48 protein-coding genes (2 of these 48 running past the window's edge) are annotated in these 57,671 nt (G+C 69.4%); 32 read left to right on the top strand and 16 right to left on the bottom strand.

Annotated features, from left to right (window positions below; all coding sequences use genetic code 11):
• The 5 genes from ACIQMU_RS17820 to ACIQMU_RS17800 all read left to right on the top strand — a co-directional run.
• Positions 1-785, top strand: partial view of a GNAT family N-acetyltransferase gene (locus tag ACIQMU_RS17820; protein WP_402689185.1) — the end only. The gene continues 2,143 nt to the left of window position 1, outside the view; 785 of the gene's 2,928 nt are visible here — the last part of the coding sequence; its start codon lies off the left edge, out of view; it ends in the stop codon at positions 783-785.
• 86 nt (positions 786-871) lie between these two features.
• On the top strand, positions 872-1,468 hold the full coding sequence (locus ACIQMU_RS17815; RefSeq protein WP_030577251.1) for a DUF5998 family protein: 597 nt from the start codon (positions 872-874) through the stop codon (positions 1,466-1,468).
• Entirely contained in the window at positions 1,468-2,655 is a 1,188-nt protein-coding gene (locus ACIQMU_RS17810) for an alkaline phosphatase family protein (protein WP_402689184.1), read from the top strand. The genes ACIQMU_RS17815 and ACIQMU_RS17810 overlap by 1 nt, the downstream gene beginning before the upstream one ends.
• A 59-nt stretch (positions 2,656-2,714) precedes the next feature.
• Positions 2,715-3,365, top strand: coding sequence for a thymidine kinase (locus tag ACIQMU_RS17805; RefSeq protein ID WP_352241950.1), 651 nt, complete (start codon positions 2,715-2,717; stop codon positions 3,363-3,365).
• Between the two features lie 195 nt (positions 3,366-3,560).
• A complete protein-coding gene (locus ACIQMU_RS17800; protein WP_402689183.1) occupies positions 3,561-4,613 on the top strand; it encodes a metallophosphoesterase family protein in 1,053 nt (350 codons plus the stop codon).
• Positions 4,614-4,696: 83 nt separating this feature from the next.
• Here the strand turns inward: ACIQMU_RS17800 and ACIQMU_RS17795 are convergent, their stop codons facing one another.
• Positions 4,697-5,191, bottom strand: coding sequence for a hypothetical protein (locus ACIQMU_RS17795; RefSeq protein ID WP_402689182.1), 495 nt, complete (start codon positions 5,189-5,191; stop codon positions 4,697-4,699).
• A gap of 9 nt (positions 5,192-5,200) precedes the next feature.
• Complete coding sequence (locus ACIQMU_RS17790; protein ID WP_402689181.1) at positions 5,201-6,010, bottom strand: VOC family protein; 810 nt, start codon at positions 6,008-6,010, stop codon at positions 5,201-5,203.
• 235 nt (positions 6,011-6,245) lie between these two features.
• On the opposite strand from ACIQMU_RS17790, the gene ACIQMU_RS17785 reads away from it, so the two are divergent.
• Positions 6,246-7,076 (top strand): sulfurtransferase, encoded by an 831-nt coding sequence (locus ACIQMU_RS17785; RefSeq protein WP_352241955.1) that lies wholly within the window; start codon positions 6,246-6,248, stop codon positions 7,074-7,076.
• A 99-nt stretch (positions 7,077-7,175) separates the two neighbouring features.
• Here the strand turns inward: ACIQMU_RS17785 and sepH are convergent, their stop codons facing one another.
• On the bottom strand, positions 7,176-8,273 hold the full coding sequence (sepH, locus tag ACIQMU_RS17780) for a septation protein SepH (RefSeq protein WP_352241956.1): 1,098 nt from the start codon (positions 8,271-8,273) through the stop codon (positions 7,176-7,178).
• 493 nt (positions 8,274-8,766) lie between these two features.
• Here sepH and ACIQMU_RS17775 point away from each other — a divergent pair, with 493 nt between their 5' ends.
• Entirely contained in the window at positions 8,767-9,945 is a 1,179-nt protein-coding gene (locus ACIQMU_RS17775) for a hypothetical protein (RefSeq protein ID WP_402689180.1), read from the top strand.
• Positions 9,946-10,043: 98 nt separating this feature from the next.
• Here ACIQMU_RS17775 and ACIQMU_RS17770 read toward each other — a convergent pair whose 3' ends face one another.
• Together ACIQMU_RS17770 and ACIQMU_RS17765 are read right to left on the bottom strand one after the other, a co-directional pair.
• Complete coding sequence (locus ACIQMU_RS17770; RefSeq protein WP_352241959.1) at positions 10,044-11,366, bottom strand: D-arabinono-1,4-lactone oxidase; 1,323 nt, start codon at positions 11,364-11,366, stop codon at positions 10,044-10,046.
• Entirely contained in the window at positions 11,323-12,570 is a 1,248-nt protein-coding gene (locus ACIQMU_RS17765) for an MFS transporter (RefSeq protein WP_352241960.1), read from the bottom strand. Before ACIQMU_RS17765 ends, ACIQMU_RS17770 begins: the two co-directional genes overlap by 44 nt.
• Positions 12,571-12,765: 195 nt before the next feature.
• Here ACIQMU_RS17765 and ACIQMU_RS17760 point away from each other — a divergent pair, with 195 nt between their 5' ends.
• Together ACIQMU_RS17760 and ACIQMU_RS17755 are read left to right on the top strand one after the other, a co-directional pair.
• On the top strand, positions 12,766-13,893 hold the full coding sequence (locus tag ACIQMU_RS17760; RefSeq protein ID WP_352241962.1) for a ferrochelatase: 1,128 nt from the start codon (positions 12,766-12,768) through the stop codon (positions 13,891-13,893).
• A gap of 126 nt (positions 13,894-14,019) precedes the next feature.
• Positions 14,020-14,820 carry an inositol monophosphatase family protein gene (locus ACIQMU_RS17755; protein WP_352241963.1) on the top strand — a complete coding sequence of 267 codons (801 nt, stop codon included), beginning with the start codon at positions 14,020-14,022 and terminating at the stop codon, positions 14,818-14,820.
• Positions 14,821-14,924: 104 nt separating this feature from the next.
• On the opposite strand, the gene ACIQMU_RS17750 is transcribed toward ACIQMU_RS17755, so the two are convergent.
• Positions 14,925-15,098, bottom strand: coding sequence for a hypothetical protein (locus tag ACIQMU_RS17750; RefSeq protein WP_164493914.1), 174 nt, complete (start codon positions 15,096-15,098; stop codon positions 14,925-14,927).
• A gap of 380 nt (positions 15,099-15,478) precedes the next feature.
• Here ACIQMU_RS17750 and ACIQMU_RS17745 point away from each other — a divergent pair, with 380 nt between their 5' ends.
• The 4 genes from ACIQMU_RS17745 (at position 15,479) to ACIQMU_RS17730 (ending at position 19,057) form a co-directional block, all read left to right on the top strand.
• Positions 15,479-16,132, top strand: a complete 654-nt coding sequence (locus ACIQMU_RS17745) for a response regulator transcription factor (protein WP_003965735.1) — start codon at positions 15,479-15,481, stop codon at positions 16,130-16,132.
• A gap of 5 nt (positions 16,133-16,137) precedes the next feature.
• Positions 16,138-17,370, top strand: a complete 1,233-nt coding sequence (locus ACIQMU_RS17740) for an ATP-binding protein (RefSeq protein WP_356729057.1) — start codon at positions 16,138-16,140, stop codon at positions 17,368-17,370.
• A 405-nt stretch (positions 17,371-17,775) separates the two neighbouring features.
• The gene (locus tag ACIQMU_RS17735) at positions 17,776-18,072 is read left to right on the top strand and encodes a DUF4193 domain-containing protein (protein ID WP_003965732.1); all 297 of its coding nucleotides are present in this window, start codon (positions 17,776-17,778) and stop codon (positions 18,070-18,072) included.
• Between the two features lie 13 nt (positions 18,073-18,085).
• Positions 18,086-19,057 carry a hypothetical protein gene (locus ACIQMU_RS17730; protein WP_402689179.1) on the top strand — a complete coding sequence of 324 codons (972 nt, stop codon included), beginning with the start codon at positions 18,086-18,088 and terminating at the stop codon, positions 19,055-19,057.
• Between the two features lie 83 nt (positions 19,058-19,140).
• Here ACIQMU_RS17730 and ACIQMU_RS17725 read toward each other — a convergent pair whose 3' ends face one another.
• On the bottom strand, positions 19,141-19,599 hold the full coding sequence (locus ACIQMU_RS17725) for a DUF3093 domain-containing protein (protein WP_352241966.1): 459 nt from the start codon (positions 19,597-19,599) through the stop codon (positions 19,141-19,143).
• A 58-nt stretch (positions 19,600-19,657) separates the two neighbouring features.
• On the opposite strand from ACIQMU_RS17725, the gene ACIQMU_RS17720 reads away from it, so the two are divergent.
• The 8 genes from ACIQMU_RS17720 (at position 19,658) to ACIQMU_RS17685 (ending at position 27,482) form a co-directional block, all read left to right on the top strand.
• Positions 19,658-20,242, top strand: a complete 585-nt coding sequence (locus ACIQMU_RS17720) for a PaaI family thioesterase (protein WP_352241968.1) — start codon at positions 19,658-19,660, stop codon at positions 20,240-20,242.
• Positions 20,239-20,769, top strand: a complete 531-nt coding sequence (gene dut / locus ACIQMU_RS17715) for a dUTP diphosphatase (protein ID WP_352241969.1) — start codon at positions 20,239-20,241, stop codon at positions 20,767-20,769. Before ACIQMU_RS17720 ends, dut begins: the two co-directional genes overlap by 4 nt.
• A gap of 1 nt (position 20,770) precedes the next feature.
• A complete protein-coding gene (locus ACIQMU_RS17710; RefSeq protein ID WP_402689178.1) occupies positions 20,771-21,544 on the top strand; it encodes a DUF3710 domain-containing protein in 774 nt (257 codons plus the stop codon).
• A gap of 333 nt (positions 21,545-21,877) precedes the next feature.
• Positions 21,878-22,612, top strand: coding sequence for an ABC transporter ATP-binding protein (locus ACIQMU_RS17705; protein WP_352241971.1), 735 nt, complete (start codon positions 21,878-21,880; stop codon positions 22,610-22,612).
• A gap of 179 nt (positions 22,613-22,791) precedes the next feature.
• Entirely contained in the window at positions 22,792-25,335 is a 2,544-nt protein-coding gene (locus ACIQMU_RS17700) for a DUF4118 domain-containing protein (protein WP_352241972.1), read from the top strand.
• A gap of 142 nt (positions 25,336-25,477) precedes the next feature.
• A complete protein-coding gene (locus ACIQMU_RS17695; protein WP_352241973.1) occupies positions 25,478-26,173 on the top strand; it encodes a response regulator in 696 nt (231 codons plus the stop codon).
• Between the two features lie 76 nt (positions 26,174-26,249).
• Complete coding sequence (locus ACIQMU_RS17690; protein ID WP_173400421.1) at positions 26,250-26,675, top strand: OB-fold nucleic acid binding domain-containing protein; 426 nt, start codon at positions 26,250-26,252, stop codon at positions 26,673-26,675.
• A 3-nt stretch (positions 26,676-26,678) separates the two neighbouring features.
• The gene (locus ACIQMU_RS17685; RefSeq protein ID WP_352241974.1) at positions 26,679-27,482 is read left to right on the top strand and encodes a DUF3159 domain-containing protein; all 804 of its coding nucleotides are present in this window, start codon (positions 26,679-26,681) and stop codon (positions 27,480-27,482) included.
• A 93-nt stretch (positions 27,483-27,575) separates the two neighbouring features.
• Here ACIQMU_RS17685 and ACIQMU_RS17680 read toward each other — a convergent pair whose 3' ends face one another.
• Entirely contained in the window at positions 27,576-28,253 is a 678-nt protein-coding gene (locus ACIQMU_RS17680; RefSeq protein WP_352241975.1) for a TrkA family potassium uptake protein, read from the bottom strand.
• Positions 28,253-28,921 (bottom strand): TrkA family potassium uptake protein, encoded by a 669-nt coding sequence (locus ACIQMU_RS17675; protein WP_352241976.1) that lies wholly within the window; start codon positions 28,919-28,921, stop codon positions 28,253-28,255. The genes ACIQMU_RS17680 and ACIQMU_RS17675 overlap by 1 nt, the downstream gene beginning before the upstream one ends.
• 321 nt (positions 28,922-29,242) lie before the next feature.
• Here ACIQMU_RS17675 and ACIQMU_RS17670 point away from each other — a divergent pair, with 321 nt between their 5' ends.
• The 8 genes from ACIQMU_RS17670 to ACIQMU_RS17635 all read left to right on the top strand — a co-directional run bounded on the left by ACIQMU_RS17670 (position 29,243) and on the right by ACIQMU_RS17635 (position 42,379).
• Positions 29,243-31,291, top strand: a complete 2,049-nt coding sequence (locus ACIQMU_RS17670; RefSeq protein WP_352241977.1) for an APC family permease — start codon at positions 29,243-29,245, stop codon at positions 31,289-31,291.
• Positions 31,292-31,510: 219 nt separating this feature from the next.
• A complete protein-coding gene (locus ACIQMU_RS17665; RefSeq protein WP_402689177.1) occupies positions 31,511-32,839 on the top strand; it encodes a class I SAM-dependent RNA methyltransferase in 1,329 nt (442 codons plus the stop codon).
• A 555-nt stretch (positions 32,840-33,394) separates the two neighbouring features.
• Positions 33,395-34,540 (top strand): hypothetical protein, encoded by a 1,146-nt coding sequence (locus ACIQMU_RS17660; RefSeq protein ID WP_402689176.1) that lies wholly within the window; start codon positions 33,395-33,397, stop codon positions 34,538-34,540.
• A gap of 136 nt (positions 34,541-34,676) precedes the next feature.
• On the top strand, positions 34,677-35,048 hold the full coding sequence (locus tag ACIQMU_RS17655) for a trypco2 family protein (RefSeq protein WP_402689218.1): 372 nt from the start codon (positions 34,677-34,679) through the stop codon (positions 35,046-35,048).
• Between the two features lie 47 nt (positions 35,049-35,095).
• The gene (locus tag ACIQMU_RS17650; protein ID WP_402689175.1) at positions 35,096-39,268 is read left to right on the top strand and encodes a trypsin-like peptidase domain-containing protein; all 4,173 of its coding nucleotides are present in this window, start codon (positions 35,096-35,098) and stop codon (positions 39,266-39,268) included.
• Positions 39,269-40,139: 871 nt separating this feature from the next.
• A complete protein-coding gene (locus ACIQMU_RS17645) occupies positions 40,140-40,781 on the top strand; it encodes a tyrosine-type recombinase/integrase (protein WP_402689174.1) in 642 nt (213 codons plus the stop codon).
• A 243-nt stretch (positions 40,782-41,024) separates the two neighbouring features.
• Positions 41,025-41,231 (top strand): helix-turn-helix domain-containing protein, encoded by a 207-nt coding sequence (locus tag ACIQMU_RS17640; RefSeq protein WP_164237079.1) that lies wholly within the window; start codon positions 41,025-41,027, stop codon positions 41,229-41,231.
• Between the two features lie 59 nt (positions 41,232-41,290).
• Positions 41,291-42,379, top strand: coding sequence for a tyrosine-type recombinase/integrase (locus tag ACIQMU_RS17635; RefSeq protein WP_402689173.1), 1,089 nt, complete (start codon positions 41,291-41,293; stop codon positions 42,377-42,379).
• 340 nt (positions 42,380-42,719) lie between these two features.
• Here ACIQMU_RS17635 and ACIQMU_RS17630 read toward each other — a convergent pair whose 3' ends face one another.
• From ACIQMU_RS17630 to ACIQMU_RS17620, 3 genes are all read right to left on the bottom strand, one after another.
• Entirely contained in the window at positions 42,720-43,607 is an 888-nt protein-coding gene (locus tag ACIQMU_RS17630) for a carbohydrate ABC transporter permease (RefSeq protein WP_402689172.1), read from the bottom strand.
• Positions 43,604-44,578: a carbohydrate ABC transporter permease gene (locus ACIQMU_RS17625; RefSeq protein WP_402689171.1), complete on the bottom strand. Its 975-nt coding sequence runs from the start codon at positions 44,576-44,578 to the stop codon at positions 43,604-43,606. Before ACIQMU_RS17625 ends, ACIQMU_RS17630 begins: the two co-directional genes overlap by 4 nt.
• 92 nt (positions 44,579-44,670) lie before the next feature.
• On the bottom strand, positions 44,671-45,990 hold the full coding sequence (locus tag ACIQMU_RS17620) for an ABC transporter substrate-binding protein (protein WP_402689170.1): 1,320 nt from the start codon (positions 45,988-45,990) through the stop codon (positions 44,671-44,673).
• Positions 45,991-46,257: 267 nt separating this feature from the next.
• Between ACIQMU_RS17620 and ACIQMU_RS17615 the strand changes: the two genes are divergently transcribed.
• Together ACIQMU_RS17615 and ACIQMU_RS17610 are read left to right on the top strand one after the other, a co-directional pair.
• Positions 46,258-48,657 (top strand): glycoside hydrolase family 2 protein, encoded by a 2,400-nt coding sequence (locus ACIQMU_RS17615; protein ID WP_402689169.1) that lies wholly within the window; start codon positions 46,258-46,260, stop codon positions 48,655-48,657.
• Positions 48,654-49,682 (top strand): LacI family DNA-binding transcriptional regulator, encoded by a 1,029-nt coding sequence (locus ACIQMU_RS17610; RefSeq protein WP_402689168.1) that lies wholly within the window; start codon positions 48,654-48,656, stop codon positions 49,680-49,682. The genes ACIQMU_RS17615 and ACIQMU_RS17610 overlap by 4 nt, the downstream gene beginning before the upstream one ends.
• A gap of 440 nt (positions 49,683-50,122) precedes the next feature.
• On the opposite strand, the gene ACIQMU_RS17605 is transcribed toward ACIQMU_RS17610, so the two are convergent.
• The 4 genes from ACIQMU_RS17605 to ACIQMU_RS17590 form a co-directional block, all read right to left on the bottom strand.
• Positions 50,123-51,439 (bottom strand): cellulase family glycosylhydrolase, encoded by a 1,317-nt coding sequence (locus ACIQMU_RS17605; RefSeq protein ID WP_402689167.1) that lies wholly within the window; start codon positions 51,437-51,439, stop codon positions 50,123-50,125.
• A gap of 398 nt (positions 51,440-51,837) precedes the next feature.
• Entirely contained in the window at positions 51,838-53,031 is a 1,194-nt protein-coding gene (gene manA / locus ACIQMU_RS17600) for a mannose-6-phosphate isomerase, class I (RefSeq protein ID WP_402689166.1), read from the bottom strand.
• 103 nt (positions 53,032-53,134) lie between these two features.
• A complete protein-coding gene (locus ACIQMU_RS17595) occupies positions 53,135-54,100 on the bottom strand; it encodes an ROK family protein (RefSeq protein ID WP_402689165.1) in 966 nt (321 codons plus the stop codon).
• Between the two features lie 248 nt (positions 54,101-54,348).
• The gene (locus ACIQMU_RS17590) at positions 54,349-55,932 is read right to left on the bottom strand and encodes a cellulose binding domain-containing protein (protein ID WP_402689164.1); all 1,584 of its coding nucleotides are present in this window, start codon (positions 55,930-55,932) and stop codon (positions 54,349-54,351) included.
• A 558-nt stretch (positions 55,933-56,490) separates the two neighbouring features.
• On the opposite strand from ACIQMU_RS17590, the gene ACIQMU_RS17585 reads away from it, so the two are divergent.
• Positions 56,491-57,671: the 5' portion of a cellulase family glycosylhydrolase gene (locus ACIQMU_RS17585; RefSeq protein WP_402689163.1), read on the top strand. It continues 130 nt past the right edge of the window; the window shows 1,181 of its 1,311 coding nt (coding positions 1-1,181); the start codon lies at positions 56,491-56,493; its stop codon lies off the right edge, out of view.

Raw genomic sequence — 57,671 nt, 5'->3', positions numbered from 1 at the left:
TGCCGGGCAAGATCCCCGAGTTCCTCGACGACACCATCGACGAACCGGGCGCCGCCGCCCTGATCGAGGCCCAGCTCGCCACCGCCCCCGACCCGCGCGGACGCCCGCTCACCCACGACGAGGCACGGGAACTGCTCGGCCGCTACGGCATCGCCGTCCGCCCCACGCTCCCCGCCCCGGAACCCGGGGCGGCCGTCACCGCGGCAGCCCGGCTCGGCTACCCGGTCGCGCTCAAGACCACCGCACCCCACCTGCGCCACCGCGCCGACCTCGGCGGGGTCCGCCTCGACCTCGCCGACGAGGAGGCGCTGCGCCGGGCGTACGGAGACCTGACCGACCTCCTCGGCAGCCCCGCCGAACTGCTCCCGGTCGTCCAGGCGATGGCCCCGCGCGGCGTGGACACCGTCGTACGGGCCTCCATCGACGCCGCCGCCGGGGCCGTCCTGTCCTTCGGCCTCGCGGGCGCGCCCTCCGAGCTGCTCGGCGACACCGCGCACCGGCTGGTCCCCGCCACCGACCGCGACGCGGCCGAGCTGATCCGGTCCATCCGGGCCGCCCCGGTGCTGTTCGGCTGGCGCGGCTCGGCCCCCGTCGACACGGCCGCGCTCGAAGAGCTGCTACTGCGGCTGTCCCGGCTGGTCGACGACCACCCCGAGGTGGTCTCCGTCGCCCTCGAACCGGTCGTCGTCGCTCCGCAGGGACTGACCGTGCTCGGCGCGAGCGTCCGGCTCGCCCCGCCGCCCGCCCGCGGCGACCTCGGTCCCCGCCGCCTCCCGAACTACTGAGCCCGGCGGCGATCGGGGGCGGGGTCGACCGCCGGCGCGCACCGGGGCGTACCCGGCAGTCACCGGCCCGCCGTAGGATGGTGCTCATGGCAAAGACCGGTACGACGACCCAGGGGCTGCGCGCGGCGATCGAGCGCAGCGGCTACTACCCGGCCCTCGTGGCCGAGGCGGTGGAGGCCGCCGTCGGCGGGGAACCGGTCGCTTCGTACCTGGTGCACCAGGAGACCACGTTCGACTCCAACGAGGTGCGCCGCCATGTGACGGTCCTCGTCCTGACCGAGCACCGGTTCATCGTCAGCCACACCGACGAGCAGGCCGCCGACACCAGCTCCCCGACGCCGTACGCCACCACCTCCACCGAGTCGGTCAAGCTGGAGCGGATCTCCTCCGTCGTGGTCAGCCGCGTCGTGGCCAACCCGGAGAAGTACGTCCCGGGCACCCTGCCCCGCGAAGTCGTCCTCACCATCGGCTGGGGCGCGGTCTCCCGGATCGACCTGGAGCCCGCGGCCTGCGGCGACGCCAACTGCGAGGCCGACCACGGCTACACCGGCAGCTCCACCGCCGACGACCTGAGCCTGCGGGTCAGCGAGGCCGGTGACGGCCCCGACGCCGTGCGCCAGACCCTCGCCTTCGCCCAGTCGCTCTCCGAGGCCACGGCCGCCACCGCGGCGACCGGCCGCTGATGGCTCAGCCCGTCTGGCAGGACCCCGTCCCGCTCTCCCTCGACACCGCGCCGGTGCCCGCGTACGGCAGCGGCTCGCTCGCCGACCTGCTGCCGACCCTCGTCGCCGGCCAGGAGGTGCCCGGCTTCACCGCCGCCATCCCCGAGCTGACCCCGGCCGACCGCAACTGCGTCTTCCTGATCGACGGCCTCGGCTGGGAGCAGATCGTCGCGCACCCGGACGAGGCGCCGTTCCTGCACTCCCTGCTCCCCACCTCGCGCGGCGGCACCGGCCGCCCGCTCACCGCGGGCTTCCCCTCCACCACCGCGACCTCGCTCGCCTCGGTCGGCACCGGGCTGCCGCCCGGCGAGCACGGCCTGCCCGGCTACACCGCGCGCAACCCGGAGACCGGCGAGCTGATGAACCAGCTCCGCTGGAAGCCGTGGACGGCTCCGAAGGTCTGGCAGCCGTACCCCACGGTCTTCCAGCTCGCCGACGCCGCGGGCGTGCGCACCGCGCAGGTCTCCGCGCCGACGTTCGAGCAGACCCCCCTCACCAAGGTCGCGCTCAGCGGCGGATCCTTCCTCGGCCGGCTCTCCGGGGAGGACCGGATGGACGTCGCCGCCCAGCGCCTGGCCGCCGGCGACCGCTCGCTCGTCTACACGTACTACAGCGAGGTCGACGGCAAGGGCCACCGCTTCGGCACCGACTCCGACGCCTGGCGCGGCCAGCTGATGTACGTCGACGGGCTCGCCCGGCGCCTCGCCGAGCAGCTCCCGCCGCGCTCCGCGCTCTACATCACCGCCGACCACGGCATGATCGACATCCCGTTCGACGAGCAGTCCCGGATCGACTTCGACGAGGACTGGGAGCTGCGCGCCGGCGTGGCCCTCCTCGGCGGGGAGGGGCGCGCCCGCCATGTCTACGCGGTGCCGGGCGCGGGGGCCGACGTCCTGGCCGTCTGGCGCGAGGTGCTCGGAGAGCAGTTCTGGGTCGCGAGCCGGGACGAGGCCATCGCGGCCGGATGGTTCGGTCCGACGATCGACGAGCGGGTGTACGGACGGATCGGCGACGTGGTCGCCGCCGCCCACGACGACGTGATCATCACCGCCTCCGTCAACGAGCCCCACGAGTCGGCGATGGTGGGCGTGCACGGGTCCCTGACCCCCGTGGAACAGCTCGTCCCGCTCCTCGAAGTACGCTCGTAACCCCTCCCGCCGTCCCCGTCCTCCCGCGTCCGTCTCCTCCGAAAGGTGCTCGACCCCTCATGCCCGAGCTGGTGTTCTTCTCCGGAACCATGGACTGCGGAAAGAGCACGCTGGCCCTCCAGATCGGCCACAACCGCTCGGCACGCGGGCTCCAGGGCGTGATCTTCACCCGGGACGACCGCGCGGGGGAGGGCAAGCTCTCCTCCCGGCTCGGCCTGGTGACGGACGCCGTCGAGGCCCAGGAGGGCATGGACCTGTACGGGCACATCGTCGACCTGGTCAGCCGGGGCGGCCGGGTCGACTACGTGATCGTGGACGAGGCGCAGTTCCTCGCCCCGGTCCAGATCGACCAACTGGCCCGCGTCGTGGACGACCTGGGGCTCGACGTCTTCGCCTTCGGTATCACCACGGACTTCCGCACCAAGCTGTTCCCGGGCTCCCAGCGGCTGATCGAGTTGGCCGACCGCATAGAGGCGCTCCAGGTGGAGGCGCTCTGCTGGTGCGGCGCCCGCGCCACGCACAACGCCCGTACGGTGGACGGCGAGATGGTCGTCGCGGGCGCCCAGGTCGTCGTCGGCGACGTCAACCGGTCGGCGGGCGAGGTCGGTTACGAGGTGCTGTGCCGTCGGCACCACTGCCGTCGCATGACGAGCCGTTCCGTCCACGCGGGTGCGCTCTCGCCGGACGTCCTGCCGGTGTCGTCGGACTGAGACGTGCGGGCCCGCCCGGTCCCGGGCCGGCCGGTCGGCTTTCCCCTCGGGCCCGGGGGCGATCTCCTCCCCGAGGACACGTTCTCGCACTTCAGCCCGTCGCCACCTCTCCTACGCCGAGAGGTCACCATGATCGGCGAGGCTTCCCCCGTCCGGTCCCGCACAGGGGCCGCATGACGAAGGAAGCAACCACCGATGGATCGCAGATCGTTCATGGCCACGACGGGCCGCGCCTCACTCCTGGCGGGCGGGGCCCTCACCGCCGGCGCCGTGCTGCTGGCTCCCCCGGCCACGGCTGCCTCGAAGGACGAGAAGCACGGCCACGGCGACGGGGGCCGGACGGTGCGGTTCAACATCATCAGTGACATCCAGGGCGACCTGACCGACTTCGGCAAGGCTCTCGACGACCTGCACCGGATCAACCCCGGCAGCGCCGGGCTCGGCATCGCGGGCGACATCACGCCCCGCGGCTACGACTTCGAGTACGCGGACGTCCGCCGCACGCTCGGGCGGCACCGGCACCCCCGGAACCTCGCCTGGGCCATCGGCAACCACGAGTTCTACGTCCCGAAGTACAGCGACCCGGACACCCTGGCCCAGGACACCTGGCCCAACGGCACCACGGAGGACTCGCTCTTCCGCAGCTTCTACAACTTCGCGGGACGGAACAGGGTCTACTCGGAGGCGTCGTTCGGCGGCATTCCCGTACTGACCCTCGGAACCGAACGCTATGCCCACTATCACGACGCGAAGCTGTGGGACGAGGTGTGGATCAGTGACGCTCAGTTCGCCTGGCTGGAGGACCGGCTCGCCCACTGGGCGCGCCGGCGCAAGCCGGTCATGGTGATCACCCACCACCCGCTGCCCAACACCGTGTCGGGCACCCGCAACAAGCTCTACCTGGGCGACTACCTCCAGCCCGACCGGCTCCTCTCGATCCTCGGCCGTCACAGGGACGTGTTCCTCTTCTCCGGTCACACCCACTGGGATCTCAACCTCTCCGACTGGGTGGTCCGCAGGGTCGTCCCCGGTACCGCGAACCTCGAAGGCTTCACCGTGGTGAACACCGCGGCGGTCCAGACGGGCTGGACGGACGACGGCAAGGGGGGCGAGGTCGCGGTGGGCGGCGCCTTCAACCAGGGCCTCCAGATCGAGGTGGGCCGCCGAGCGGTCGTCATCAAGGCCCGCGACTTCAGCAGGGGCGCCTGGATCAAGCAGATCACGGTCCCGCTGCACACCACGGGCTGAGGCGGCGGCCGAGCGGGAAGAGCACGAGGCCAGGATCTACGCAGGCGAGGCCCGCGAGCCCGGCCTGTTCCAAACGGGCGGGCCTAGACGCCGAGTTCGTCGCACAGGCCGACGTAGGCGTCGAGGTGGTCCGGGCTGCTCCGGAACCCGCCGAGGCCGATGACGTCGAATTCGTCCTGGGAAGCGGTCGCTCGCACGCCGAGCGCGGCAAGTGCCTGGTTGATCGACGCCTCATCGGGCGTCAACCGCTCCTCGCCGTCGAAGGCGGCAGCCCACTGGCCGCCGACTCCGGCGAAATAGTCCGTCCCGACGATCGCGAACCGAAGACTCTCCGTGCCGGTAGCCTCACCGGCGAGGTCACGCAGCACGGCCTCGTTCGGAAACAGGCCGGTCAGGCCGTCAGGCAGGTCGAGCAGTGCGCTGTTGCCGCGCCTGGCGGCCCAGTAGGCGGAGAAGTAGTGATCGATCGGGAACACGGTGATGTCGCCGTGCGTGAGAACGGCGCGCAACCCCACCGAGCGGGCCCGCCCGCTGTCGACCGGTCCGGCCACGACGAGAGCGTGGACACTGTGAGACATGCGCGGATCCTATCGATCCGCGAGCCGCCCGCCTTCCGAGGCCCCGCCCCCGGCGGACCGGACGATCGTGAACACGGCCCCCTCCGGATCCGCGACCGTCGCCAGCCGTCCGCTCGACCCCTCGCGCGGCGGCTGCAGGACACGCCCGCCCAGCTCCACCACCCTGGCCGCGGCCAGATCGGTGTCCGCGACCTCGAAGTACGTCATCCAGTGGGGTCCCCGGTCACGCGGCAGCGCGTGGCCGACCCCGTGCAGGGCCGCCACCGGAACCTCGTCCAGGTGCAGGGTCTGGTAGTCGAAGTCGGCCGAGACGACCGCCTCCGTCTCGTAGCCGAAGACCGTCTGGTAGAACTTCGCGACCGTCGAGGTCTCCTGGGTCACCAGCTCGTTCCAGACGGGGGTGCCGGGCACGCCCGCCGTCATCGTGCCGATGTGCTCCGAGCCCTGCCAGATGCCGAAGACCGCGCCGCTCGGGTCCGAGGCGATGGCGAGCCGCCCGGCCCGGCCCGCGTCCAGCGGGCCGACCGCGACCGTACCGCCGCAGGAGCGGATGGCCTCCGCGGTGACGTCGGCGTCGTCCGTGGCGAGGTAGGTGGTCCAGGCGATCGGGAGGTGCCGGTCGGGCGGCAGCTGACCGATGCCCGCGACCTCCTGCCCGTGCAGCAGCCCGCGGAGGTAGGGGCCCAGCTGTTCGGGCCCCGGCCGGAACTCCCAGTCGAAAAGGGCCCCGTAGAACTCCTGGGTGGTGGTCAGGCCGTGCACGATCAGACTCACCCAGCAAGGTGTTCCGGGCGTGCGCCGGGCGGCAGCCTCGGTCATCGTCTTCTCTCTCCTCGGACCGTTGTGGTGGCGGTGCGGGGGACCGGGACGGGTACGCCGTCCCGGGCCGGGAAGCGGTCCGCGTACCCCGTGCAGATGCTTGCATCCCCCGGCGCGGGAGGCGTACCGGCCGCGCCGCGTCGTCCGGGTTCTCGACGAGGGGCGGCCGGATTCCCGTCGGCCGCCCCCTCCGATGCTGTTCCGGGTGCCGGGCCGCTGCGCGAGGATGGCACCCATGAAGCCCATCATTACCGCATCCGAATGCGCCGGCGAGTCGACAGGGCCCCGGCCGCCGGTGCTCCTGGACGTCCGCTGGCAGCTCGGCGGCCCGAACGGCCGCCCCGACTACGACGCCGGTCACCTGCCCGGAGCCGTCTTCGTCGACCTCGACACGGAACTGGCCGGTCCCGCGGGCGACGGCGGCCGCCATCCCCTGCCGGACCCGGACACCTTCGGCTCCGCGATGCGCCGGGCGGGGGTCGGCCAGGACACCCCCGTCGTGGTCTACGACGGGGGCCAGGGCTGGGCCGCGGCCCGCGCCTGGTGGCTGCTGCGCTGGGCGGGGCACCGGGACGTACGAGTCCTGGACGGCGGCCTCGCCGCCTGGACGGGTGAGCTCTCCACCGAGATCCCGCGCCCCGCCGAGGGCGATTTCCGGCCGAAGCCGGGGGCGCTGCCCACGCTGGACGCGGACGGCGCGGCGGCCTTCGCCCGGTCGGGTCTGCTGCTGGACGCGCGCGCGGCGGAGCGCTACCGGGGCGACGTGGAACCGGTCGACCGCGTCGGCGGCCACATCCCCGGGGCCGTCTCCGCGCCGACCGCGCAGAACACCGACGAGGACGGGCGCTACCTCCCGGCCGAGCGGCTCGCCGCCCGGTTCGTCGGACTGGGGGCGGAGCGCAGCCGCGCGGGCGTGGGCGTCTACTGCGGCTCCGGGGTCTCGGGGGCGCACGAGGTGCTGGCCCTGGAGATCGCGGGCTTCACCGGTGTCCTCTACCCCGGCTCCTGGTCGGAGTGGTCCTCGGACCCCTCCCGGCCGGTCGCCACCGGCCCCGATCCGCAGTAGCCCGGGCGCGCGGGCGGACGGCGGGGGAGGGGACGGTAAGGGAACGGGGTCCGTACGCGACCGCGTACGGACCCCGCCCCCGCCGGTCGTCATCCCCGGTCAGTCCTTGTTCTTGCGCCGGGTGCCGAAGACGATCTCGTCCCAGCTCGGCACGGCCGCCCGGCGGCCCGGCCGGACCCCGTCCGCCTCGGCCTGACGGTCCGTCGTCCCGGTCAGCCGGTCGCGGTGACCGGCTACCGCCCGGGGCATCAGCACGTCGGCGTACGCGGACCCCGCGCCCGCCGAAGCGGCGGCGGGCGGCTCGTCCGCCTCCGCCTCCTCCGCCGGTTCGAGCGCGGGCGGCTCGGGCTGCGTGGGCCGCTCGGGGACGACCATGTCGCCGCGGAAGCTCGGCACCGCCTCCAGCAGGCTGGTCAGCGAGTCGCGCTCGCCGGCCGAGGCGCTGCTCACGTACTCCTCGGGCTCGGCAGCGGCCGGGGCGGGCCGCTCGATCTGCCGGTCGAGGGCTCGGTCCAACGGCCGGTCGCGGTCGATCTGGCGGTCGAGGCTCCGGTCCAGCGGCCGGTCCCGCGGCAGCCGGGCGATCCGGGGCACGAAGGGGAAGCTGGGCTCGGGCGCGGCGACGTCGTCGGTCTCGCCGATCAGCGAGCGCGCCTCGTCGTCCACCGCCTGGACCAGCCGCCTGGGCGGGTCGTACGTCCAGCTCGCCGAGTGCGGCTCACCCGCGACCCGGTAGACGAGCAGGACTTCCCAGGTGCCGTCGTCGCGGCGCCACGAGTCCCACTGGACGGTCTCCTTGTCGGCGCCGCGCAGCAGGAGGCGTTCCTGCACCGCCTCGCCGAGCTGGGGGCCGGTGTTCTCGCCGGGACGGCGCACGGCGGTCTTCCGGGCGCGCTCGGCCATGAAGGCGCGCTCCGCGAGCACGGGGCCCTCGAAGCGGCGTACTCGGTCGACGGGGATGCCGGCGAACTGGGCGACCTCCTCCGCGGAGGCACCGGCCCGTATGCGGGCCTGGATGTCGCGGGGCCGGAGGTGGCTCTCCACCTCGATCTCGATCTGGCCGAGCCGGGCGCGGTCGTTGCGCACGGCGGCGCGCAGCCGCTCATCGATCGGAAGCGTGTACTCCGTGCTGTCCGCAGCCTTGAGCACCAGTCGTGTGCCGTCGTTGGAGACGGCCACGACACGCAGTTCGGGCATGGGGACCTCCCGGGTGGTGCCTGCCGACGTCACGTGCGTCGCTGCTTCCGCTAGTCGAGTGTGACCTGCCCGGGTGCAGCCTGCCACAACATTGCCAAGTTGCCCGGCGTGTCGGGCTCGTCCTGGTGCGTCACCATGACACGGTTGCCCATTGCGTCCCAAAGTGACCGATTTGGCCGCTCTGTGTGGCAAGCATCCGTGTGATGCCTCGACGCCGCCGGTTCGAGTGCCGCCGTCGGCCCCCTCCGGTGGCTGCGGATTCCCACGTCGGAGTCCGCCCCAGGGCTCGTCACAGTACTCCATTCGGGCCACCGGGGTGGACCGGCGCGCCGTCGAAGTTCTCGCGAGGCGCGGGAGTTGAGATACCCGGTTCTCCGTGAAATGCGCCTGATGCGTGTCCTCCTTCACAGAATCGCCGGAAACGGAACTATCCGCTTCGCTCATTTGTCCCTTGTTGGTGCAGGGTGGGAGAGATGTCAAGCAGGGGCTGGTAATGGGTCAGAAGCCGGAAAGTGACGCAGAACCGAAGGAAAGGCGCATAGATCTGAGCCTCCCGCAGGTCGCGGGGAGCGCCGTGGCGGCCGTCGCGGCAGCGGTGCTGGCCTCGCAGCTGGGCGTGTACGGCACCATCGCCGGCGCGGGTGTGATGAGTGTCGTCGCCACCTGCGGCGGCTCGGTCTTCCAGCACTTCTTCCGCCGCACCGGCGAGCAGATCCGCGAGGTGACGGTCCAGGTGACCCACCCGGAGGGCCGCCGGGTGACGGTGCACACCAAGGAGACGACGCCCGCCGGACACAGAGCCGCCGCCCGGCGGCCCGGGCCGGAGCCGCCCGACGACGCCACCAGGGTGCTGGCCACGGCCGATCCCGGCACGGTCCCGGAAGTGATCCCGGACGAGGGGAGCACCCGGCCGTCCACGCCCGACGCGGACCGGACGCAACTGCTGGACCTGGGCGACGCGCGGACCCGGATGCTCCGCGTCCCGCGCGCCGACGGCCACGGAGCCGACGCCGACCGTACGCGGCCGCTGTCACCGGCCGGCGACCGCACGTCGGCGCTCCGGCAGGGCGACGACCGTACGCGGCCGCTCCCGCGGGTCGGAGCCGGCACGGCCGCCGCCGACGGCGCGTTCGGCGACGGCGTCACCCATGGCACCCGGCTGCGCGGCTGGAAGCGGCCGGCCCTCGCGGCCGCCGCGGTCTTCGCCGTCTCCATGGCCGGGATCACCGCGTTCGAGATGGTCTCGGGCAACGACCTCAGCGGCGGCCGGGGCACCACCCTCAGCTCCGTCGTACGCGGTGGCGGCGACGACCGGGACTCCGGCCCCGCCGGTCCCACGCCCTCCGAGGACGCCGGCCAGGACGGGCAGGAGGACGAGCGGCGGCCGGTCCCCGGCGACGGCACCGGTTCCGCCCCCGCCACGGACGAGGGCCGCGGCGGCGAGGAGACGACCCCCGACTCCGGTACGGGCGCGGACGCGGAGAACCCCGGCACCGGGTCCACTCCGACGCCGACGCCCTCCGCCACCGGCGACGTACCCACGCCCGGTCCGGCGACCCCCGCCCCGTCGGCCCCCGGCGACGCCGGCACCGACGCGCCCCCGGCCGGCACCGACACCGGACCCGAGCAGGGGGAGCAGGCCCCGCCCGGCACCGACGCCGGCGCCGGGTGACCGACGTACCGGCGGAGCTCGGAACGCGCGTCGGCCCCGGCCCCTCACGACGGAGAGGGGCCGGGGCCGACGGCGTGCGGGACGCGAGGCGCCCGGGCTCAGTCGCCTAGCACGCGCCGCAGGTAGTCGTTGCCGAACAGGCGATCCGGGTCCAGCCGGTCACGCAAAGCGGTGAACTCACCGAAGCGCGGGTAGACCTCCGCCAGATAGGCCGCGTCCCGCGTGTGGATCTTGCCCCAGTGCGGGCGGCCGGCGTGCGCGGTCATGATCCGTTCGACCGCGGTGAAGTACGACCGGTGGGGCGTGCCCCGGTACAGGTGGACGGCGATGTACGCGCTGTCCCGGCCCGAGGCGGTCGACAGGGGCATGTCGTCGGCCGGAGCGGTGCGCACCTCGACCGGAAAGCTGATCTTCAGCGGTGAGCGTTCGACCATGGCCCTCAGTTCCCGCAGCACCGCCACCGCCCGCTCGCGCGGAACGGCGTACTCCATTTCCACGAACCGCACCCGGCGCGGGCTGGTGAACACCTTGTACGGGATGTCGGTGTACGTACGCGCCGACAGCGCCCGGCTGGAGAGCCTGGCGATCGGGGGGATCGTCGCCGGAACCGCGCGGCCCAGCGAACAGGCGACCTGGAAGACCCCGTTGGACAGCAGTTCGTCGTCGATCCAGCTGCGCACCCGCCCGGGCGGGGCGGCCGGACCGGCGCTGCGGTTGTTGCGCTTGGTGGTGCAGTTCCCGGTGTGCGGGAACCAGTAGAACTCGAAGTGCTCGTTCTCGGCGACCAGCTGATCGAAGTCCGCGGTGACCCGGTCGAAGGTCATCGGCTCCTCACGGGCCGTCAGCAGGAAGATCGGCTCCACGGCGAGGGTGACGGCGGTGACCACTCCGAGGGCGCCGATCCCCACCCGGGCCGCGGCGAACACCTCCGGGTTCTCCCCGGCCGAGCAGCGCAGCACCGTGCCGTCGGCGGTGACCAGCTCCAGCGCGCGTATCTGCGCCGCTATCGACGCCGAGTCCCGGCCCGTGCCGTGCGTACCGGTGGCGGTCGCCCCGGCGATCGTCTGCTCCATGATGTCGCCCATGTTCGTGAGCGACAGGCCCTCGCGGGCGAGCGCGGTGTTGAGCCGCTTGAGCGGAGTGCCGGCCTCCACCGTGACGGTCATCGCCGTACGGTCGATGTCCCGGATGCCGGTGAGCAGATCCGGGCGTATCAGCACCCCGTCCGTGGCGGCCACCGCGGTGAAGGAGTGGCCCGCGCCGACCGGCTTCACCTTCAGGCCCTCCGCGCCCGCCCGGCGCAGCACGTCCGCGAGTTCGTCCACGGACGCGGGGGACTCGGTGCGGGCAGGCCGGGCGGTGGCGGTACCCGCCCAGTTACGCCACGCGCTCGTCGTCGTCCGTGCGTAGGTGTCGGTCATCTTCCCCGCGCCCTCCCGTCGCAGCCGGCCCGGCCAGCCGGCGATATCCCAGGAACGCCACCGCCGCCGCGAGAGCTCCCGCCACGGCGGGCACCGCGTACCCCGCCTGCGCCCCGGCGGCGTCGACCACCCAGCCGGCGGTCGCGGAGCCGAGCGCCACTCCGACCGCGAGCCCGGTACTGGTCCAGGTCATGCCCTCGGTCAGTTTGGAGCGCGGTACGTGCGCTTCGACGAGGGCCATGGTGGTGACCATCGTCGGTGCGATGGCGAGGCCCGCGACAAAGAGCGCCACGGCCAGCAACGGAAGGTTCCCGGCCAATTGGAGGGGGATCATACTCACGGCCATCGCGCAGACACCCACCAGCCACCTTCGACCGGGGTCCCCCTTCAGGTGGAGCAGCCCGAACACGGCCCCCGCCAGACACGAGCCGAGCGCGTAGACGGCCAGCACCAGGGAGGCCGCCCCCTTCTGGCCGCGCTCCTCGGCGAAGGCCACGGTCACCACGTCCACGCCGCCGAAGACCGCGCCCGTCGCCACGAAGGCGGCCACCAGGACCTGAAGCCCCCGGGAGCGCAGCGCCGAGCCCCTGGTGTGCCGCGACGTCGGGTGCGGCACCGGCTCGGTCGCCCGCTGCGCGGTCAGCCAGAAGACGCCGGTCAGCAGGAAGGCGGCGGCGATCAGCGGTCCCGCCTGGGGGAACCAGGCGGTGGACAGGCCGATGGAGATGATCGGACCGAAGATGAAGCACACCTCGTCGACGATCGACTCCCACGCGTAGGCGGTGTGCAGATCACGGGCGGAGCCCCGGTAGATCGCCGCCCAGCGGGACCGGACCATCGATCCCACACTCGGTACACAGCCCGCGCCCGCCGCGAAGACGAACAGCGTCCACTCCGGCGTCCCGCGATGAGCGCAGATCAGCAGACCCGCCACCGCCGCCACCGCCGCCAGCGTGACCGGCCGCAGCACCCGGCGCTGTCCGTAGCGGTCGACCAGCCGGGAGACCTGCGGACCGCAGACCGCCGCCGACATCGCCAGCGTCGCCGACAGCGCCCCGGCCAGCCCGTAGCGACCGGTGAGCTGGGAGACCATCGTCACGACGCCGATGCCCATCATGGACAACGGCATCCGGCCGAAGAAGCCGGCCGCGGAGAATCCCCTGGAACCGGGGGCGGCGAAGATGGCGCGGTAGGGGCTGGGCAAGGAGTACTCCGGTCGTGCCTGTCAGCTGGATAAGTGGCCGATACAGCTTACGGTCGGACGGGGGCCCGGGACACCGGATTCCGGGGCGGGCAGGGAGAGCGGGAAGGCGGGCGGTTTCCGGGATCCCCGGTCTTCCCGACGGGGCGTCGGATGTCGGTGGCCGCGCTGTCGGAGGCGGGTGGCAGGATCGACGGCATGTCCGATCTGCGCGATCCCGCTCCCTACGACGCCCTGCTGCTGCTCTCCTTCGGCGGTCCCGAGGGCCCGGACGACGTGGTCCCGTTCCTCGCGAACGTGACCCGCGGCCGAGGAATCCCCGAGGAACGCCTCAAGGAGGTCGGCAAGCACTACTTCCTGTTCGGCGGGGTCAGCCCGATCAACGCGCAGAACCGCGCACTGCTCGACGCGCTGCGCCACGACTTCGCCGAGCACGGCCTGGACCTCCCCGTCTACTGGGGCAACCGCAACTGGGCGCCGTATCTGACCGACGTCCTGCGCGAGATGACCACCGCCGGCCACCGCCGGATCGCCGTCCTGGCCACCAGCGCCTACGCCTCGTACTCCGGCTGCCGCCAGTACCGCGAGAACCTCGCCGAGTCGCTGGCCGCCCTGGAGGCCGAAGGGCTGCCGCTGCCCCGGGTCGACAAGCTCCGGCACTACTTCAACCACCCCGGCTTCGTGAAGCCCGTGGCGGACGGCGTCCTCGCCTCGCTGGCCGACCTCCCCGAGGACGTCCGCGCCGGCGCGCACATCGCGTTCACCACCCACTCCATCCCGACGTCCGCCGCCGACGCCTCGGGCCCGGCCGAGGCCCACGGCGAGGGCGGCGCGTACGTCGCCGAGCACCTCGACGTGGCCCGGCTGATCATCGAGGCGGTGCGCGAGGAGACCGGCGTCGAGCACCCCTGGCAGCTCGTCTACCAGTCCCGCAGCGGCGCCCCGCACATCCCGTGGCTGGAGCCCGACATCTGCGACCACCTGGAGACCCTGCACGGCGAGGGCGTTCCCGCCGTGGTGATGGCGCCCATCGGCTTCGTCTCGGACCACATGGAGGTCCTGTACGACCTCGACACCGAGGCCACCGCGAAGGCCGCCGAGATCGGTCTGCCGGTCCGCCGGTCCGCCACGGTCGGCCACGACCCGCGCTTCGCCGCCGCCGTACGGGACCTGGTCCTGGAACGCGCCGCGACCGAGCGGGGGCGGGCGGTGGAGCGCTGCGCGCTGGGGGCCCTGGGCCCCTCCCACGACCTCTGTCCGGTCGGCTGCTGCCCCGCCAGGGCCCCGAAGCCGGCCGCGGCCGGCGCGGACAGTCCGTACGCCTGATCCGCCTGATCCTCCGGACAGCCGGGCGCTCCCGTGTCGCCCGGCGCCTGTCCGGGCCGGCTCACCGTCCACTTCTCCGTCCAGTTCTCCGTCCAGCCATCTGTTCCGCCGAACCCCGGGAGCGCCGTGACCGACCCCGCCCTGTCCGAACTGCTCGACCTCGCCCTGGAGGCCGCCCGCCGCGCCGGAGCCCTTCTGCGCGACGGCCGCCCGGCCGACCTGGGAGTGGCCGCGACCAAGTCCAGCCCCATCGACGTGGTCACCGAGATGGACATCGCCGCCGAGAAGCTGATCGTCGGCTACCTCTCCGACTTCCGTCCCGACGACGGCTTCCTCGGCGAGGAGGGGGCCGGCTCCCCGGGCAGCACCGGCATCCGCTGGGTCATCGACCCGCTCGACGGCACGGTGAACTACCTCTACGGCCTGCCCACCTGGGCGGTCTCCATCGCCGCCGAACGCGACGGCGAGCGGGTCGTGGGCGTCGTCGAGGCCCCGATGCGCCGGGAGACCTACCGGGCGGTCCTCGGCGGCGGTGCGTTCGCGAACGGCGAACCCCTGCGCTGCCGGCCGGCCCCGCCGCTGGACCAGGCCCTCGTCTCGACCGGCTTCAACTACGTCGCGCACGTCCGCGCCCACCAGGCGGACGTCGCCCAGCAGCTCATCCCCAGGCTCCGGGACATCCGGCGCGGCGGCTCGGCGGCCGTCGACCTCTGCGATGTGGCCGCGGGCCGGCTGGACGGCTACTACGAGCGCGGGCTGCACCCCTGGGACCTGGCCGCGGGCGACCTCATCGCCCGCGAGGCCGGGGCACTGACCGGCGGCCGTCCGGGGCTGCCGGCCGACGGCGACCTCACGGTGGCGGCGACCCCGGGTGTCTTCGAGCCGCTGCAGACCGCCCTCGACGAACTGGGCGCCTGGCACGACTGACGGTGCCGGGGCCGCCGAAGGCCCTGACGGGCGGCCTGAGGGCCGCCGCACACGCCAGGGGCCCCGGAGCACCATGACGGTGTCCGGGGCCCCTGGCGTACTGCTCAGACGCTGGTGGCGCCGATCTCCACGCCGTGCTCGGCGGCGAGCCGGCGCAGATCGTCCAGCTCGCCCTGCTCGACATCCGCGAGGAAGTCGTCGCCGTCCTCGCGCGCCCGCGTGAGGTCGGACTCGGTGGTCTTGATGCGTTGCAGCAGACCTGCGGTGAAAGCGTCCATGATGCGCCCCCTCATCGTGGGTCGGTGGCACGGGGGTGTGCCCGGGATTCCCCCGGCCGGAGAGCCGGAGGAGCGGGTGATCGCGCCGTTGCTCCGGAGGAGAAGGAGCGGGCCGTGGCATGCCACGGGACAGGCGTGATCGCGGGTGTGAAGCCCTCTTCCCCGCGCCGCGGCTCAGAGAAACCTCAACTCCCCCGAAAATCCGCCGGTTCGCGCCGGGAAGCCGCCGGGAGGTCCGGCCCCGCCGCCGCCTTACCGCCGGTTTATACGCGTTGCGGGCAGGATGGACGCGCACAGTCGGCCTTGCTGCCCGTGTCCGAGCGGCCCCGTGCGGCCGCTCACGCTGTGAACCCACGAAGGATCGAAGGAAGGACTGCGCCGTGCGCGTACTCGTCGTCGAGGACGAGCAGCTGCTCGCCGATGCGGTGGCCACCGGACTGCGCCGGGAGGCCATGGCCGTCGACGTCGTCTACGACGGTGCCGCGGCCCTGGAGCGCATCGGGGTCAACGACTACGACGTCGTCGTGCTGGACCGGGACCTCCCGGTGGTGCACGGGGACGACGTCTGCCGGAGGATCGTCGAACTCGGCATGCCCACCCGGGTGCTCATGCTCACCGCGTCCGGCGACGTCAGCGACCGGGTCGAGGGCCTGGAGCTGGGCGCGGACGACTATCTGCCCAAGCCCTTCGCCTTCAGCGAGCTGACCGCCCGGGTGCGCGCGCTGGGCCGCCGTACGACGGTGGCGCTGCCGCCCGTCCTGGAGCGCGCCGGCATCAAGCTCGACCCGAACCGCCGCGAGGTGTTCCGCGACGAGGTGGAGATCCAGCTCGCCCCGAAGGAGTTCGCGGTGCTGGAGGTCCTCATGCGCAGTGAGGGCGCGGTCGTCTCGGCGGAACAGCTGCTGGAGAAGGCATGGGACGAGAACACCGACCCCTTCACCAACGTGGTGCGGGTCACGGTCATGACGCTCCGGCGCAAGCTCGGCGAACCGCCCGTCATCGTCACCGTGCCGGGCTCCGGATACCGGATCTGAGGACCATGGCCACCGTCCCGGAGCCCCCGGCGGCACCTCCGAAGCCCACCTGGGAGCCCAAACAGCTGGAGCCCCCCTACCCCTGGCTGCGCCCGACCATCCGCATACGGCTCACCCTGCTGTACGGCGGGATGTTCCTGATCGCGGGCATCCTGCTGCTGTCGATCATCTACATGCTGGCCGCGCAGGCACTGCAGGTCGGCAGCAGGCTGCCGTTCGAGATCGTGAGCGGGAAGATCGCGAGCGACATCTGTGACCTCCCCCTGAACCCGACGCCCGAGGCGTTCAACGCGGCGATCAACGACTGCGTGAACAACCAGCGCGAACAGGCGCTGGACACGCTGCTCAACCGCTCGCTGCTCGCCCTGGTCGGCCTCAGCATCATCGCCTTCGCGTTCGGTTACGCCATGGCCGGACGGGTCCTTTCCCCGCTCGGCCGGATCACCCGCACCGCGCGCCGCGTGGCCGGGACGGACCTCACCCGGCGGATCGAGCTGGACGGTCCGGACGACGAGCTGAAGGAGCTGGCAGACACCTTCGACGACATGCTGGACCGCCTGGAGCGGGCCTTCACCGCGCAGCAGCGGTTCGTCGGCAACGCCTCGCACGAACTGCGCACCCCGTTGGCGATCAACCGCACGCTGCTGGAGGTCCACCTCTCCGATCCGGAGGCCCCACCGGAGCTGCACCAGCTCGGCAAGACCCTCCTGGCCACCAACGAGCGCAGCGAACAGCTGGTCGAGGGGTTGCTGCTGCTGGCCCGCAGCGACAACCAGATCATCGAGCGCAAACCGGTCGACCTCGCGGAGGTGGCCGAGCGCGCCATCGACCAGGCCCGGGCCGAGGCCGTGGCACGGAAGGTCGAGATCCGGGGCGACCGGGCCTCGGCCGTCGTCCAGGGCAACGGGGTCCTGCTGGAGCGGATCGCACTGAACCTCGTGCAGAACGCCGTGCGCTACAACGTGCCCGAGGACGGCTGGGTGGAGGTCACCACCGAGGCGCGGACCGGACAGGCCCTGCTCGTCGTCTCGAACACCGGCCCGGTGGTCCCGGCGTACGAGATCGACAACCTCTTCGAACCCTTCAGGCGGCTGCGTACGGAGCGCACGGGCAGCGACAAGGGCGTCGGGCTCGGCCTGTCGATCGCCAGGTCCGTCGCGCGGGCCCACGGAGGCCGTATCATCGCGGAGCCCCGCGAGGGTGGCGGTCTCGTGATGCGCGTCACCCTGCCGGTCTGAGAGGCTCCACGATGTGACTCTGCACCGAATCTCCATGTTCGCTTTGGGCGGAATTTTCAGGACCCGTTCCGCGGCGTGTCGTGTGTGATCGATCACAGGCGCGAATTTCCCGCCCTCTACTCTCCGTGATGGCGCCCCCGTCGGAAAGCCGGGAATCGTCCGGGTTTTCGAGGATCGTTATCACGGGAAGTACACGGGGTGGCACCCGTGAACTGCACAGTCGGGACCGTGTACGGTCCCCATCGCCACCCAAGCCGAGCCTCGAAGAGGCACCCGGTTGGGTGTCGATTGAGTAACAGACCTTGATGTGAGGCAAAATCTCCGCCTCAGGTCGGGCACAAGTCCGGCCTCTCACGCGTTACGTGCGCTGAGACACCCGTAGACACCCAAGAGGGGGAGAGCGACATGGCAACGGATTACGACACCCCACGCAAGACTGACGACGACGTGGACCAGGACAGCCTCGAAGAGCTCAAGGCGCGTCGGAGCGACAAGACGGCATCCGCCGTCGACGTCGACGAATTCGACGCGGCCGAGGGACTCGAGCTGCCCGGTGCGGACCTCTCCAACGAGGAGCTGGCCGTCCGGGTGCTGCCCAAGCAGGCCGACGAGTTCACCTGCATGAGCTGCTTCCTGGTGCACCACCGCAGCCAGCTGGCCCGCGAGAAGAACGGTCAGCCCATCTGCCGCGACTGCGACTGAGGTCGAGTCGGCCGTGGCAGGCGAGACACCGTTCCGGAAGCGGCGCCCCTGGCGTCGGCACGGCCCGGAAGCGAGCCAGAACGGTACGAGCGGCAGAGGCGGCACAGGCCCGGCAGGAGGCGGAAGCGCGTCTGCCGAGCGGTCCGCCGACCTGCCGGAGCACTCCGGCGGTTCCGACGACGAGCGAGGCCGTTCGGCCTCGCTCGAAGTGGCCGGCGCGGCAGCGCTGCCGGACCGGCCCGCAGAGCAGGACCGGCAGGACCAGGCGGAAGCCACGACCGGGGGCCGCCTGCACGCGGTGAGACGGGGAGTACGCAAGGGCGGGGAGAACGCGAAGGCACTGGCGGCGCAGCTGGCCGACCGCATCATCGACATGGCCCCGCGCGTGCCGGTGCGCGACCTGGCCGCCCTGCGCAAGCAGTTCCCCGGGCTGGGGCCCGAGGAACTGGCCGACAAGCTGGTCACGGGAGCCTGCCGGGGCACCGCGACCGTCGGAGCAGGCATCGGGGCCGCCGCCATGATGCCCGTACCGCCCGCCATGATCGCCGAACTGGCGGCGGAGATCACCGGCGTCGCCGCGATCGAGATGAAGCTCGTCGCCGAGCTCCACGAGGTCTACGGCCGCCGCCCCCCGGGCAATCTCGGCCAGCGCAGCACCGCGTACCTGACGTCGTGGACGGAGGAGCGCGGCGTCGACGTCACCCGGCCCACCACACTCAACGCCGCTCTGGGCGGCCAGATGAAGCGCGAGCTGCGCCAGCAGATCATGAAGCGCATGGCGCGCGATCTGCCCAACCTCATCCCGTTCATGGTCGGCGCCGCCGTCGGGGCCATCATGAACCGCCGCGACACCCGCAAGCTCGCCGACCGCATCCGGAACGACCTGCGCAAGGACCCTGTCCCGTGGGACCGGCTGACCGAGCTGCCTCCGCTGGAACAGCCCGAGGACCCGGCCCGGCTGCCCAAGGAGATCGAGGGCCCCTGAGCGGCCGCGACCGCGCCCGCTGCTCCCGGGGCCTGGCTCCGCCGACCGGCGGTCGTTCCGGACCCCGGCGGCCGTTCTGCCGCTCAGGCCGCCGGAACGGTACTCAGCGCGGCCGCCAGGCCCCGCGGGTCCCGGGTGGAGAGGTAGACGTACGGGGTCGGGTCCTGCGGGTCCGTGACCTCCACCCGCACCGCCGTCTCCACATAACTGCGCAGCAGCATGAACGCACGGGCGTCCGCCCGGTGCGTGCGCCAGGCCCGCGCCTCCTCGGCGTCCAGCACCTCGGGCTCACCGAGGGCCGACAGTGGGATCCGGGCGTCGCCGGCGACGAGCGCCCCCGCCACCACCCGGATCCGGGCGGAGCCGTAACCGCTCACCAGCATGGCGGCGGCGGCCGTGCCGCCGACCAGCCCGGCGAGCAGGGGCAGAGTGCCCAGCGGCAGAAGCATCAGAGCACAGGCGACGCCGATCCCGAAGGCGATGAACCACCAGGAGCGAGGCGCGGTGAGACGTTCGTCGAAGGGCGGTGCGGAAGGCTGCATGGAACCAAGCTTGGCACGGCGCGACCGGCGGACCGCCGCGCGGGTAAGGTCTGCGCCTGTGAGTGGAACATCAGCGGCTCTGACACCCCCGGCCGACGCCGTCGCGCCGGTCCGGCACCCCGACGCGCCCGCCCCCGGCGAGCTCCTCGGAGCGCACTACGAACACTGCTTCGGCTGCGGCGGAGGACAGCCGCACGGACTGCACCTGATGGCGCGGGCCGGTGAGGGCGTGAGCGTCACCGCCGAGTTCACCGTGCAGCCGGCCCACCAGGGGGCCCCCGGCCTCGCCCATGGCGGCGTGCTCGCCACGGCCCTGGACGAGACCCTCGGCTCGCTGAACTGGCTGCTGCGCACCATCGCGGTGACCGGACGGCTGGAGACCGACTTCGTCCGTCCCGTCCCCGTGGACACCGTGCTGCACCTCGACGCCCGGATCACGGCCGTGCACGGCCGGAAGATCTACTCCACCGCCACCGGCCGGATCGGCGGCCCCGAAGGGCCCGTCGCGGTCCGGGCCGACGCCCTCTTCATCGAGGTCAAGGTCGACCACTTCATCGACAACGGCAGGCCCGCCGAGATCCAGGCGGCCATGTCCGACCCGGACCAGCTCAGGCGCGCCCGCGCCTTCGAGGTGAACCCGTGACGCGCCGCCCCGTCGACGTACTGATCCGCCGTCTCGACCCGGACGTGCCGATTCCGGCGTACGGACACCCGGGCGACGCCGGGGCGGACCTGGTGACCACCGAGGCCGCCGAACTCGCCCCCGGCGAGCGCGCCGTGCTCCCCACGGGGGTTTCGATCGCCCTGCCCGACGGGTACGCCGCGTTCGTGCACCCCCGCTCGGGCCTCGCGGCCCGCTGCGGGGTGGCCCTCGTGAATGCCCCAGGGACCGTGGATGCCGGGTACCGTGGGGAGATCAAGGTAATCGTGGTCAACCTCGATCCGCGCGAGAGTGTGCGATTCGAACGGTTCGACCGGATTGCCCAATTGGTTGTCCAGCAGGTCGAGAAGGCGCGCTTCCACGAGGTGGCGGAACTTCCCGGCTCGGCGCGGGCCGAAGGGGGCTTCGGGTCCACCGGCGGCCACGCGTCGGTGGACGGCGCCGAGGGCGGGATCACCCACGGTGGGAACAGCTACGCTTCGGTCGTATCCGACCGGGAAGGACAGTGACGTGTTCGGACGTCGCAAGAAGAGTGGTTCCGCCGAGGACGCGGCGGACGAGGTGCGCGAGGCCGAGCAGGTCGCCGACGAGCCCGAGGGCGGCGACGGCGGCGCCCAGGGCACTCGCCGGATGAATCTTCCGCCGGCCCCCCGGCCGGACGGGCCCTGGGACAGCACCGAGGTCTCCCAGCCCGGCGAGGGCCGGGTCGACCTGGGCGGCATCTTCGTCCCCGGGGTCGAGGGCATGGAGCTGCGGGTCGAGGTGGCGGGGGACGCGATCGTCGCCGCCACCGTGGTGCTGCGCGACAGCGCGATCCAGTTGCAGGCATTCGCCGCCCCCAGGAAAGAGGGCATCTGGGGAGAGGTCCGCGACGAGATCGCCTCGGGCATCACCCAGCAGGGCGGCGTCATCGACGAGGTCGAGGGCCCGCTGGGCTGGGAGCTGCGCGCTCAGGTCCCCGTACAGCTGCCGGACGGCACGGGCGGAGTCCAGCTCGTGCGCTTCGTCGGCGTCGACGGGCCCCGCTGGTTCCTGCGCGGAGTGATCTCCGGCCAGGGCGCCGTCCAGCCGGAGGCCGCCGGGCTGCTGGAGACGATCTTCCGGGACACCGTGGTCGTCCGCGGTGACGGCCCGATGGCCCCCCGCGACCCGATCGTCCTCAAGCTCCCCAACGACGCGCAGATGGTGCCCGAGGGCGTCCAGCAGGAGGAGCAGGAGGGCTCGAAGTTCTCCGGCGGCATGGGACAGCTCCAGCGCGGCCCCGAGATCACCGAGGTCCGCTAGCGGGCGGCCGGCGGTATCCAGCAGCACTTCGCACGCGACGGCCGGTGGGCCGCACCCTCTCCGGGTGCGGCCCACTGGCCTTTCCCGCCCCACTGGCCTTTCCCGCCCCACTGGCCTTTCCCGCCCCACCGGCCTTTCCCGCCCCACCGGCCTTTCCCGCCCCACCGGCCTTTCCCGCCCCACCATCCCGAAGACGTACGAGAGGCACCCCCTCGGAGCGCGCGGGGAGCGCCCGCGGAGACGCGTGGACGGCCGCCGGCCATTGCCCGGGCGTGCGCCGGGCGCACATACTGGCGGGCGACGACGCGGACCATGTGAGCACGGGGGAGCAGTATGACCGGGAGCACCAGCGGGCAGTCCGGCACGGCCCTGGCCGAGGGCCGGGACCGTACGGCCATGGTCTCGGTCGAGGACCTGCACCGTTCCTACGGGAGCGGAGCGGCGGCCGTGCACGCCCTGCGCGGGGTGTCCTTCGAGATCCCCCGCGGGGAGCTGGTCGCGCTGAAGGGCCGGTCCGGCTCCGGCAAGACCACCCTGCTCAATCTGGTCGGCGGCCTGGACACCCCGGACGGCGGCCGGATCACCGTGGACGGCACCGAGCTGTCGGGGCTCGGCGAGAAGGGACTCCTGGAGCTGCGCCGGGACCGGGTCGGCTTCATCTTCCAGTCCTTCGGCCTCATCCCGATCCTGTCCGCCGCCGAGAACGTCGGCGTACCCCTGCGGCTGCGCAGGGCCGACCCGGCCGAGCGCGACGAGCGGGTCGCGCTGCTGCTCTCCCTCGTCGGCCTCGCCGACCATGCCGAGCAGCGCCCCGGCGAGCTCTCCGGCGGCCAGCAGCAGCGCGTCGCCATCGCCCGCGCCCTCGCCAACCGCCCCGCCCTCCTGATCGCCGACGAGCCGACCGGTCAGCTCGACGCCGAGACCGGGCTCGCCGTGATGGAGCTGCTCCGCGCGGTCGTCCGCAGCGAGAACGTCACCGCCCTCGTCGCCACCCACGACCCCCAGCTGCTGGGCCTCGCGGACCGGGTCCTGGAGCTGAGCGACGGGCATATCGTCGAAGAAGGCTGACGTCCCGGAGCACCGACGCACCGCCCACAGCGCGCATCAGAGTTCCGTCAATACGCTCCCCACCTGCACTCCCGGGACCGAACCCCGGCCCGTGGCGGAGTAGCGTCGAGGGCGGCGGCCGCACCGGGCGCCACCGGCTGTCGCCACGGCGCCGCCGGACGGAAGAAGACAATGGGGCCATGGGACGCGGCACACTCCGGATCTACCTGGGCGCGGCACCGGGCGTCGGCAAGACGTACGCGATGCTCTCCGAGGCCCATCGCAGGGTCGAGCGCGGCACCGACTGCGTGGTGGCCCTCGTGGAGCACCACGCCCGACCGCGCACCGAGGTGCTGCTGCACGGCCTGGAGCAGGTCGGACGCCGCGAGATCAGCTACCGGTCGGCCGTCTTCACCGAGATGGACATCGACGCCGTCCTCAAGCGCGCGCCGGCCGTGGCCCTCGTCGACGAGCTGGCCCACACCAACGTCCCCGGCTCCCGCAACGCCAAGCGCTGGCAGGACGTCGAGGAACTCCTCCAGGCCGGCATCGACGTCATATCGACGGTCAACATCCAGCACCTGGAGTCGCTCGGCGACGTCGTCGAGTCGATCATCGGCGTCCGGCAGCGCGAGACCGTGCCCGACGACGTGGTCCGCCGGGCCGACCAGATCGAGCTGGTCGACATGTCGCCCCAGGCGCTCCGCCGCCGGATGGCGCACGGCAACATCTACCAGCCCGACAAGATGGACGCGGCCCTCTCGAACTACTTCCGCCCCGGCAACCTCACCGCCCTGCGCGAGCTGGCCCTGCTCTGGGTCGCCGACCGGGTCGACGAGTACCTCCAGCAGTACCGGGGCGAGCACGGCATCCGCACCACCTGGCAGGCCCGCGAACGCATCGTCGTCGGGCTGACGGGCGGGCCCGAGGGGCGCACGCTCATCCGCCGCGCCTCCCGGATGGCGGCCAAGGGGTCCGGCAGCGAGATCCTCGCCGTCTACATCGCCCGCAGCGACGGCCTGACCTCCGCGTCCCCCAAGGAGCTGGCCGTCCAGCGCACCCTGGTCGAGGACCTCGGCGGCAGCTTCCACCACGTCATCGGCGACGACATACCGGCGGCGCTGCTGGAGTTCGCCCGCGGCGTGAACTCCACCCAGATCGTGCTGGGCTCCAGCCGCCGCAAGACCTGGCAGTACATCTACGGCCCCGGGGTCGGCGCGACCGTCGCCCGCGAGTCGGGGCCCGACCTCGACGTCCACATCGTCACCCACGAAGAGGTCGCCAAGGGCCGCGGTCTGCCCATCGCCCGCGGCGCCCGGCTGGGCCGGGGCCGGAGCATCGGGGCCTGGCTCGTGGGCGTCGGGGGGTCCGTCCTGCTCACCCTGCTGCTGCTCAGCCTGGAGAACGGCCCCGGCCTCGCCAACGACGTCCTGCTCTTCCTCTTCCTGACGGTGGCGGCCGCCCTCCTCGGCGGACTGCGCCCCGCGCTCGCCTCGGCGGCCGTCGGCACCCTCCTGCTGAACTACTGGTTCACCCCGCCCACCCACACCCTGACCGTTCAGGACCCGGAGAACTTCGTCGCCATCGTGATCTTCTTCGCGGTGGCGGTGGCGGTCTCCTCCGTGGTCGACCTCGCGGCGCGGCGCACCCACCAGGCCGCCCGGCTGCGCGCCGAGTCGGAGATCCTCTCCTTCCTCGCGGGCAGCGTGCTGCGCGGCGAGACCGCCCTGGACGCCCTGCTGGAACGGGTCCGCGAGACCTTCGCCATGGAGTCCGTCGCCCTGCTGGAACGCGACAGCGACGTGGAGCCGTGGACGTGCGCCGGGTCCGTCGGCCCGGCCCCGGTGGCCCGCCCCGACGACGCCGACGTGGACATGCCGGTCGGCGACAACCTGGCCCTCGCCCTGTCCGGCCGGGTCCTGCCCGCCGAGGACCGCCGGGTGCTCGGCGCCTTCGCCGCCCAGGCCGCCGTCGTCCTGGACCGCCAGCGCCTGGTCGGAGAGGCCGAGCAGGCCCGCAGGCTCGCCGAGGGCAACCGGATCAGGACCGCCCTGCTCGCCGCCGTCAGCCACGACCTGCGTACCCCGCTGGCCGCCATCAAGGCCGCCGTCAGCTCGCTGCGCTCCGACGACGTCGCCTGGTCCGAGGCGGACGAGGCGGAACTCCTGGAAGGCATCGAGGACGGCGCCGACCGGCTGGACCACCTCGTCGGCAACCTGCTGGACATGTCCCGCCTCCAGACCGGCACCGTGACCCCCCTGATCCGCGAGATCGACCTCGACGAGGTGGTCCCCATGGCGCTCGGCGGCGTCCCGGAGGGCAGCGTCGACCTGGACATTCCCGAGACGCTGCCGATGGTCGCCGTCGACCCCGGGCTCCTGGAGCGGGTCGTCGCCAACGTCGTGGAGAACGCCGTCAAGTACAACCCCGGCCGGGAGCCCGTCGCCGTGGCCGCCAGCTCACTCGGCGGCCGGGTCGAGCTGCGGGTCGTGGACCGGGGCCGGGGCGTGCCCGACGAGGGCAAGGCGCGGATCTTCGAGCCCTTCCAGCGGTACGGGGACGCCCCGCGCGGCGCCGGAGTGGGCCTCGGCCTCGCCGTCTCCCGGGGCTTCGCCGAGGCCATGGGCGGCACCCTCGACGCCGAGGACACCCCCGGCGGCGGGCTCACCATGGTCCTGACCCTCCCCGCGGCCCCGGGCGGCGTCCGGGCCGACGCCGGGCTGCCGGACCGGGCCGCCCCGTGACAGGTCCGCGCGGGCCGGGACGACCCCGGGCGTACGCCGCTCGCCCCCGCGCCCTCCCCTCCCCGTACCGTGCCCTTCCCTCTCTCTCCCCGCACAGCAGTGCTCCTCCCTCCTCCCCGTGCAGCAGAAAGGCAGGTCCGCGATGACCAGGGTGCTTGTGGTCGACGACGAGCCGCAGATCGTCCGCGCCCTCGTGATCAACCTGAAGGCCCGCCAGTACGAGGTCGACGCCGCGCCCGACGGGGCGACCGCCCTCCAGCTCGCCGCCGCCCGCCACCCCGACGTCGTCCTCCTCGACCTCGGGCTGCCCGACATGGACGGGGTCGAGGTGATCAAGGGCCTGCGCGGCTGGACCCGGGTGCCGATCCTCGTCCTCTCCGCCCGCCACAGCTCCGACGAGAAGGTGGAGGCCCTGGACGCCGGGGCCGACGACTACGTCACCAAGCCGTTCGGCATGGACGAACTGCTGGCCCGGCTGCGCGCCTCGGTGCGACGGGCGGAGCCGGTCGGCCAGGAGGGCGGCGGCGAGGCGGTCGCCCTCGTCGAGACGGCCGGCTTCACCGTCGACCTGGCGGCGAAGAAGGTGCACCGGGGCGGCCGCGACGTACGCCTCACCCCCACCGAGTGGCACCTGCTGGAGGTCCTCGTCCGCAACGCCGGCCGCCTGGTCAGCCAGAAGCAACTCCTCCAGGAGGTCTGGGGCCCGTCCTACGGCACCGAGACCAACTATCTGCGGGTCTACATGGCGCAGCTGCGCCGCAAGCTGGAGGCGGACCCCTCGCACCCCCGGCACTTCGTCACCGAACCGGGCATGGGCTACCGCTTCGAGCGCGCCTGACCGTCCACCGCACCACCCTTTCGAGTGATCGTCCGGGGCCTCCGTACGCGGCCCTCGGGACCGGTACCCTTCGGGTATGAGTGCTGTTCCCCGATCCGAGAAAGCCGGGAAGGCCGGGAAGGCGGCGAGACCTTCCGGGCGCTTCCGCCGTATGCTCGACCGGCTCTCCAGCTCCCAGGAGGACCTGGAGTCCCAGGAGCTGCAGGAGGACGCGCAGGCCACCGGATGCACCCGGATCTCCGAGTGCTCCGACCGGCAGATCGTGAAGGTGGCTGGTACGTTGCGGACCGTCACCCTCCGTCCCCGGGCCGGAGTCCCCGCCCTGGAGGCGGAGCTCTTCGACGGCACCGAACCACTGGACGTGGTCTGGCTCGGCCGTCGCTCCATCGTCGGCATCGAGCCCGGCCGCAGGATCATCGCCTCGGGGCGGGTCGCCATGAGCCACGGCCGCCGGGTGCTGTTCAACCCCACATACGAACTCCGACCGCTCGGCAAGGAGTAGCCGGTGACGTCTCTCGACAAGCCGACGTCCGACACGGACCAGCCCCACCCCACCGACCCGTCGCACGCGGGCGGGAGGCACGCCGCTCAGCGGGACGCCGCGGCCGTCACCGAGGCGAAGGCCGTCACCGAGGCCGCCCTCTTCGAGGCGTTCGGCGGCGTGCGCGGCATGGTGGAGACAGTCCTGCCCGGGCTGCTCTTCGTCACGATCTTCACCATCAACAAGGACCTGCACGTCTCGGCCATCGCGGCCCTGATCGTGTCCCTGGCCCTCGTCGCCGTCCGGCTGATCCGCCGGGACACCGTCAAGCACGCCTTCAGCGGCGTCTTCGGGGTGGCCTTCGGCGCCGTCTTCGCGATGATGACCGACAACGCCAAGGACTTCTACCTGCCGGGGATGCTCTACACCCTCGGCCTCGCGGTCGCCTACCTCGGCACCGCGGCCGCCGGGGTCCCGCTGATCGGCCTGATCCTCGGCCCGGTCTTCAAGGAGAACCTCTCCTGGCGGACCCGCAATCCGGGCCGGAAGAAGGCGTACACCAAGGCCAGCTACGCCTGGGGCTTCATCCTGCTGGCCAAGTGCGCGATCCTCTTCCCGCTCTACTGGTGGGCCGACCCCACGCAGTTCGGCTGGGTGCTCATCGCGCTCAAGATCCCGCCGTTCCTGCTCGCGGTCTACCTGACCTGGGTCTTCCTCGCCAAGGCCCCGGCGCCCATCGACGTGTTCGCCGAGATGGAGGCCGAGGAACAGGCCGAGAAGGCGCGCAAGGCACAGGCCGCCGCGGCTCTCCGCGACCCGGAAGCCTGACCCGCACACCCGGCGTCCGACGACGGGGTGGGGCCAACCGCTCGGCGGTTGGCCCCACCCCGTCGTTTCACTCCCGAGCGCCTCGCTCGGCGGTCAGTCCTCCGAGGGACCGCGCCGGACCGACAACAGGTCCTCCAGCTGCTCCTCGCGCGCCTGAGCGGCCACGAACAGCAGCTCGTCACCGGCCTCCAGGGACTCCTCGGGGCTCGGCGTCAACACGCGCGTACCCCGGATGATCGTCACCAGCGAGGTGTCCTCGGGCCACGCCACATCCCCGACACGGGTACCGGCCAGCGCCGACTCCGGCGGCAGGGTCAGCTCCACCAGGTTGGCGTCGCCATGGCTGAAGCGCAGCAGCCGGACCAGATCGCCGACGCTCACCGCCTCCTCGACCAGGGCCGACATCAGACGCGGCGTCGAGACGGCGACGTCCACGCCCCAGGACTCGTTGAACAGCCACTCGTTCTTCGGGTTGTTCACCCGGGCCACCACGCGCGGCACTCCGTACTCGGTCTTGGCGAGCAGCGAGACGACCAGATTCACCTTGTCGTCCCCCGTCGCGGCGATCACCACGTTGCACCGCTGCAGCGCCGCCTCGTCCAGCGACGTGATCTCACAGGCGTCCGCGAGCAGCCACTCGGCCATCGGGACCCGCTCCACCGAGATGGCGGTCGGCGCCTTGTCGATCAGCAGCACCTCGTGCCCGTTCTCCAGCAGCTCGGTGGCGATGGAACGGCCCACCGCGCCCGCCCCGGCAATCGACACACGCATCAGTGACCGCCCTCCTCGGGACCCTGCGCGAAGGTCTCCTCGACCTTGGCGATCTCGTCCGTACGCATCATGACGTGGACCAGGTCGCCCTCCTGGAGGACGGTGTGCGAGGTCGGCAGTATGGCCTCGCCCAACCGGGTGAGGAAGGCGACACGGACCCCCGTCTCCTCCTGGAGCGTGCTGATCTTGTGGCCGATCCAGGACGGCGTCGTGTGCACCTCGGCGAGCTGCACACCCCCGCTCGGATCACGCCACAGGGGCTCCGCGCCCGAGGGCAGCAGCCGCCGCAGCATCTGGTCCGCCGTCCAGCGGACCGTGGCCACGGTGGGGATGCCGAGGCGCTGGTAGACCTCGGCGCGACGGGGGTCGTAGATCCGCGCCGCGACGTTCTCGATGGAGAACATCTCGCGGGCCACCCGGGCCGCGATGATGTTCGAGTTGTCGCCGCTGCTGACCGCGGCGAACGCCCCGGCGTCCTCGATTCCCGCCTCGCGGAGGGTGTCCTGGTCGAAGCCGACACCGGTGACCCGGCGGCCGCCGAATCCGGACCCGAGGCGACGGAACGCCGTGGGGTCCTGGTCGATCACCGCGACCGTGTGGCCCTGTCGTTCCAGGGTCTGCGCGAGAGCGGCTCCGACGCGCCCGCAGCCCATGATGACGATGTGCACTGTGCGCCTACCCCGCCGTCCTGGTCATCCGGCTGACCTGCGAAAACACGCTGCTCACACTTCTCTCTCAGCTTGCTGGGCACACCACGGGCGCGCACCCGCGGTGCGGCCCGGAGACGAGCTTATGCGCCGGGGAAGTCAATGCCTCATCCGCGTGCGCGAATCATCGCGCTCTCCGGTAAAGGAAAAGCAAAACAGGCCGAACGGGCGCAAGGATTGCGTTAAGGAATAGTGTCGCGTTCTCCACCGACCGCAGGAGATTGCGGGGCCACGTCAAAAGGGCGTGCGTTCCGGCCCCGGGCTCCGCTTACGATCCTCAGCGTGTCCAAACTGACCGACCTGCCCAAACGGATCCTGATCGGCCGGGCGCTGCGCAGCGACAAGCTGGGGGAGACCCTCCTCCCCAAGCGCATCGCCCTTCCCGTCTTCGCGTCCGACCCGTTGTCCTCGGTGGCGTACGCACCCGGAGAAGTGCTCCTCGTGCTGTCCATCGCGGGGGCGTCGGCGTACCACTTCAGCCCCTGGATCGCCCTCGCGGTCGTCGTCCTCATGTTCACGGTCGTCGCCTCCTACCGGCAGAACGTCCGCGCCTACCCGAGCGGCGGCGGCGACTACGAGGTCGCGAACACCAACCTCGGCCCGAAGGCCGGCCTGACCGTCGCCAGCGCCCTCCTCGTCGACTACGTCCTCACCGTCGCCGTGTCCATCTCCTCCGGCGTCGAGAACCTGGGCTCCGCGGTCCCGTTCGTCATCGAGCACAAGACGCTCTGCGCCATCGGCGCCATCGTCCTCCTCACCCTGATGAACCTGCGCGGCGTGAAGGAGTCCGGGAAACTCTTCGCCATTCCCACCTACCTCTTCGTGGCCGGCGTCTTCCTCATGATCCTGTGGGGCGCGTTCCGGGGGGTCGTCCTCGGCGACACGATGCACGCCCCCACCTCCGACCTGGAGATCAAGGCCGAACACCAGGGACTCGCCGGCTTCGCCCTCGTCTTCCTGCTGCTGCGCGCCTTCTCCTCCGGCTGCGCCGCCCTCACCGGGGTCGAGGCGATCAGCAACGGCGTGCCCGCCTTCCGGAAGCCGAAGAGCAAGAACGCCGCGACGACGCTCGCCATGATGGGCCTGCTGGCCGTCACCATGTTCTGCGGCATCATCGGCCTCGCCCTGGCCACCGACGTCAAGCTCGCCGAGAACCCCGCGATCGACCTGATCCGCGACGGCGTCCCGGTCGGCGCCGACTTCACCCAGGACCCGGTCATCGCCCAGGTCGCCGAGGCGGTCTTCGGCCACGGATCCTTCCTCTTCATGATCCTCGCGGCCGCCACGGCACTCGTCCTGTTCCTGGCCGCGAACACCGCGTACAACGGGTTCCCGCTGCTCGGCTCGATCCTCGCCCAGGACCGCTACCTGCCCCGCCAGCTGCACACCCGCGGCGACCGGCTCGCCTTCTCCAACGGCATCGTGCTGCTGGCCGGCGCGGCGATCCTGCTGGTCTGGGTCTACGGAGCCGACTCCACGAAGCTGATCCAGCTCTACATCGTCGGGGTCTTCGTCTCCTTCACCCTCAGCCAGACCGGCATGGTGCGGCACTGGAACCGCCATCTGGCCGACGAACGCGACCAGGCCACCCGCCGCCACATGGTCCGCTCCCGCGCCATCAACGCCTTCGGCGCCTTCTTCTGCGGCATGGTCCTGGTGGTCGTCCTCGCCACCAAGTTCACCCACGGCGCCTGGGTGGCCCTCCTCGGCATGGTGATCTTCTACGGCACGATGACCGCGATCCGGAAGCACTACGACCGGGTCGCCGCCGAGATCGCCGCCGACGAGGCCCCCGCCGACGAGGGCCTGCGCCCCTCCCGCGTCCACGCGATCGTGCTGGTCTCCAAACTCCACCGCCCCACCCTGCGCGCCCTCGCCTACGCCAAACTCATCCGCGCCGACCACCTGGAGGCCCTCTCCATCAGCGTCGACCCGGACGAGACGAAGACACTGCGCAAGGACTGGGAGCGACGCGGCATCGACGTCCCCCTCAAGATCCTCGACTCGCCCTATCGCGAAGTGACCCGCCCGGTCATCGAGTACGTCAAGGGCCTGCGCCGCCAGAGCCCGCGCGACGTGATCAGCGTCTACATCCCCGAGTACGTGGTCGGCCACTGGTACGAGCACCTGCTGCACAACCAGAGCGCCCTGCGCCTGAAGGGCCGCCTCCTCTTCACCCCGGGCGTCATGGTGACCTCCGTCCCGTACCAGCTCCAGTCCTCCGAGGCCGCGAAGAAGCGGGCCCGCAAGCGCGCCGACTGGAACGCCCCGGGCTCGGTCCGCCGAGGTCTCGTCGGGCGCGGGAACAAGGAGCCGAGCCGCAAGGCGTGACAGCCGGCGGAGGGGGCGGGGGTGAGGACCGGCGGGCGAGCGGCGGCGGGTGAGAGGGCGGACACGGCCCCAGGGCCCCGGCCGGAAGCCACGAGGAGACGGGCCCGGCCGTGGTAAGCACCTCCGCCCGCGGCCACGTAGACTGATGGGCTGCTGTCCGGTCGTACGCTCGGACCTCCGCTCGACCGTTTGCCCCCTTCCTCCCTGGAGCCTCCCCTCATGCAGAACGAAACCACGTCGTCGCTGGTCGGGGAGGAGTACGAGGTCGAGGTCGGCCCCGTCGCGCACGGCGGTCACTGCATCGCCCGCACCGCCGAGAACCAGGTGCTCTTCGTACGCCACACGCTCCCCGGCGAGAAGATCATCGCCAGGGTCACCGACGGCGACACGGACTCCCGCTTCCTGCGGGCCGACGCGGTACGGATCATCGAGGCGTCCAAGGACCGCGTCGAGGCGCCCTGCCCGTACGCCGGTCCCGGCATGTGCGGCGGCTGCGACTGGCAGCACGCCAAGCCCGGCGCGCAGCGCCGCCTCAAGGGCGAGGTCATCGCCGAGCAGCTCCTGCGTCTGGCGGGCCTGACCCCCGAGGAAGCCGGCTGGGACGGCACCGTCATGCCGGCCGAGGGCGACAAGCTCCCCGCCGGCGAGGTGCCGGCCTGGCGCACCCGCGTCCAGTACGCCGTCGACGCGGAGGGCCGCGCGGGCCTGCGGAAGCACCGCTCGCACGACGTCCAGCCGATCGACCGCTGCCTGATCGCCGCACCGGGAGTCTCGGAACTCGGCGTCGAGAAGCGCGAGTGGCCGCAGATCGCCGCGGTGGAGGCCATCACGGCCACCGGCTCGAACGACCGCCAGGTCATCCTCACCCCGAAGCCCGGCGGCCGGCTCCCCCTGGTCGAGCTCGACAAGCCGGTCTCGGTGCTCCGCGTCGACGAGAAGGACGGCGGCGTCCACCGCGTCCACGGGCGCGCCTTCGTCCGCGAGCGCGCCGACGACCGCACCTACCGCGTCGGCTCCGGCGGCTTCTGGCAGGTTCACCCGCAGGCGGCCAACACCCTGGTCCGCGCCGTCATGCAGGGCCTGCTGCCCCGCAAGAACGACACGGCCCTCGACCTCTACTGCGGCGTCGGCCTGTTCGCCGGCGCCATCGGCCAGCGCATCGGCGAGAAGGGCGCGGTCCTCGGCATCGAGTCCGGCAAGCGCGCGGTCGAGGACGCCCGCCACAACCTGGGAGACCTCGACCGGGTCCGCATCGAACACGGCAAGGTCGACCAGGTCCTGCCCCGCACGGGCATCACGGAATGCGACCTGATCGTCCTGGACCCGCCGCGAGCGGGCGCGGGCAAGCAGGTCGTCAAGCACCTGTCCGGCCTGGGCGCCCGCAAGATCGCCTACGTGGCCTGCGACCCGGCAGCGCTGGCGAGGGACCTGGCGTACTTCCGGGACGGGGGGTACAAGGTGCGGACGCTGCGGGCGTTCGACCTGTTCCCGATGACGCACCACGTGGAGTGCGTGGCGATCCTGGAACCCGTCGCAAAGGGCGCCTGACCTGCAGGTTTAGGCGATGTGCGTTATGTGCACTGTGGGCGTTACGGGCGATATCTTGACGCTGAAATGACGCTCTCCGAGGCATCTTGACGCTCATTTGACGCTCGTTCTGATGGAGCGTCAGGCGGCCTGTTGGGCAGGTCAGGCCCTCTGGGGGTGGCGTATATCGATGGGGCGCCGAGGGCGGGCGACGCTCTGCGCAGAGCTGCCGGCTCTCGATGGTCAGTTGTCCCGGAAGGGACCAGCCAGCGCTGTAACCTGCCGTGATGGGGGCGTGGTGGCCTTTGAGCAGCGCGAATGGACTTTCGGTTGTTTCACGCTTGTGTCGGTTGCCAGGGCCGGAAGTCCCAGAGGACTCCCATGGCTGGCGGAGGCCCTTTCGGCTCTAATCGAGGTAGGGCAGCGCGGCATGGGCTGGAGCCTGTGCACTGGTGGTCGGCCTGGATCGAACGGCATCATCGGCTCCCCGTGCACCCTGTTGTCGACGAGGGCGCTCGGACCTTGATGTCAAGTGGCTGGCGTTCGGCCGACGTGATGCGGGATCGTTGGCTCCTGATGATCGACGACGACTCTGCGGTCGCCGACGGCGGTGAGCTGACGGAGCCTGCCAAGCCTCGGCCGCCCTATAACGAGCGGCCCATCGCGCGCGCCCGGCAGGCGAAGGCGCAGGAACTGATTGAGCGGCTCGTCGCCGAGGGGCACGTCCGGATCGCTGATCCCGATGACGACGAGGTCGCGGAGTGGCGGCGCGTAGTCAATTATGCGAAGCGCCACGGCCTGGAGCCGACGGGCAAACGCATCGAGAAGGTCCCTTATGGCGGGCCGGGGCTGGAGTTGTTCCTTGCGGAGGGCCCGCATCCCAACGCGCGGAGTCAGCGGCCGAAGGCGGTCGGAGGGCCGGTTCCCGTTCCCGCGCGGCTGGGACACCTGCATCCGGTGGTGGCTGCGCTCAAAGACGATGAGAGTCGGTTGGTGATGCCGTCTGCGCTGCGCCGTAGGTCGCTGCTGCTGTTGCAGGGTCTGGCGGCTGAGGCGGTACGGCGAGGGTATGAGGTGCAGAAGGCACGGTCGTCCTTCTTCCCGCGCGAGGGCGGCGTGGACGTCGCTGTCGAGGGTTTCGCGTACACCGTCACAGTCAGGCAGGAGTTCCCGGAGTCCACGGATCCGGAGCGCTCCGCTCGTCTCGTCGTGGAGCTTGCCCATGGTCTGACCGATCGGCCCGGTCGCTGGCGGGATCGGAAGAGCCGGACGCTTGAAGAAGCCTTGGGCGTGATCCTTGAAGAGATCGAGGCACGAGCTGTAGAGGATGCTCGGCGCCGGCAGGACGAACAGCAGGCCAGGGCGGAACGCGAAGTTCGTTGGCAAGCGGCCATGGGCGTAGCGAAGGAACAAGCTGTTCGCGAACAACTTGCCCAGGTGCTACGCGAAGAGGCCGGGCGGTGGCAAGAAGCGGCTGCCCTCAGTGCGTACTGCATGGCATTGGAACGTCGCATCGGCGAGTTGGACGGCGCCGTGGACGAGCGGGCTCTGGACTCGGCCCGAGATTGGTTGGAGTGGGCAAGGGGGTACGTGACGTTGGTCGACCCCTTGGGCAGCGGGCTTCCGGAGATGCCGCACACACGTGAACCCACGCCGGAGGAGTTCGAGCCGTACCTCAGGGGATTGAGTCCCTACGGGCCGGAACGGCGCGCCGAACGGTGACGCGAGCCGTCGGTCAAGAACACGGCTGGGACGACTACTCGGTTGCTCTTTCTGCGGTCGGTGACCCTGCACAGTTGGCGCGACATGACGTGGTTGGGCAGACTGCTGCGGAAGCGGCGGCTGCAATCGGCCGTTGATGATCAGATCCGAAGCTGCAAGGCCGCTTCGACAGGTGAGGGCGCGGGGGTACAGGATGGCAGAGATCGGGTTGGCTGCAGCAATCGAGGAGCTGCGTCAGGAGCTGTACGCAGCCCAGGGGGCAAGCGTGGGGCAGCAGTTCGCATTTGAGATTGAGGAGGCCCAACTTGAGCTGCTGTTGGAGCTACGCAATGAGGGCCGCGGGGAGGGGAAGCTGACGTTCGGCGTGGCCACCGTAGGTGCCGGCGGCTCGACCGGGTCGATGAGGACACACAAGCTAACCCTCGCGCTGAAGGTCAAAGATCGGGCCACTGGCGGCGGGCGGGCTGAGGTCAGTGCCGACGAGACCGGCTCCTGGGGCGAGGACTGACGGTAACGCAGATGGTGGCTGATCAGGACATAGGCTGAGACGACTGCATGGACAAGCACAGACTGGCAGATGTCCGCTGCGATGGCACAGGCCGCCGCAAATCTGGGTCGGGCTACCTCATCGCTCCTCAATTGGTGCTGACCGCCCGCCATGTCATCGTCGATGAAACCGGTAAGGTCTGGCCGAGGATCACCGCCGGGGTGGGCCATCCGCCGTCCGGCGGCGTGGAACGGCGTGCGGCCACCGTCTGCTGGACCGATCCTGACGGCGCGGACGCGGCCCTGCTGCACCTGGACGCGCCAGTGGACGTCCCAGGAACGGTGCGCTGGGGCCGTCCGGACGGCACTGAAGCCCTTCCATACTCTGGCCTGGGTTACCCGCTCCAGACCAGAGCCGAGGACGGCCAACGTCTCGTGGAACACCTACGTGGTGTCCTCTCGCCGCTGGCCGGAGGCGAAGGCCCGCACGACCTTTACACGCTCGACCAGCACGCTGCGCCGCGCCTACGAACCGACCAGCGGAGGGCGTGGAGTGGGATCTCAGGGGCGGCAGTCTTCTGCCAAGGCTGCCTCATCGGCATCGTGCTTCACGACGACGAGGAGCACGAGAATCGCCGCCTGCGCGCGCTGCCGGCCCGTAGGTTCGCCACAGGTTCCGCCTTCGTCGACCTGCTGCAGAAGAATGGGGCCCCGGCTCCCGAACTGATGCCTGCGGAAGGACAGCCAGCGATTCCCCACTCCGGCCGCCAACTTGAAGCACGCGGTTTCACAGCGGAGCATTCCGAGTTCCACGCGGAGGAGTTGGTCGCGATGGCAGACTCCTGCACACAGCCCCCCGAACCGACGAGCAGTGACGTCGCCAACCGCATTGCACAGTTGCGCGACAAACTGGAGCTCGGCGTCATGGTCGTCATCGGAACAGGGTTGTCCCTTTCGACCCCGTACCCAACCAGTGCAGGGCTGACCGCACTGCTTTGGGACGCCATCGACGCCGATCCCGAAGCCCGAGCGCTGCTCGCTGCTGAACTTGGCCAGCCCGATCAACCTGCGAAGCTTCTCATCGGCGACGACTTTGCTCGTAGCAATCTCGCGTGGCGCACTGTGGGCAACCACATACTGGCCAGACGGCGCTTCCAACAAGAGATGGCCAACCTCGATCTCCGTCGCAGCGCACAGCCATCCACTGCCCACGAGGAACTCGCGGCGCTGATCCACGCCGGCGTCATTGAGTGTGTCGTCTCGCTCAACTGGGACACCTCTCTCGAATCTGCTTATCGCCGCCAGTACGGAACCGAGATCCCTTCCGGAATCCTGTTCAAACCCCACGGCGACGCCGCTCGTCCTGAACAGCCATGGGTGCTTCCTCATCTGCCCGGAACCCTCAGCCCTGAGCTCGATGTCCGCATACAGCACCTCGTAGCCGACCACCCGCGCACCCTGCTCCTGGTCGGATACTCAGAGCGAGATCGACACATGGTCGAGCAACTTCTCGTCCCTTTGGATCACGGGTGGCTCATCTGCCGCATTGGGCCTGAAGCGTCTGGCATCGATGACATTGCTGCCACGGCCGACACCGTCCTGACAGCCCTAGCCCGCAACGTCCGCGAACGAGAGGCCATGTCGTCTTGGCACACGGTCTCGTTCACCGGCAAGGGAGACATCGGGCGTGCTTTGGCCGGAGCACGCCTCGGGCCTCGCGATGTGGACGCCTGCCCGCGCCTCCTCGAAGTCGATCTCCTCGCTGACGCGCTACGTCGCGATCACGCCGTCGTGCTCAACGGGGACAGCGGCTGTGGCAAGTCGATTACCGCGTACCAAGCTATGAGTGATCTCCTCCAGAACGACGGCTACGAGGTACTGAGGCTGCGCGACGATGCTCGCAAGCGTGGTCCACGGCAGTGGGGGGCCGATCTCGCCCTGTATGCACATCGCAAAGTCCTCCTGATCGACGATGCGCAAGACCTGTCTGCAGATCTAGTACGTGAGTTGGCTGAGACTGCCACCGCGGATCAGCTGATACTGATCGTTGGAGTGGATCATGTGGCTGGCGGCGTCAGCACTTACCGCATCAGCGGTGCTGCTGCGGTAGGCACACTTGCCCACGAAATGCGTAAGCGTGCGGACGAGATCCTCCCCGCGGTACGCAGGCTGGACGACTCCGTAGGGGAGCAAATCGGTGACGAGCGGCTGCTAGACCGCCTGACCGAAGCCGAGCAAGCAGAGTCTGCTTGGCGCTTCTTCTACACGCTGACAGGCGGCTGGCGGCGCACCGAACGCGACGTGCTCGACTTGCGCGGCCATGACCGTGCGGATCTGCTTCTGCTAGCGCTCGCTATCGCCCAGGTTGCCAGTGTGGATGCCGGTGTGACGGCTCGCGACCTTGAAGCCTATGCTCATGCGCTTGGCCGTGACCGCGTGTGGATCGACCGGGGTCTGCGCATCCTGCAGGACAAGCGCCTGACAATTGTGAGTGACGGGATCCTGCGTTGCGCACACCTCAGGGCTGCCTGGGCGCTGATCACGTGGATGCTGCATCCACCTCAAATTCCCCTCCCGCCCCAGACACCCATCGTGATTCCTCCTATCGCCTCAGCAGTGGCTCCCGCGCCACAGACGCCTGTGCCTGCTGCTCGCCGGTCGCGCCGTGTCCGAGCCGCACTGCCTGAGAGCCAGATTGAAGCAGATCGTGAGGCTGCAGCGGCCCTTCTCTGCCTTGCGCTGGACGCACCCGGAACACCATTGCGGGGCGCCGCGTGGCTCGTTGGACGGAATCACCTATCGGAATCTCGTTGGGTGCTCGCCCGGTACAAGGTCCTCACGCGCTCACGTATTCGCGCGTTGGCCGAGCGTGCGCTCTCCACGCCTGTCGGAGCTGATGCGGGCATGGCTGCCCAACTCCTCGAACGACTCCTGCTTCTGGACGAAAGTGTCTGCCTGGATCTAGTTCGCAATCGTTGCGGTAAAATGCGTGAATGGCTAGTCAACGTCTCACCGGAGAACGGGTGGGCAATCGGAGACTTGGTCAATTCCTTGGCATGCCACGATAAAGAATTCACCGAAGAGCTTCTCGTTGATGTGGACCCGAATTCGCTTGCGCGCATTATTCCCGAGGGTGGGTGGCCGCACATCTACTCCACCACCCACGCCGTAGACAGGATCACGCAGGGAGGTGGGCTGCGCCTCATGGGGAAAGTCGGCGACGCCTATGACTCGAATGCCTTTCAAGCGCTTGTCGCCGATCCCCCTGCGAGTATTGAAGGCGTCAACGAGCTGCTCAAGACTCTGGCCTACACAGCTCGGGACCTAGGTCTAACGCTATTCGAAAGATTGATTCCCTACCTTGCGTCGCAGGTCTCAAAAAATCCTCCCGTTGAGTCTCAAAAGATATTTGATACCTGGGCATTTCTCCTGGGGTTTGCTCCACGATTCCTCCGGGGTGGGCGAGCCCCCGACCGTGCGGCTCGCCGGCTGGCCAAGAAGTTCGCCCGGAGCCTTGAGCTTGACCAACTGGCCTACGCCCTCTCACGGCCTCGTGCAGACCTGACCTGGCAAAACTTCCACGATTTCGTATCCTTCGTTTGGGAAGCCGATCCCGCGGTCGGCAAGGCCGTCGTAGGTCGGATGGATCTTGCAACGCTCGCTGATGAGTTCGAGCAAAGCCTGCCGAACCCTCCCCAACACCACCTGTATGCGGTTGAAGTTCTCCACGAATTCAGGCCGGCCGAGGCCCGGGAACTCCTCGAACGATACGAGGCTCAGTACGCCGCGATCCATCCCTTCCTGGCCCACATGGCTCCAGAGATGACGACCCGGTTGCTTCGCTGCGGCCTGCCACTTGACCTCGGCCTGCACAGCCAGCACTGGGAATTTGCCACAGAGCTCCTGAACGGCCTGGCTAGCTACGACACCCAGGTTGCAGCCGAACTCGCCGAGGCCAACCGCTCTGGCTTCGTCGCAGGATTGGCCTCGAACTACACAGACCCGTTCGAAGGTCTTTTCGCCTGGGTGCAAGCCTGCGACGCCCATGCTCCCGGGCTTGTAGACGATGTAATACGCCTGCTCCCCTCCGGCGCAGTTGCGACTTGGGCGCGCGCGCTTCGGAAGCGTAATCGGAGGCGCGAGATCGCACCACTTCTATACCGAGCTCTGGAAACGGATGGGGCAGCCGTAGCAGAAGCGCAAGAGTTGATGCGCCAATTCCCTAGCTTGAAACAACCCTGAACCGGGCGAACGTGGTTGTGCGGGCGTCCTCTGGTCGAGGCAATCCTTGCCGACGCTTGGAGCGCCGCCTATTCGGCGGCATCTGCGAGATCAGCCTTGGCGACTCTGAGGTGAAACGGGCATCCCATCTGAGCCCGGACCCCGAGACGTACATCAGCATGTCTCGGGGTCCTGGATTGTGCCCGCCGCCACATTCCCCGCTACCCCTGATCCCTTTGACGTACCGGGGCTGGCTGGATATGAGCTTGTCAGTACGAGGATTTGGCTCCGCTTCACTCTCCCGTAGTAGCGGGTTTCCACCTAGGGGTGGCGTGGAGGAGGCACGACCGGTAACAGGTCACCCCGTGCGTGAACTTGTGCATGTCGCAGGGTAGCCCGCACCGAATGCTGCTTGGGGCGGGCCTGCCTAGGTCCAGGAACGCCTTCGGCGAGGCGGTATCCAGATCCTCGACGAACACCTCGCGGAGTAAGAAGCGATACGGGCGAGGTTAGCCGCAGACACCGCTTCTGGGTCAGTCAATAGAGCAGGCGCTTAGAAGGCGCCTGCTCTGTCCCTGGCTCCTCACTGCCCGGCGCTGGTGCAGCTGGCAGTACCCCGACGCGGTTCTTGATTGTGCTGATTCGCCGACGGCAGACACATTGAGCGCGCAATGGACTGGAATGACGCGCCGAAGCAAGCAAACCTAGAACAGTCCGCAGCGACGCGACTACGCGCTGCTTACGCGTCTATGGGCCAGAGCGTTGTACGTGCCGTGTCGGGCGCTAGGTAACCGACGATCGCCGGTTAGCCAAACCGGCGTTTCTCCAGACCATTGAACTACCCGCTGATCCGCGGGGTGTGTTCCGTCGTTCCCGTGAGGAGTTCAAAACTATGTCGGTCGAAGTCGAAGTCGAAGTCATGGAAGAAGAGTGGCTGTATTCCGAGGAGCAGGTTCGAGCGCTGCTTGAGTGGGTGCGTGGACGGGAGGGCGTTGAACGTTCGGTGTACCCCTTCATGCGTGTGGTGGCCGAGCAGGCTCTGCGCCCGGGCGAAGCCCGTGGGCTGCGAGTGAGCGACCTGGTTCTCCCGGAGCGTGGCCTGGGCAAGCTGACCGTCCGCTACAGCGGGAAGGCAAGGGAAATTCCCCTCCGCTCGCAGTCCGTCGAGTTTCTGCGGGCGTGGATAAGCGCGGCCGGCCTGCGGGAGGATGATCTCCTCTTTCCCGACCTGCCCGGACGTTCAGCCTCGACTCCCGTATACCAGCAGGTATGGGAGCAGGCCCAGGAGGCCGTTCTGCCACGGGATGAGCGGTACTCGTGGCGGCTGGGGGAGCCCATCTCCATTCTCCGGGAGTCCTGCCTGGTGAAGTGGCTCGGGATGGGCATCTCACCTTTCGCGGTGGCTGAGTTGGCCGGTGTGACTCCGAGTTGGCTGGCCCGGCGCTACGCGCACTGCTTCCGTGTGGAAGACGCCGGGATCGACTGGGACCGACTGGAGGGCGTCATGGGCCTTCCGGAGTCAGTGAAGTCGTGAATCTCGCCCCGCGCTCTGGCTGAAGTCCAGAGCGCGGGGCGCACGCGGCGCAACCGCCCACTTGGTATGCACCCTTGAGCACCACGAAGCCGCCGTGTGACCAACCTCCGTTCGGCCGAGGCTCTCCCCACGGCGTTGCACGCCCCCGGCAGGGCTACTTGACCGCTCCTTGTACCGGCCGACGCTCTGATGGCCGTCTCGCCGGACGCCCAGCCCATCCCCCAGCACATCGAGGCCCCCACTATGCCCGCACGCCTGCTGTCCATACCCACCGTCGCCGCCGCCCTGGACGTCGACCGCCGGACCGTCTACCGCTTCATCGCAGCCGGCGACCTGCCTGTCGTCGACCTCCGCACCGGGCCAGGCCGCTCCCGCGTGCGGGTCCCAGCGGCCAGCCTTGATGAGTTCCTCAGCCGTCGCGCCGTTGCCATGCCGACAGCCCGCCGCTGACCCCGCGCCTGGCGGCCCCCTCGTCGTCGAACAAGGAGTAGAACCTGTACCTACGCAAGTTGAAGTCCGGCAACTGGCAAGCGACCGTACGCAACCGGGCAGGAGACCGGTACAGCGAGTCGTTCCCCCTCAAGGCGCAGGCCCGCGCCTGGGGCATCGAGATGGAGACACAGTCCACCCGCGGAGGCATGCGCGACCCGCGGGCCGGCGAAATCACGTTCCGTGAGTGGCACGACCGGTGGTGGGACGCCCGCATCGTGGAGCCCCGCACCCTTCGCGGCGACGCCTCAACCATCAAGAACCACGTCATGCCCCACTGGGCGGACTGGGAGATGCGGGCCGTTACTCGCATGGACGTCCAGAGCTGGATCCGCTCCCTGGTGGAGAAGGGCGTGGGCGCTGCCGCGATCAAGCGGGCGTACAACCTGACCTCGTCCATCATGCGCGCGGCCGTGGATGACGATGTGATCGCGTTGAGCCCGTGCCGCCGCATCGACCTGCCTCAGATCGCCGTCAAGCCGCCGCAGTGGTTCACGACCGATCAGGCGCAGAGCATCCTCGACGAGCTTCCCGCCCCCTGGAAGACGATGTGCCTGCTGGGCGTCTACACCGGACTGCGCTGGGGCGAACTCTCCGGCCTTCACCGTCACCGCATCGACCAGCGCCGCTCGCGCCTCTTCGTGGTCGAGGTCAACACCAAGAGGGGCATCAAGGAGTATCCCAAGAGCTCCAGGAGCCGCCGGGAGGTCCCGCTCCCGGCCCATGTCCTGGAAGCACTTGAACGCCACATCTACCGGCTTGACCGGGACGCCGTGGTGTTCACCACCGTTACCAGGGGCCGGGCCGGACGACTGCTCGATGACGGCAACTGGCGTCGACAGACCTGGTGGCCAGCCGTCCAAGGAGCGCGCTACTTCGATGACGACGGCGAGCAGCAGCTCGTCCCGCACTATCCGCCCCACTCCATGCGGCACACCTGCGCCTCATGGCTGGTCCAGAAAGGAGTCTCCCTCTACGAGGTCCAGCACCTCCTCGGCCACGAGAGCTTCCAGACCACTCAGCGCTACGCTCACCTGCAGCCGGATGCGCACAAGGCCGTCCTCGGGGCCTGGGAGCGGATGGAGACCCCGCTCACGATCGCCGCATAAACGTTGCTTCGCCCCTGTCCTGCTTGGACAGGGGCGAAGCCTGCCCTCTGCCATTCGTGGTGTGTGTTACCGATGTTGCTGTCGAGCATGATCGGGTCGGCGTACTCGGGGAACATCGACGCGTAGGCGGAGCCGAGTGCCGTGCCATAGGAAGTAGCCCAGGCAACTGGTCGTCTCCTCGTCGAGCGCGGTCCGGACTTGGTCACGGTCGCAGGCGGTGTTCGCCGTGCCAGCTTATTCGCCGCGTCGTTCTCTCAGCCCCCGGAGGGTCAGCCCACTGTCGTCCAGTGGGCTAACGGTGATCCTGACCTGACGGTCATGGGGGCGACGGCCCGCGCCTTTACTTGGTAGCGCCTTGGGCGAAGCCGTTGTAGATGTAGCGCTGGAGGAACAGAAAGATGACCAGCGTGGGGATGATGACGAGAACCGCTCCGGCCGAGATGTTCTCCCAGTGGGCTCCGAACGGTCCTTTGAACCGGAACAGGGCGGTGGAGACCGTGCCGAGTTCCTGGGAGGGCATGTAGAGGAAGGGGATGTAGAAGTCGTTGTAGACGGTGATCCCCTTGATGATCACCACGGTCGCGATCGCCGGCTTGAGCAGCGGGAAAATGATCTTTCGGTAGATTGTGAAGGAGTTCGCCCCGTCCAGCCGCGCGGCTTCGTCGAGCGAGACGGGGATGCCGCGGATGAACTGCAGGAACACGTAGATCGAGACGATGTCGGTGCCCATGTAGAGCAGGATCGGGGCCCAGCGCGTGTCGAAAAGCCCGAAGCTGTTCACTACCTGGAAGGTGGCGACCTGCGTGGTGACCCCCGGTACGAGGGTGGCGATGAGGAAGAGGCCCATGATGAGCTTCTTGGCCCGGAAGTGGAAGCGGTCGATGGCGTAGGCCGTCATCGACCCGATGATCACGGTGCCGCTGATGGAGAACAGCAGGATGAACGCGGTGTTGCCGAAGGCCGTCAGCATCGCGCCGTCGGAGAACGCGGTCGCGTAGTTGCTGAAGTTCAGCCAGTTGCCCGGCAGCGACAGCGCGCCGCCGTCCGAGGCTTCCTTGGACGTTTTCAGAGACGTGAGGAAGACGACGCTGAGCGGGAGAAGGACCACCAGTGAGGCCACGACGAGCGACAGGTAGATCAGCGTCTGACTGATGCGGCCACGGCGTCGAACGCGTCGCGTGTCGGACACGGAACGGGTGGTGGCAGCGGTCTGCTGGGCCGTGGTCATACGAGGTCCACCTTTTCGTCGGGCACGAGACGGCGCTGGATCCAGGTGATCAGCAGGATGATCATCAGCAGCACCACCGCGGCGGCCGAGGCCAGCCCGGTCTTGTTGAACTGGAAGGCGAGCTTCACCGTCTGGATGACGAACGTCGACGTGCCGGTCGCGCCGCCGGTCATGATGTACGGGATCTCGAAGACGGCGAGTGAGCCGGAGATCGCCAGGATGATGCTCAGGCTGAGTACGGGCCGGATGCTCGGCGCGATGATGTGGCGGAACTGCTGCCAGCGGGTCGCGCCGTCGAGCTGGGCGGCCTCGTAGAGCTCGCCGGGGATCGACTGGATGGCACCGAGGAACAGGACGAAGTTCAGGCCGGTGAAGCGCCAGACGGATACGCCGGCGAGTGAAGTGTTCGCCGATTCGGGGTCGCCCAGCCAGGCGTGGTCGGTGTCCGCCCCGAACCAGGACAGGACCGAGTCCAGGGTTCCGCCGTCCTGGAAGAAGTACAGGAAGACGAATCCGATCGCCACGCCGTTGATGAGGTAGGGGAAGAAGAGCAGGCCCTTGAACAGGTTGCGGAACCGCAGATCGAAGCTGAGCACCGTGGCGAAGTAGAGCGCGATGGCGATCTGCGCCACGGAGGCTGCCAGGTAGTAGAAGCTCACGAAGAACACCCGGAAGAGCTCGGGCCGGGTGAAGATCTGGACGTAGTTGTCCGCTCCGGTGAAGTTCCGGTCGGGGCTGATGCCGTCCCAGTCCGTGAAGCTGTAATAGATCATGTTCCCCACGGGTACGTAGGTGAACGTGATCAGCAGTACCAGGGGCGCTGCCAGGAACAACCACGGAGTCGCGCGGCGGAGCAGTTGCCCCCACGTCCGGCGTCCCTGAGGGTGGCTGGTGCCGCTCGCTTTGGTCCTGCGACGGGAGGTCACTGCGCGGTGCGTCTTCACGCTCGCGACCTCGGTCGTCTTGGTCATGTCGGGCCTTTCGTCATCCGCGTCTCGATTCCTTGTGCGCGGGAGGGGCGGGCCCCGGCCGGTGTCGTTCGGCCGGGGCCTCCCTCGCCGGGTCAGGATCCGGCGGTCTTTGCTGCCTCGTCCCACCGCTTGTTCAGGTCGGTGAAGTAGTCCTCGAGGCTGCCCTTCTGGGCTCCGCGGGCGATGTCGATCAGCTTCTGGCGGTAGTCGGGCTTATTGAGCCCGATCTCGGCGGCGTTGTCGATGTCGTTGACCTTGCCCGTGTCGGTCTCGGAGCGCTCCACATAGGTGACATCGTTGTCAACGAAATCCTTGAGGGTGGCCGGCATCGGGGCCGACTTGAGGGTGGGGACGGCGCCCTCCTTGGCGGAGTAGCCCGACTTCTCGGTGAACCAGTCGATCCATGCGCGGGCCGCCTCCTTGTGCTTGGAGTGGGCGTTCACGGCCTGCTGGTAGTCGGAGACGAGGGTGGCGCAGTGGCCGTCGCCCTTCAGGACCGGGAGGGGCATGTAGCCGATGTCGTCCGGGTTCTTGCCCGCCTTCTTGGCGGCGTCCTGCATCTGGGTGATGGACCAGGAGCCCACCATCATGGATCCGATCTCGCCCTTGGCGAGCTTGGTCTTGGAGGCTTCCCAGTTGGTGGTGCTGGGGTCCTTCTCCGAGAGCTTTCCCTTGACGATGTCGTGCAGCAGGGTGTCGATCACCTGGAGTTCGCTTCCCTGCTTCCAGGGGGAGACGGGGCCGGCGAGCTTGTTGGTGGCGTTCTCGTCGCAGGTGACGGAGCCGATGTTGGTGGTCCACTGGACGAGCGGCCACCCGTCCTTGAAGTTGGTGTAGTAGGGGGTCGCTCCGGTCTTGGTCTTGATCGCCTCCAGGCCGGCGAGGAACTCGTCCGGTGTGGTGGGCCAGGCGGTGATGCCCGCCTTCTTCCACAGGGCCTTGTTGTAGACGAAGCCGTTCGCGGTGCCGAACTGGGCGATGCCGTAGACCTTGTTGTTGACGGCGGCTTTGTCGCTGAAGCGGTACTTGTCCGCCATCTTGATGGAGGTGCCGAGGGGGGCGAAGAACTTGGGGTAGTCGTTCTTGGAGACGGAGGCCGGGATCATGAGGACGTCGCCGTAGTCCTCGGTGTTCATCCGGATCTTGACTTCGCCCTCGTAGTCGGTCAGGCCCTCGAACTTCACCTTGACCTTCGGGTAGATCTTGTTGAACTCCGCCGCGTACGCGTCCATGGCCCCGCTCTGGACCAGGTCCGTCCGCTGGGTGAGGACCGTGATGGAGCCGGTCGCCTTGCCCGGGTCGGCGGGGGCCTCGGCCATCTCGGTCGAGGGCGCCCCTCCGCCGCTACAGCCCGTCGCGGTCAGCGTCGCGATGGCCAAAAGTGCACCTGCGAGCGTCTTGGTCTTCCCCATGTGCCCAACTCCTTCAGATGGCGGCTCAGGTCTGCGGTGGGATGTTGGCACTATGACAGCCAGTGTGTGAACCGGTAAAGCTCTCATTTCCCGGACGATGCCCAATCGTTACCAGGCGATGCTTTGGTGCTGGTTAGAGAGCCTGAAGATGTTCGGTGCGTTACGAGTCCGTGACTAGACCGGTTTATGGACAGTGATCGAGTGGCGGGCTAAGTTGTGCGACGTCACACATCCGCCAGCGCGCGCACTGGGCGATTGGAGCCGCACATGAAAGACGTCACCCCGCTTACCGATGGCTGGACCCTGCGTCACGGGCAGGATCAGCTCCCCGCTCAGGTCCCGGGCTGCGTCCACACCGATCTGCTCGCCGCCGGAGTCATTCCGGACCCGTTCCTGGAGCTGAACGAGACCGAGGTCGCCTGGGTCGGACGGCGTTCGTGGACCTATGCCACCGACGTCTCCCACGACAGCCGGCACGAGCGCACCGACCTCGTCTTCGAGGGCCTGGACACCGCTGCCCGGATCACCTTCGACGGACGGGAGGTGGGAGCGACCCGGAACATGCACCGCACCTACCGGTTCGACGTCACGGGGCTGACCGGCAGGCTGGAGGTGAACTTCGCCTCCGCCTACACAGAGGCCGAAGCGGTACGGGCGATCACCGGAGACCGGCCCAACGTCTACCCCGAGCCGTTCCAGTACATCCGGAAGATGGCCAGCAGCTTCGGCTGGGACTGGGGGCCGACGCTCGTCACCGCGGGCATCTGGCGGCCCGTACGGCTGGAGCACTGGTCGACGGCGCGTCTCGCGTCCGTACGGCCGCTCGTCACCGTCGACGAAGCCACGGGAAATGTCGAGGTCAGACTGCAGGTCGAGCGCACCGCCGGAGGTGCGAACGCGAGCCTGCTGGCGCGCGCCACGGTGGCCGGCGAAACGGCAGAGGTCCGCTTCGAGGGCGACGAGGCCGTGCTGCGCCTGGCGGTCGACGCCCCACAACTCTGGTGGCCGCGCGGATACGGTGACCAGCCGCTGTACGACCTCGACGTCACGCTGTCCGACGAGGACGAGCAGCTGGACGCCTGGCACCGGCGCATCGGCTTCCGCACCATTGAACTGGACCGCACGGCCGACGCACGGGGCTCGGGTTTCACCTTGGTCGTCAACGGCGAGCGCGTGTTCGCCCGGGGGGTCAACTGGATCCCCGACGACGTGTTCCCCTCCCGCGTCACGCCGGAGCGCTACCGCACCCGGCTCGGCCAGGCCGCTGACGCCAACGTCGACCTCGTGCGCATCTGGGGTGGCGGCATCTACGAGGACGAAGCGTTCTACGACGTCTGCGACGAGCTCGGATTGATGGTCTGGCAGGACTTCCTCTTCGCCTGCGCCGCCTACCCGGAGGAGCAGCCGCTGCGAGGAGAGATCGAGGCAGAGGCGCGCGACAACGTTGTCCGGCTGATGCCGCACCCCAGTCTGGTCCTGTGGAACGGCAACAACGAGAACCTCTGGGGGTTCCGCGACTGGGACTGGGAGCCCGGCCTCGCGGGCGACTCATGGGGCGAGGGCTATTACCTGGGTCTGCTGCCCCGTCTGGTCGCCGAACTCGACCCCACCCGGCACTACGCCGCGGGCAGCCCCTGGTCCGGATCGTGGGACCACCACCCGAACGACCCGGACCACGGCACGTATCACTCCTGGGAAGTGTGGAACCGCCAGGACTACGCTGAGTACCGGGCGAACGTCCCCCGGTTCGTCGCCGAGTTCGGATGGCAGGCCCCCCCGGCGATGGCCACCCTCCGACGCACGCTTCCGAACGAGGTGCTGGCCCCCGACTCCCCGGGCATGCTGCATCACCAGAAGGCCGAGGACGGCAACGGCAAGCTCAACCGCGGCGTCGCCCGCCACTTCACCCTGCCCGAGGGCGACTTCGACCGGTGGCACTACCTGACCCAGGTCGTCCAGGCCCGCGCTGTCGCCGCAGGCATCGAGCACTGGCGCTCCCACTGGCCGACATGCGCCGGCACCGTGGTCTGGCAGCTCAACGACTGCTGGCCGGTGAGCTCCTGGGCCGCGATCGACGGGGACGGCCGCCTCAAGCCGCTCCACTACGAGCTGCGCCGTGTCTACGCGGACCGGCTGCTGACCTTGCAGCCCAGCGACGAGGGCCTCGTCCTCGCAGCCATCAACCAGGCCCCCACCGAATGGCGCACCGCGGTGACACTGCGCCGCCTCGAAGCCGACGGTGCCACCGTCAGCCAGGGCACGTACGAGGTGAGCGTCGCCGCGCGTTCCGTCGCGCGGCTACCGGTTCCCGCCGAGCTGGTGCCGGACGAGCGCAGCGCCAAGGAATTCCTCGTCGCCGACGCCGACGGTCTGCGGGCCACGCACTTCCCGGTGCCCGACAAGGAGTTCGCCTACGCCCAGCCGTCCTTCGCCGTCGAGGTGGAGACGGTCACGGGCAGCGAAGGTAAGGTGGACATCGTGGTTGACGCACACACCCTCGTCAGGGACCTCCTGCTTCAGGCAGACCGGCTGAGCCCCAGCGCCGCCGCCGACCGCGGTCTCACCACCCTGCTCCCCGGCGAGCAGGTACGGATCCGGGTCGACGGCTGTGGCGACGTCAGCGCGGAGGACGCGCGGTCCGCCTTGTACTGCGCGGATACCAAGTGACCGGTCCGGCACGCATCACCATCAAGGACGTCGCGGCCCGTGCCGGTGTCTCCAAGGGTGCCGTCTCGTTGGCGTTCAACAACAAACGGGGCGTTTCGGATATCACGCGCGAGCGCATCTTCGCAGCGGCGCGGGAGCTGAGCTGGGCGCCGAATCAGACAGCACGCAGCCTCTCCAGTCAGAGGGTCGACATCATCGGGCTGGCCCTGTGCCGGCCGGCCCGGCTGCTGGGCCTGGAACCGTTCTACATGGACTTCATCTCCGGCATCGAGAGCGTGCTGGCCGAACGGTCCTGCTCGCTGCTTCTGCGGCTGGTGCGCGATGTCGACGAAGAGATCGACGTGTACAAGACGTGGTGGCGCAGCCAGACGATCGCCGGCGCTGTTCTGGTCGACTTCCGGGAGAACGACGCGCGGGTTCCGGCGCTTCAGGCAGTAGGTCTGCCCGCGGTTGCGGTCGGGCACCCGTCACTCACGGGGTCCTTCCCCGCGGTGTGGACCGACGATGCCACGGCGACAGCTGAGGCCGTCCGCTATCTGGCCGCGCTCGGCCACCGGCGGCTGGCGCGGGTCGGTGGTCCAGCCGAGTTCGGGCACAGCGCTATCCGGACGGCAGCCTTTGCCGCGACGGTGCGTGAGCTCGGTCTGGAGGAAGGACACCAGATAGCGACCGGCTTCGATGGTAAGGAAGGGGCGCGTGCCACTCGCGCACTCCTCCTGGCGGGGGAACGCCCCACCGCCATCATTTATGACAACGACATCATGGCGGTCGCCGGCGCGGGAGTCGCGGCGGAGATGGGTTTCGTGGTCCCGGACGACCTCTCCCTGCTCGCCTGGGATGACTCCCACCTGTGCCGGATCACCCATCCGCCACTGTCCGCCATGAGCCACGATGTTCACCACTTCGGTGCGGAGGTTGCTCGGTCCCTTTTCGCTCTGATAGAGGGAACGCCCACCGAAGCCCTCCAGGTTCCGACTCCTTCTCTCACTCCTAGGGGATCCACCGCACCAGCGCCGCAGCAGTAGGCCCTTGCAGATTGGTCGAGGCCGTGCCCCGAGTTTCAGGGGCGCGGCCTCGATCTCTTTTGCGGCGCTCCTTTTCGGTTCGGAGTCACCCTCGCTTTGGTCGTGTCCCGGTACTGACGGGACATCCGAGGGCCCTACGTGCTGAGCAATGTAGTGGGCTACGGCACTCTTTTGATGGCCATGTGGGGACGGGCAGCAGGTAGCTTGCGGTTGCTCCGCCATCCCGCCCACCGCCTTTGAGGCCACGATCTGTGACCTGGCTTGTTGAGAAGGGCCCTCCGGTTGTGACTGGCATGCTGCGGAGGGCTGCACTGCGGCCTCCCCGCGCGGATCGGCGGGGAGGCCATGGTGCTTTCCCGCGCGGGGAGGCCGCGTTCGCGTCGGCGCCAGGGAGGCTCGCTTTCGCCCAGGGTTTTGCGGGCGGCGCTGCCTTCGGCGGGTCAGCCCTTGGTGCAGGGGACGCCGTTGAGGACGAAGGTGCCAGGAACACCGTTGGCCGTGGGGGAGGAGCCGTTGAGGCCGAAGTTTACCGAGCCGCCTGCCGGGATGTTCTCCGTCCAGGGCGTGTTCGTGGCCTCGACCGTCGAACCGTCCTGGCTCAGCACGGCGTTCCACGCGGCGTCGGCCTTCTGGTCACCCGGGAAGACGAAGCGGAGCTGCCAGCCCTTGATCGCGGTGGTACTGGTGTTGCGGATCGTGACGTCGGCGTTGAAACCGTTTCCCCAGTCGCTGAGCCTGTAGGTCACCTCGCAGGCGCCGCTCTTGTACACCGTGGCTTCGCGTGCGGTCTCCTTGATCCCGTCGGGTCCGTTGAAGAAACGGTCGCCCCACGTGGTCAGGCGGCCTGCGTCGAAGTCGGTGGCCAGGTCCAGGTACTCGACCCCGCCGCTGTTTCCACTCCAGGACCAACCCATGTAGCCGATTCCCAACTGCTGGGCAGCCGCCATGATCGCGTCCTCGTCCGGGTTGCCGTCCGAGTGCGCGTCGCCGAATTCACCGACGACAATCGGAAGTTTCTGTGCAACGAACCCGTTCAGATAGTCCTGAACCTCGGCGGCCGTGTCGTAGACGCCGTACATGTGGATCGAAAAGACCGTGTTCTTGTCGGGGTCGGCTGCGAATGCGCCGGCCGCGTTGCTCTGCATGGTTCCGGACCAGTCCTGGCCCCAGTTGGGGGCGTCCACCATGATGGTGTGCTTGAATCCGGCGATCCGCATGTTCTTGATAGCGTCGGCAGTTCCGGAGGTCCAGTTCTCGTATCCCGTGTTTCCGTACGGTTCGTTGCCCAGGTTCAGGATTATGTGCTTTTCCTGCCCCTCGACCGCGCTTTTGATTCCCTTCCAGTAGTCCACCGCGCGGGAGAGCGAGACGGCGGCACCGGCCTCGCCGTACCCCGTAGTGTCGTGGGCCTCAAGAACGCAGATCAGGCGGCTGGCCTTGCATTGTTCGACGACGGCTGCGACATCCGCGGTGTCGTTCCTGGTCCACTGGTCGCCTGTGCTCAGCACCACGCGAACCGAGTTGGCGCCGAGGGCCTTGATGTCCTTGAGCGCCTGCGGTGTCCTGGCCGTGTACCAGGTGTGCGCGTGATTGACCCCGCGCAGGACGAAGTCGTTGCCGTTCGCGTCGAGCAGGCGGCCGTCGCTGACGTGGAACCCCGTAGGTGCCCCTGCGGCCTGAGCCGCGGAGGGTGCCGTGAGCACGGCGGCCGTGACAGCCAGCAGCGCTCCCGCTGCGGTGGCCAAGATCTTCCTCATGTCTCGCTCCCATGTGGTGGCGTGCACGCGGCCCGGAACGGATCTCCGGGCGGGGCGTCACGCCTGCCGTGAATGGCGGTTTGCTCCGCCCCGAACTGTGCTTCGAAGGCGCAACGAACGAGGCTTCCGCATCGCATGCTGCATTAAGGGATGCAGTCCGGGCGGATGAGTCCCCGCCGGCCGGAAAGTCATTGCGGCTCTCACCGGCCGACGAGGTACTGGATAGCCAGAGAACACCCATGAGCAGTTCGCTCGAATTGCTGACAAGCGTGGGTGCGTCGCCTAGTATTTGGCGACTTGGAACGACATTAGAGGCGGGCGTACGGAGTGGCAACCAGTAAGGTCAAAAAGATTAAGTTTAGCTCCGGTTTAATCGGCAAGAAGTCCCTGACTGTGCGTCATGGGAAGCTCACGTCCACGGTGGCACGGTAGACGGTCCCATTCCCGGCCACCGTCACGGGCTCGCCGGCGGGCGCGTATACGGAGCTGCCGGCGGGCAACGCGATCTCGCCTTCCGGACCAATGACGGAGACCGTGCCGGCTGTGCAGAGAAGGATCTGCGGGGCAGCGAAGTCAAGCGTTACGGCTTTCCGGTGGGGGCCGGGCCGCACGACGGACAGTCGGAAGTCGTCGACGGGGGTGGCGAACACTTCCTCGCCGCTGTCCGTAGTGGTGGGCCGCAGGGTGCGTACGGGAGTGGCCGAGAAGGAAATCACACGGAGGAGTTCCTCGGAGTCCACGTGCTTGGAAGTCAGCCCGCAACGCAGCACGTTGTCCGAACCCGCCATGACTTCCACTCCCAGGCCCCGTATGTAGGCATGCGGGATTCCGGCCCCGAGGAACAGTCCTTCGCCGGGAGCGAGCCGGAAATGGTTGAGCATCAGTGCCGGCAGCAGCCCGGAGTCAGAGGGGTGCGCCCGTGCGATGGAGTCGTAGCCTGCGAAAGCGGTTTGGTACGGGCCGACGGTGCGTGCCTCGCGTGCCACGGCCCGCGTGACGTCGTCCACGAGCGCGGGCCCCTCAGCCAGAAACGCGGAGAAAACCTGGCGGAGCGCGGATTCCTCCGGCACCGAACGCAGCGTCACGCAGTACTGATCCATGTCGTCGAGGTGCAATGCACTCAGGAGTCCGGCACAGTCCCGCGCTGTGCGAAAGCCGCAGAGTCCCTCGAACGAGCCGAGGGCGACGATCATCTCAGGCTTGTGATTGTCATCGCGATAGTTGCGGTGGGGGGCGTCGAGGGGGACCCCCTGCCCGTTCTCCCGCTTGAAGCCGGCGGCGGCCCCGGCCAGGTCCGGGTGCACCTGGAGTGAGAGCGGCGCCTCGGCAGCCAGCAGCTTGAGCAAGAACGGGAGGCGAGGGCCGAAGCGTCGAAGAACCGGCTCACCCAGCTCGGTTTCGGGTCGCTCCTCGATGACCCGGTCGAGGGGCTGTGGCTCCCCGTGCCGCCGGACCAGGGATGGAGCCGCCGGGTGGGCCCCCATCCACAGCTCGGCCTGCGGAGTGCCGTCCGGTTCGACTCCGGCCAGTTCCGGAATGGCTGTGGCGGAGCCCCAACTGTAGTGACGAACGGTATTGATCATGCGGTCCATGCGTTGATCCCTCTCGGGGGCGTCACCGGCCCGACCTCACGGTCGCGGTGCGCCCCTCTGGCGTTGCTGTACGGGCTACGGATTGACGACACGGAGAAACGCGCTACGAGCGTGTCCCTGCCGCCAGCGCGTTGGTTCCGAGCTGCGAGTAGGCGACGGCAGCCGCCCCGATGAGCCCAGCGTCCAGAGCGAGGAGAGCCGGCACGACGGGCAGCCCTCGTGTGAAGTCGAGGACTGTGTAGTCGGCCATGCGCCGCCGCAAGGGAGCGAACAGCGTGTCGCCGGCCTGTGCCACGCCTCCACCGATCACCACGACATCGAGTTCGACGAGCGCCGCCGACGCCGAAATGGCCGCTGCTAGTGCCTGGGCCGCCCGCTCGTAGGCACCCAGCGCCTGCGGGTTCCCAGCACGCGCCGCATCCGCGACGGCAGCCGCGGTCGGAGCCACCCCGGCCGGCGCGGACCACCCGGCCGCCTGCGCGTGCGCGGCTATCGCCGTACCGCTCGCGAAGCCCTCGACGCAGCCGGGCGCACCGCACGGGCACAGCGAACCGTCGAGATCGACCGTGATGTGCCCGATGTGGCCGGCGTTCCCCGTCCGGCCGGTATGGAGCCGGCCGTTGAGGATCAGGCCGCCACCGACCCCGGTGGACACCACCATGCACAGCGCGTTCTCGAAACCCCGCGCCGCGCCCAACCAGTGCTCCGCCGCAGCCATCGCCACGGCGTCCCCGACCAGGACCGGCCTCAGTCCCACCGGCAGTCGAGGGTGGGCGGCCAATTTGTCGACCAGCGGAAAGTGCCGCCAGGCCGGAATGTTGACCGGGCTGACCGTGCCCGCGGCGGTGTCGACCGGGCCCGCGCTGGCGATGCCGAGGCAGACCATCTCATCCCACACCGGATGGGCCGTCAGTTCGTCGACGACCGAGACCACCGCCCCCATGAGTTCCTCGGCGGACTTCTGCGCGGGCGTCGGCCGCTGTGCGCGCACCAACACAGTGCCCGCTTCGTCCACTAGCGCTCCGGCGATCTTCGTGCCGCCGATGTCCAGTGCTCCGTACACCGTCACGTCGCACACCTTTCGTGAGGGGAGCTGCTTCGTCATTTCGGAGGACACTCTGACTGCTTGTGACAACGTTGTCTAGTTTTCGGTTTAGTTAAGGTAAAGGTTTAGTAATGTTGGTGAGTGCGAGATCGTGTCCGAGGGAGCGACGCGCTCATGCCGTGTGCCGACGGCACCCGTCGGCACACGGCACAGGACGTCCTTCGTGGCTCAAGCGCACTCTGCTGTTGAGCCGGCGAGGTGTTCGGGTTGCGTCAGGCGGAGGTGCATGCTGTGCCGTTCAGGGTGAAGGCCGCCGGGGCGCCGTTGGTGCCGGTCTGTGAGGTACCGCTGAAGCCGAAGTTCACGCTGGACCGCGGGGCGATGGATGTGTTGTAGCCGGTGGGGTGGGTCACGGTCACGTTCCGGCCGTCCTGGGTTCGCGTCGCGTTCCAGATCTGGGTGATGGCCTGGTCGCCGGGGAAGTGGAAGGACAGCTCCCAGCGGTCGACCGCGGCGGTGCCGGTGTTGTGGATGGTGACGTCCGCGTTGAACGTGGGCCCCCAGTCGGACAGCTGATAGGTGACCTCGCATGGGGAGGCGGCCGTGGGCGACGTGGTGGGGGTCGGCGTGGGGGAGGGAGTGGTGGGCGGTGTGCGGCCACTCTTGGTGGCCATGCGCGCGGAGTGGTCGCGGAAGACCGTGAGCTCGGGGTCACCCTGCGAGACACCGAACTTTCCGTCTATCTCTCGGTCCTGGTACCACCAGAAGGCGCTGCCGTCGCCGCCTGCTGCCTCGAAGTCCTCGTAGATCTCGCTCCACCAGGCGGCGCGGTCGACGTTGTGGACGTTGAACTCGCCCATGAAGAACGGTTTGCCGACCTTGTCGTGCGAGTCCCTGATCCAGGCCCGGATCAGCTTCTTCGTCTCTTCGAGTGTCAGGTCCGCCCAGTGCTCGGTCGAGTATGGATGCGCTGAGGTGAAATCCAGATACGGCGACTGCTGAAGGTGGACGAAGGGGTTACCCTCGTCGCCTCCGAACCCGTACTGCGTGCCGTGCCCCTCAATGCCGGCGCCTAGGAGATGGTTCGGGTCTATCTTCTTTATGAAGGCGCCCATCTCGTCGACCCAGGCCCGCAGGGTGGTCCCTTCGACGTCCTCCTCCGGACTCTGGGCTTCGTAGCGCGGCTCGTTTATCAGATCCCAGGCGAAGATCGTCGGGTCGTCCTTGTACTTGACGCCGGAGTAGTGGTTCGTCCGGTTCAGGGCGTAGCTCACGTAGTTCTTGTACGAGGTGAAGCATCCCGGGCAGCGCTTCTTGTCGAAGAAGGCGGCGCGGGCCGGCTGTCCGCCGGACAAGCCCTCCCATCGGAGGCGGGTGTCGATGCCGCCGTATGCCTCCCAGTAGTTCTCGAACACCGGCATGAGCCGCAACCCGTGGGTTCGGGCGGACTCAATGATGTAGTCGAACTGGGCGAACTGCTTCTCGTTGTACACCCCCTCGGCTTTCTCGAAGCCGTGCCAGTCCTCGTGACTGAACATCCAGAGCCGGACGACATCGACACCGTCGTCACGCATGCGCGCGAAGTGGGCGTCAATGCGTGCCTTGTCCATGTACTCCGTCTCCGTGTCGCCGGAGCCCGAACCGAAGGTGAACAGGTCGTACGCGTTGGCCCCGGCGAAGTAGTACTCCTCGCCGTCCACACAGAAGCGGATACCGCAACGTGTCGCGAAGGAGTCGGCGGCGGCCGATGCCGGGATGGGGCGCACGAGTGTCAGACAGATGCCCGCCAGGGCGGCCAGGAACAGGAATGTCAGAGGCCATGGACGCCTGGTCCGAGCGTGGGGGTGGGTACGCATCGCGTCTCTTTCGTCCGAAGGGAGCGGGCCGCAGCCTCGGGAAGGCCGACGGGTGGGCGAGCTGGCCTCGGCGGCTCGACGAGGTGAACTCCAGCCCTGTACCGGTTTACCGAGCAGGAACGTAAGGCGGTGCTGCATGACTGTCAATCAATCCGGCAAGCCATGTTTTCGCTGGTGGGTGGCATTGTTCGGTTCATGGCGGTGGTGGCCAGGAGGTTTAGCGGTTTAGTGCTGCGAGACGTTTTGTGTGTGGTGGACGGATCGCGAACTCACTATTGACAGGGACGTAACACCCGGTGCCTCATGGTGTGGCGACGACTCGTTCGAGCCACATCTGGCCGAAGTCGCGGCTGGACGACGTCAGTTGCCCGGCGCTACCCCCACCATCACGACTCCGGCGAAGCCTGCCTTCGGTGCCACCCGCGCCGTAGCGCACCCGGCGCTCACCAAGCGCGCCCAAAGGTCGGCAGACATCGTTGTCAGGTGAGTGTTGCCCGCCCTACGGCCTCGTCCCGCTCCACCTGTCCACGCACCCGCATGCGAACCCGAGGAGAAAAGATGCGAAAGCCGAGAAGTACCCTGATGACGACGGCGGGCATGGCGTTCGCCGCCGCACTGGGCCTGCTGGGATCGCTCGTCGGTCCCTCCGTCGGCGAGGCCCAGGCCGCGCCCACCGGCATCCGTGTCAGCGACGGACGTGTGGTCGAGGCGAACGGCAACGAGTTCGTCATGCGCGGGATCAACCACGCCTACACCTGGTATCCCGAGCAGACGACCGCCATAGCCGACATAGCGGCCAAGGGCGCCAACACCGTCCGCGTCGTCCTCGGAAGCGGCGACCGGTGGACGAAGACCAGTGCCTCCCAGGTCTCCGGTCTCATCAGCCAGTGCAAAGCCAACAAGGTCATCTGCGTGCTGGAGGTTCACGACACCACCGGCTACGGCGAGGACGGCGCCGCCACCACCCTGGACAAGGCCGCCGACTACTGGATCAGCGTGAAGAGCGCGCTGCAGGGGCAGGAAGACTACGTCGTCGTCAACATCGGCAACGAGCCTTACGGCAACACGAACGCTTCTGCCTGGACCGGTGCCACCAAGAGCGCGATCAGTAAACTGCGGAGCGCCGGACTCAACCACGCCCTGATGGTGGACGCCCCCAACTGGGGCCAGGACTGGTCCGGAACGATGAGGGCCAACGCTGCCTCGGTATTCGCGTCCGACCCCGACCGCAACACCATCTTCTCCATCCACATGTACGGCGTGTACGACACCGCCGCCGAGGTGCAGGACTACCTCAACCACTTCGTCAACAACAGGCTGCCTATCGTCGTAGGCGAGTTCGGCGACGCGCACAGCGACGGCAACCCGGACGAGGGGGCCATCATGGCAACCGCCCAGTCCCTGGGCGTGGGCTACATCGGCTGGTCCTGGAGCGGCAACGGCAGCGGCGTCGAGTACCTCGACATGGCCAACGGATTCGACCCGAACTCCCTGACGAGCTGGGGCAACCGCTTCATCAACGGAGCCAACGGCATCACCGCAACCTCCGAGACCGCCTCCATCTACGGCGGCGGAGGCGAGCCGGGCGGCGGTGGCGACACGGGCAGCGGCACCGCGCCCAACGGATACCCGTACTGCGCCGGCGGAGGTTCGTCCGACCCCGACGGTGACGGCTGGGGCTGGGAGAACAGCCGGTCCTGCGTCGTGGCCGGCAGCAGCGCCGACGGAGGGAGCGGACC

It is taken from the genome of Streptomyces sp. NPDC091649 (assembly GCF_044756785.1).
GTDB lineage: Bacteria > Actinomycetota > Actinomycetes > Streptomycetales > Streptomycetaceae > Streptomyces.
Note: the sequence above shows the minus strand (reverse complement) of the source record. Positions and strands in the feature narration are given on the sequence as shown.

What these genes read in the sequence shown, in the direction of transcription:
- ACIQMU_RS17815 (WP_030577251.1), top strand. Translation starts at nt 872, where the DNA reads ATGGCAAAGACCGGTACGACGACCCAGGGGCTGCGCGCGGCGATCGAG.
- ACIQMU_RS17810 (WP_402689184.1), top strand. Translation starts at nt 1,468, where the DNA reads ATGGCTCAGCCCGTCTGGCAGGACCCCGTCCCGCTCTCCCTCGACACC.
- ACIQMU_RS17805 (WP_352241950.1), top strand. Translation starts at nt 2,715, where the DNA reads ATGCCCGAGCTGGTGTTCTTCTCCGGAACCATGGACTGCGGAAAGAGC.
- ACIQMU_RS17800 (WP_402689183.1), top strand. Translation starts at nt 3,561, where the DNA reads ATGGATCGCAGATCGTTCATGGCCACGACGGGCCGCGCCTCACTCCTG.
- ACIQMU_RS17795 (WP_402689182.1), bottom strand. Translation starts at nt 5,191, where the DNA reads ATGTCTCACAGTGTCCACGCTCTCGTCGTGGCCGGACCGGTCGACAGC.
- ACIQMU_RS17790 (WP_402689181.1), bottom strand. Translation starts at nt 6,010, where the DNA reads ATGACCGAGGCTGCCGCCCGGCGCACGCCCGGAACACCTTGCTGGGTG.
- ACIQMU_RS17785 (WP_352241955.1), top strand. Translation starts at nt 6,246, where the DNA reads ATGAAGCCCATCATTACCGCATCCGAATGCGCCGGCGAGTCGACAGGG.
- sepH (WP_352241956.1), bottom strand. Translation starts at nt 8,273, where the DNA reads ATGCCCGAACTGCGTGTCGTGGCCGTCTCCAACGACGGCACACGACTG.
- ACIQMU_RS17775 (WP_402689180.1), top strand. Translation starts at nt 8,767, where the DNA reads ATGGGTCAGAAGCCGGAAAGTGACGCAGAACCGAAGGAAAGGCGCATA.
- ACIQMU_RS17770 (WP_352241959.1), bottom strand. Translation starts at nt 11,366, where the DNA reads ATGACCGACACCTACGCACGGACGACGACGAGCGCGTGGCGTAACTGG.
- ACIQMU_RS17760 (WP_352241962.1), top strand. Translation starts at nt 12,766, where the DNA reads ATGTCCGATCTGCGCGATCCCGCTCCCTACGACGCCCTGCTGCTGCTC.
- ACIQMU_RS17750 (WP_164493914.1), bottom strand. Translation starts at nt 15,098, where the DNA reads ATGGACGCTTTCACCGCAGGTCTGCTGCAACGCATCAAGACCACCGAG.
- ACIQMU_RS17740 (WP_356729057.1), top strand. Translation starts at nt 16,138, where the DNA reads ATGGCCACCGTCCCGGAGCCCCCGGCGGCACCTCCGAAGCCCACCTGG.
- ACIQMU_RS17735 (WP_003965732.1), top strand. Translation starts at nt 17,776, where the DNA reads ATGGCAACGGATTACGACACCCCACGCAAGACTGACGACGACGTGGAC.
- ACIQMU_RS17725 (WP_352241966.1), bottom strand. Translation starts at nt 19,599, where the DNA reads ATGCAGCCTTCCGCACCGCCCTTCGACGAACGTCTCACCGCGCCTCGC.
- ACIQMU_RS17705 (WP_352241971.1), top strand. Translation starts at nt 21,878, where the DNA reads ATGACCGGGAGCACCAGCGGGCAGTCCGGCACGGCCCTGGCCGAGGGC.
- ACIQMU_RS17700 (WP_352241972.1), top strand. Translation starts at nt 22,792, where the DNA reads ATGGGACGCGGCACACTCCGGATCTACCTGGGCGCGGCACCGGGCGTC.
- ACIQMU_RS17695 (WP_352241973.1), top strand. Translation starts at nt 25,478, where the DNA reads ATGACCAGGGTGCTTGTGGTCGACGACGAGCCGCAGATCGTCCGCGCC.
- ACIQMU_RS17690 (WP_173400421.1), top strand. Translation starts at nt 26,250, where the DNA reads ATGAGTGCTGTTCCCCGATCCGAGAAAGCCGGGAAGGCCGGGAAGGCG.
- ACIQMU_RS17680 (WP_352241975.1), bottom strand. Translation starts at nt 28,253, where the DNA reads ATGCGTGTGTCGATTGCCGGGGCGGGCGCGGTGGGCCGTTCCATCGCC.
- ACIQMU_RS17665 (WP_402689177.1), top strand. Translation starts at nt 31,511, where the DNA reads ATGCAGAACGAAACCACGTCGTCGCTGGTCGGGGAGGAGTACGAGGTC.
- ACIQMU_RS17660 (WP_402689176.1), top strand. Translation starts at nt 33,395, where the DNA reads ATGATCGACGACGACTCTGCGGTCGCCGACGGCGGTGAGCTGACGGAG.
- ACIQMU_RS17655 (WP_402689218.1), top strand. Translation starts at nt 34,677, where the DNA reads ATGATCAGATCCGAAGCTGCAAGGCCGCTTCGACAGGTGAGGGCGCGG.
- ACIQMU_RS17650 (WP_402689175.1), top strand. Translation starts at nt 35,096, where the DNA reads ATGGACAAGCACAGACTGGCAGATGTCCGCTGCGATGGCACAGGCCGC.
- ACIQMU_RS17645 (WP_402689174.1), top strand. Translation starts at nt 40,140, where the DNA reads ATGTCGGTCGAAGTCGAAGTCGAAGTCATGGAAGAAGAGTGGCTGTAT.
- ACIQMU_RS17640 (WP_164237079.1), top strand. Translation starts at nt 41,025, where the DNA reads ATGCCCGCACGCCTGCTGTCCATACCCACCGTCGCCGCCGCCCTGGAC.
- ACIQMU_RS17630 (WP_402689172.1), bottom strand. Translation starts at nt 43,607, where the DNA reads ATGACCACGGCCCAGCAGACCGCTGCCACCACCCGTTCCGTGTCCGAC.
- ACIQMU_RS17625 (WP_402689171.1), bottom strand. Translation starts at nt 44,578, where the DNA reads ATGACCAAGACGACCGAGGTCGCGAGCGTGAAGACGCACCGCGCAGTG.
- ACIQMU_RS17620 (WP_402689170.1), bottom strand. Translation starts at nt 45,990, where the DNA reads ATGGGGAAGACCAAGACGCTCGCAGGTGCACTTTTGGCCATCGCGACG.
- ACIQMU_RS17615 (WP_402689169.1), top strand. Translation starts at nt 46,258, where the DNA reads ATGAAAGACGTCACCCCGCTTACCGATGGCTGGACCCTGCGTCACGGG.
- ACIQMU_RS17605 (WP_402689167.1), bottom strand. Translation starts at nt 51,439, where the DNA reads ATGAGGAAGATCTTGGCCACCGCAGCGGGAGCGCTGCTGGCTGTCACG.
- manA (WP_402689166.1), bottom strand. Translation starts at nt 53,031, where the DNA reads ATGGACCGCATGATCAATACCGTTCGTCACTACAGTTGGGGCTCCGCC.
- ACIQMU_RS17590 (WP_402689164.1), bottom strand. Translation starts at nt 55,932, where the DNA reads ATGCGTACCCACCCCCACGCTCGGACCAGGCGTCCATGGCCTCTGACA.